67 protein-coding genes (2 of these 67 only partly in view) are annotated in these 54,452 nt (G+C 67.8%); 20 read left to right on the plus strand and 47 right to left on the minus strand.

The features are described from left to right. On the minus strand, nt 1–12 hold the 5' portion of the coding sequence (locus tag N4S67_RS08675; RefSeq protein WP_260992541.1) for a TetR/AcrR family transcriptional regulator. It extends 564 nt beyond the left edge of the window; the window shows 12 of its 576 coding nt (coding positions 1–12); the start codon lies at nt 10–12; its stop codon lies off the left edge, out of view. A gap of 115 nt (nt 13–127) precedes the next feature. Here N4S67_RS08675 and N4S67_RS08680 point away from each other — a divergent pair, with 115 nt between their 5' ends. After that, complete coding sequence (locus tag N4S67_RS08680; protein WP_260993056.1) at nt 128–1,318, plus strand: sulfotransferase family protein; 1,191 nt, start codon at nt 128–130, stop codon at nt 1,316–1,318. Between the two features lie 4 nt (nt 1,319–1,322). On the opposite strand, the gene N4S67_RS08685 is transcribed toward N4S67_RS08680, so the two are convergent. The 3 genes from N4S67_RS08685 to N4S67_RS08695 are packed head-to-tail and all read right to left on the minus strand — an operon-like array spanning nt 1,323 to nt 2,235. Further along, on the minus strand, nt 1,323–1,451 hold the full coding sequence (locus tag N4S67_RS08685) for a hypothetical protein (protein WP_260992542.1): 129 nt from the start codon (nt 1,449–1,451) through the stop codon (nt 1,323–1,325). Between the two features lie 17 nt (nt 1,452–1,468). Beyond that, nucleotides 1,469–2,032, minus strand: a complete 564-nt coding sequence (locus tag N4S67_RS08690; RefSeq protein ID WP_260992543.1) for a Clp protease N-terminal domain-containing protein — start codon at nt 2,030–2,032, stop codon at nt 1,469–1,471. A 2-nt stretch (nt 2,033–2,034) separates the two neighbouring features. Further along, nucleotides 2,035–2,235, minus strand: coding sequence for a helix-turn-helix domain-containing protein (locus N4S67_RS08695; RefSeq protein ID WP_260992544.1), 201 nt, complete (start codon nt 2,233–2,235; stop codon nt 2,035–2,037). Nucleotides 2,236–2,342: 107 nt separating this feature from the next. Here N4S67_RS08695 and N4S67_RS08700 point away from each other — a divergent pair, with 107 nt between their 5' ends. From N4S67_RS08700 to N4S67_RS08725, 6 genes are read left to right on the plus strand one after another with little or no spacing between them, the layout of a single operon-like run. Beyond that, entirely contained in the window at nt 2,343–3,350 is a 1,008-nt protein-coding gene (locus tag N4S67_RS08700) for an AAA family ATPase (protein WP_260992545.1), read from the plus strand. A 7-nt stretch (nt 3,351–3,357) separates the two neighbouring features. After that, nucleotides 3,358–4,218, plus strand: coding sequence for a DUF58 domain-containing protein (locus N4S67_RS08705; protein ID WP_260992546.1), 861 nt, complete (start codon nt 3,358–3,360; stop codon nt 4,216–4,218). Beyond that, nucleotides 4,208–4,681, plus strand: a complete 474-nt coding sequence (locus N4S67_RS08710; RefSeq protein WP_260992547.1) for a hypothetical protein — start codon at nt 4,208–4,210, stop codon at nt 4,679–4,681. Before N4S67_RS08705 ends, N4S67_RS08710 begins: the two co-directional genes overlap by 11 nt. After that, nucleotides 4,672–5,694: a hypothetical protein gene (locus tag N4S67_RS08715; protein WP_260992548.1), complete on the plus strand. Its 1,023-nt coding sequence runs from the start codon at nt 4,672–4,674 to the stop codon at nt 5,692–5,694. Before N4S67_RS08710 ends, N4S67_RS08715 begins: the two co-directional genes overlap by 10 nt. Further along, nucleotides 5,691–6,599: a VWA domain-containing protein gene (locus N4S67_RS08720; RefSeq protein WP_260992549.1), complete on the plus strand. Its 909-nt coding sequence runs from the start codon at nt 5,691–5,693 to the stop codon at nt 6,597–6,599. Before N4S67_RS08715 ends, N4S67_RS08720 begins: the two co-directional genes overlap by 4 nt. Then, nucleotides 6,596–7,312 (plus strand): hypothetical protein, encoded by a 717-nt coding sequence (locus N4S67_RS08725; protein WP_260992550.1) that lies wholly within the window; start codon nt 6,596–6,598, stop codon nt 7,310–7,312. The genes N4S67_RS08720 and N4S67_RS08725 overlap by 4 nt, the downstream gene beginning before the upstream one ends. Nucleotides 7,313–7,318: 6 nt before the next feature. On the opposite strand, the gene N4S67_RS08730 is transcribed toward N4S67_RS08725, so the two are convergent. Beyond that, the gene (locus N4S67_RS08730; RefSeq protein ID WP_260992551.1) at nt 7,319–8,359 is read right to left on the minus strand and encodes an aminotransferase class V-fold PLP-dependent enzyme; all 1,041 of its coding nucleotides are present in this window, start codon (nt 8,357–8,359) and stop codon (nt 7,319–7,321) included. Further along, complete coding sequence (locus tag N4S67_RS08735; RefSeq protein ID WP_260992552.1) at nt 8,356–8,664, minus strand: DUF4229 domain-containing protein; 309 nt, start codon at nt 8,662–8,664, stop codon at nt 8,356–8,358. Before N4S67_RS08735 ends, N4S67_RS08730 begins: the two co-directional genes overlap by 4 nt. A 53-nt stretch (nt 8,665–8,717) precedes the next feature. Here N4S67_RS08735 and N4S67_RS08740 point away from each other — a divergent pair, with 53 nt between their 5' ends. Continuing rightward, the gene (locus tag N4S67_RS08740) at nt 8,718–8,891 is read left to right on the plus strand and encodes a hypothetical protein (RefSeq protein WP_260992553.1); all 174 of its coding nucleotides are present in this window, start codon (nt 8,718–8,720) and stop codon (nt 8,889–8,891) included. Here N4S67_RS08740 and N4S67_RS08745 read toward each other — a convergent pair. The 7 genes from N4S67_RS08745 to hemL all read right to left on the minus strand — a co-directional run bounded on the left by N4S67_RS08745 (nt 8,888) and on the right by hemL (nt 16,045). Next, complete coding sequence (locus N4S67_RS08745) at nt 8,888–10,063, minus strand: MinD/ParA family ATP-binding protein (protein WP_260992554.1); 1,176 nt, start codon at nt 10,061–10,063, stop codon at nt 8,888–8,890. The two genes, N4S67_RS08740 and N4S67_RS08745, sit on opposite strands and share 4 nt — an antisense overlap. A gap of 56 nt (nt 10,064–10,119) precedes the next feature. Continuing rightward, nucleotides 10,120–11,130 carry a c-type cytochrome biogenesis protein CcsB gene (ccsB, locus tag N4S67_RS08750; protein ID WP_260992555.1) on the minus strand — a complete coding sequence of 337 codons (1,011 nt, stop codon included), beginning with the start codon at nt 11,128–11,130 and terminating at the stop codon, nt 10,120–10,122. After that, on the minus strand, nt 11,127–12,653 hold the full coding sequence (locus N4S67_RS08755) for a cytochrome c biogenesis protein ResB (RefSeq protein ID WP_260992556.1): 1,527 nt from the start codon (nt 12,651–12,653) through the stop codon (nt 11,127–11,129). The genes ccsB and N4S67_RS08755 overlap by 4 nt, the downstream gene beginning before the upstream one ends. Nucleotides 12,654–12,760: 107 nt before the next feature. Next, nucleotides 12,761–13,531, minus strand: coding sequence for a cytochrome c biogenesis CcdA family protein (locus N4S67_RS08760; protein WP_260992557.1), 771 nt, complete (start codon nt 13,529–13,531; stop codon nt 12,761–12,763). Further along, complete coding sequence (locus N4S67_RS08765) at nt 13,528–14,130, minus strand: TlpA disulfide reductase family protein (protein WP_260992558.1); 603 nt, start codon at nt 14,128–14,130, stop codon at nt 13,528–13,530. The genes N4S67_RS08760 and N4S67_RS08765 overlap by 4 nt, the downstream gene beginning before the upstream one ends. Next, the gene (locus N4S67_RS08770) at nt 14,127–14,732 is read right to left on the minus strand and encodes a histidine phosphatase family protein (protein ID WP_260992559.1); all 606 of its coding nucleotides are present in this window, start codon (nt 14,730–14,732) and stop codon (nt 14,127–14,129) included. Before N4S67_RS08770 ends, N4S67_RS08765 begins: the two co-directional genes overlap by 4 nt. After that, nucleotides 14,729–16,045 (minus strand): glutamate-1-semialdehyde 2,1-aminomutase, encoded by a 1,317-nt coding sequence (gene hemL, locus N4S67_RS08775; protein WP_260992560.1) that lies wholly within the window; start codon nt 16,043–16,045, stop codon nt 14,729–14,731. Before hemL ends, N4S67_RS08770 begins: the two co-directional genes overlap by 4 nt. Before the next feature lie 128 nt (nt 16,046–16,173). Here hemL and N4S67_RS08780 point away from each other — a divergent pair, with 128 nt between their 5' ends. After that, nucleotides 16,174–16,479 carry a hypothetical protein gene (locus N4S67_RS08780; RefSeq protein ID WP_260992561.1) on the plus strand — a complete coding sequence of 102 codons (306 nt, stop codon included), beginning with the start codon at nt 16,174–16,176 and terminating at the stop codon, nt 16,477–16,479. Nucleotides 16,480–16,564: 85 nt separating this feature from the next. Here the strand turns inward: N4S67_RS08780 and N4S67_RS08785 are convergent, their stop codons facing one another. The 14 genes from N4S67_RS08785 to N4S67_RS08850 all read right to left on the minus strand — a co-directional run bounded on the left by N4S67_RS08785 (nt 16,565) and on the right by N4S67_RS08850 (nt 27,256). Then, the gene (locus N4S67_RS08785; RefSeq protein ID WP_260992562.1) at nt 16,565–17,926 is read right to left on the minus strand and encodes a cytochrome P450; all 1,362 of its coding nucleotides are present in this window, start codon (nt 17,924–17,926) and stop codon (nt 16,565–16,567) included. Between the two features lies 1 nt (nt 17,927). Continuing rightward, on the minus strand, nt 17,928–18,413 hold the full coding sequence (locus N4S67_RS08790; RefSeq protein ID WP_260992563.1) for a pyridoxamine 5'-phosphate oxidase family protein: 486 nt from the start codon (nt 18,411–18,413) through the stop codon (nt 17,928–17,930). Between the two features lie 17 nt (nt 18,414–18,430). Next, on the minus strand, nt 18,431–18,802 hold the full coding sequence (locus N4S67_RS28035) for a hypothetical protein (RefSeq protein WP_390893292.1): 372 nt from the start codon (nt 18,800–18,802) through the stop codon (nt 18,431–18,433). A 29-nt stretch (nt 18,803–18,831) separates the two neighbouring features. After that, nucleotides 18,832–19,485 carry a TetR/AcrR family transcriptional regulator gene (locus N4S67_RS08800; protein ID WP_260992564.1) on the minus strand — a complete coding sequence of 218 codons (654 nt, stop codon included), beginning with the start codon at nt 19,483–19,485 and terminating at the stop codon, nt 18,832–18,834. Next, nucleotides 19,472–20,329, minus strand: a complete 858-nt coding sequence (locus tag N4S67_RS08805; RefSeq protein ID WP_260992565.1) for an oxygenase MpaB family protein — start codon at nt 20,327–20,329, stop codon at nt 19,472–19,474. The genes N4S67_RS08800 and N4S67_RS08805 overlap by 14 nt, the downstream gene beginning before the upstream one ends. A gap of 52 nt (nt 20,330–20,381) precedes the next feature. Next, nucleotides 20,382–20,618, minus strand: a complete 237-nt coding sequence (locus N4S67_RS08810) for a hypothetical protein (RefSeq protein WP_260992566.1) — start codon at nt 20,616–20,618, stop codon at nt 20,382–20,384. Beyond that, complete coding sequence (locus N4S67_RS08815) at nt 20,615–21,094, minus strand: DUF3093 domain-containing protein (RefSeq protein ID WP_260992567.1); 480 nt, start codon at nt 21,092–21,094, stop codon at nt 20,615–20,617. Before N4S67_RS08815 ends, N4S67_RS08810 begins: the two co-directional genes overlap by 4 nt. Further along, nucleotides 21,091–21,474: a hypothetical protein gene (locus N4S67_RS08820; RefSeq protein ID WP_260992568.1), complete on the minus strand. Its 384-nt coding sequence runs from the start codon at nt 21,472–21,474 to the stop codon at nt 21,091–21,093. Before N4S67_RS08820 ends, N4S67_RS08815 begins: the two co-directional genes overlap by 4 nt. A gap of 18 nt (nt 21,475–21,492) precedes the next feature. Then, nucleotides 21,493–21,909: a hypothetical protein gene (locus N4S67_RS08825; RefSeq protein WP_260992569.1), complete on the minus strand. Its 417-nt coding sequence runs from the start codon at nt 21,907–21,909 to the stop codon at nt 21,493–21,495. After that, nucleotides 21,906–22,886: a porphobilinogen synthase gene (hemB, locus tag N4S67_RS08830; protein WP_260992570.1), complete on the minus strand. Its 981-nt coding sequence runs from the start codon at nt 22,884–22,886 to the stop codon at nt 21,906–21,908. The genes N4S67_RS08825 and hemB overlap by 4 nt, the downstream gene beginning before the upstream one ends. Nucleotides 22,887–22,914: 28 nt before the next feature. Further along, a complete protein-coding gene (locus N4S67_RS08835) occupies nt 22,915–24,579 on the minus strand; it encodes a bifunctional uroporphyrinogen-III C-methyltransferase/uroporphyrinogen-III synthase (protein ID WP_260992571.1) in 1,665 nt (554 codons plus the stop codon). Nucleotides 24,580–24,594: 15 nt separating this feature from the next. After that, complete coding sequence (hemC, locus tag N4S67_RS08840) at nt 24,595–25,533, minus strand: hydroxymethylbilane synthase (RefSeq protein WP_260992572.1); 939 nt, start codon at nt 25,531–25,533, stop codon at nt 24,595–24,597. Nucleotides 25,534–25,536: 3 nt separating this feature from the next. Further along, complete coding sequence (locus tag N4S67_RS08845; protein WP_260992573.1) at nt 25,537–26,934, minus strand: glutamyl-tRNA reductase; 1,398 nt, start codon at nt 26,932–26,934, stop codon at nt 25,537–25,539. Nucleotides 26,935–26,998: 64 nt separating this feature from the next. Further along, nucleotides 26,999–27,256, minus strand: coding sequence for a glutaredoxin family protein (locus N4S67_RS08850; RefSeq protein ID WP_260992574.1), 258 nt, complete (start codon nt 27,254–27,256; stop codon nt 26,999–27,001). A gap of 39 nt (nt 27,257–27,295) precedes the next feature. On the opposite strand from N4S67_RS08850, the gene N4S67_RS08855 reads away from it, so the two are divergent. Together N4S67_RS08855 and N4S67_RS08860 are read left to right on the plus strand one after the other, a co-directional pair. Continuing rightward, complete coding sequence (locus N4S67_RS08855; protein ID WP_260992575.1) at nt 27,296–28,204, plus strand: HAD family hydrolase; 909 nt, start codon at nt 27,296–27,298, stop codon at nt 28,202–28,204. A gap of 39 nt (nt 28,205–28,243) precedes the next feature. Further along, nucleotides 28,244–28,783: an FAS1-like dehydratase domain-containing protein gene (locus N4S67_RS08860; RefSeq protein ID WP_260992576.1), complete on the plus strand. Its 540-nt coding sequence runs from the start codon at nt 28,244–28,246 to the stop codon at nt 28,781–28,783. 13 nt (nt 28,784–28,796) lie between these two features. On the opposite strand, the gene N4S67_RS08865 is transcribed toward N4S67_RS08860, so the two are convergent. From N4S67_RS08865 to N4S67_RS08920, 12 genes are all read right to left on the minus strand, one after another. Continuing rightward, on the minus strand, nt 28,797–29,858 hold the full coding sequence (locus N4S67_RS08865; RefSeq protein ID WP_260992577.1) for a lysophospholipid acyltransferase family protein: 1,062 nt from the start codon (nt 29,856–29,858) through the stop codon (nt 28,797–28,799). A gap of 39 nt (nt 29,859–29,897) precedes the next feature. After that, complete coding sequence (locus N4S67_RS08870) at nt 29,898–30,992, minus strand: SDR family oxidoreductase (RefSeq protein ID WP_260992578.1); 1,095 nt, start codon at nt 30,990–30,992, stop codon at nt 29,898–29,900. A gap of 30 nt (nt 30,993–31,022) precedes the next feature. After that, nucleotides 31,023–31,124 (minus strand): 30S ribosomal protein bS22, encoded by a 102-nt coding sequence (locus N4S67_RS08875; protein WP_003402602.1) that lies wholly within the window; start codon nt 31,122–31,124, stop codon nt 31,023–31,025. 88 nt (nt 31,125–31,212) lie between these two features. Continuing rightward, nucleotides 31,213–31,476: a helix-turn-helix domain-containing protein gene (locus N4S67_RS08880; RefSeq protein WP_260992579.1), complete on the minus strand. Its 264-nt coding sequence runs from the start codon at nt 31,474–31,476 to the stop codon at nt 31,213–31,215. A 139-nt stretch (nt 31,477–31,615) separates the two neighbouring features. Next, nucleotides 31,616–32,488 carry a pyrroline-5-carboxylate reductase gene (gene proC / locus N4S67_RS08885; RefSeq protein WP_260992580.1) on the minus strand — a complete coding sequence of 291 codons (873 nt, stop codon included), beginning with the start codon at nt 32,486–32,488 and terminating at the stop codon, nt 31,616–31,618. A 29-nt stretch (nt 32,489–32,517) separates the two neighbouring features. Beyond that, the gene (locus N4S67_RS08890) at nt 32,518–33,327 is read right to left on the minus strand and encodes a thioesterase family protein (protein ID WP_260993058.1); all 810 of its coding nucleotides are present in this window, start codon (nt 33,325–33,327) and stop codon (nt 32,518–32,520) included. Nucleotides 33,328–33,348: 21 nt separating this feature from the next. Then, a complete protein-coding gene (locus N4S67_RS08895; RefSeq protein ID WP_260992581.1) occupies nt 33,349–34,194 on the minus strand; it encodes a sugar phosphate isomerase/epimerase family protein in 846 nt (281 codons plus the stop codon). Nucleotides 34,195–34,202: 8 nt separating this feature from the next. Continuing rightward, entirely contained in the window at nt 34,203–35,246 is a 1,044-nt protein-coding gene (locus N4S67_RS08900; protein ID WP_260992582.1) for a hypothetical protein, read from the minus strand. A gap of 26 nt (nt 35,247–35,272) precedes the next feature. Further along, nucleotides 35,273–36,298: a Ppx/GppA phosphatase family protein gene (locus tag N4S67_RS08905; RefSeq protein ID WP_260992583.1), complete on the minus strand. Its 1,026-nt coding sequence runs from the start codon at nt 36,296–36,298 to the stop codon at nt 35,273–35,275. Nucleotides 36,299–36,329: 31 nt separating this feature from the next. Continuing rightward, entirely contained in the window at nt 36,330–37,229 is a 900-nt protein-coding gene (gene prpB, locus N4S67_RS08910; RefSeq protein WP_260992584.1) for a methylisocitrate lyase, read from the minus strand. An 11-nt stretch (nt 37,230–37,240) separates the two neighbouring features. Beyond that, nucleotides 37,241–38,752 carry an MmgE/PrpD family protein gene (locus N4S67_RS08915; RefSeq protein ID WP_260992585.1) on the minus strand — a complete coding sequence of 504 codons (1,512 nt, stop codon included), beginning with the start codon at nt 38,750–38,752 and terminating at the stop codon, nt 37,241–37,243. A gap of 40 nt (nt 38,753–38,792) precedes the next feature. Then, nucleotides 38,793–39,467 (minus strand): GntR family transcriptional regulator, encoded by a 675-nt coding sequence (locus tag N4S67_RS08920; protein WP_260992586.1) that lies wholly within the window; start codon nt 39,465–39,467, stop codon nt 38,793–38,795. Between the two features lie 134 nt (nt 39,468–39,601). Between N4S67_RS08920 and N4S67_RS08925 the strand changes: the two genes are divergently transcribed. The 5 genes from N4S67_RS08925 to N4S67_RS08945 are packed head-to-tail and all read left to right on the plus strand — an operon-like array spanning nt 39,602 to nt 43,784. Continuing rightward, nucleotides 39,602–40,615, plus strand: a complete 1,014-nt coding sequence (locus tag N4S67_RS08925) for a Bug family tripartite tricarboxylate transporter substrate binding protein (protein WP_260992587.1) — start codon at nt 39,602–39,604, stop codon at nt 40,613–40,615. Nucleotides 40,616–40,620: 5 nt separating this feature from the next. Next, the gene (locus N4S67_RS08930; RefSeq protein WP_260992588.1) at nt 40,621–41,139 is read left to right on the plus strand and encodes a tripartite tricarboxylate transporter TctB family protein; all 519 of its coding nucleotides are present in this window, start codon (nt 40,621–40,623) and stop codon (nt 41,137–41,139) included. Continuing rightward, a complete protein-coding gene (locus N4S67_RS08935) occupies nt 41,139–42,680 on the plus strand; it encodes a tripartite tricarboxylate transporter permease (RefSeq protein ID WP_260992589.1) in 1,542 nt (513 codons plus the stop codon). The genes N4S67_RS08930 and N4S67_RS08935 overlap by 1 nt, the downstream gene beginning before the upstream one ends. A 37-nt stretch (nt 42,681–42,717) precedes the next feature. Then, on the plus strand, nt 42,718–43,494 hold the full coding sequence (locus N4S67_RS08940) for a hypothetical protein (RefSeq protein ID WP_260992590.1): 777 nt from the start codon (nt 42,718–42,720) through the stop codon (nt 43,492–43,494). Further along, complete coding sequence (locus N4S67_RS08945; protein ID WP_260992591.1) at nt 43,491–43,784, plus strand: YciI family protein; 294 nt, start codon at nt 43,491–43,493, stop codon at nt 43,782–43,784. Before N4S67_RS08940 ends, N4S67_RS08945 begins: the two co-directional genes overlap by 4 nt. Here the strand turns inward: N4S67_RS08945 and regX are convergent. From regX to N4S67_RS08975, 6 genes are all read right to left on the minus strand, one after another. Further along, on the minus strand, nt 43,781–44,467 hold the full coding sequence (regX, locus tag N4S67_RS08950; RefSeq protein WP_260992592.1) for a two-component sensory transduction protein RegX: 687 nt from the start codon (nt 44,465–44,467) through the stop codon (nt 43,781–43,783). The two genes, N4S67_RS08945 and regX, sit on opposite strands and share 4 nt — an antisense overlap. Continuing rightward, nucleotides 44,464–45,663: a sensor histidine kinase gene (locus N4S67_RS08955; RefSeq protein WP_260992593.1), complete on the minus strand. Its 1,200-nt coding sequence runs from the start codon at nt 45,661–45,663 to the stop codon at nt 44,464–44,466. Before N4S67_RS08955 ends, regX begins: the two co-directional genes overlap by 4 nt. 141 nt (nt 45,664–45,804) lie before the next feature. Then, nucleotides 45,805–46,560: a phosphoglyceromutase gene (locus tag N4S67_RS08960; RefSeq protein ID WP_260992594.1), complete on the minus strand. Its 756-nt coding sequence runs from the start codon at nt 46,558–46,560 to the stop codon at nt 45,805–45,807. Nucleotides 46,561–46,663: 103 nt separating this feature from the next. Further along, entirely contained in the window at nt 46,664–47,191 is a 528-nt protein-coding gene (locus tag N4S67_RS08965) for a type III secretion system chaperone family protein (RefSeq protein WP_260992595.1), read from the minus strand. Nucleotides 47,192–47,212: 21 nt separating this feature from the next. Then, a complete protein-coding gene (gene mshA, locus N4S67_RS08970) occupies nt 47,213–48,514 on the minus strand; it encodes a D-inositol-3-phosphate glycosyltransferase (RefSeq protein WP_260992596.1) in 1,302 nt (433 codons plus the stop codon). Between the two features lie 21 nt (nt 48,515–48,535). Further along, a complete protein-coding gene (locus N4S67_RS08975; protein WP_260992597.1) occupies nt 48,536–49,876 on the minus strand; it encodes an ROK family protein in 1,341 nt (446 codons plus the stop codon). Nucleotides 49,877–50,039: 163 nt separating this feature from the next. Between N4S67_RS08975 and N4S67_RS08980 the strand changes: the two genes are divergently transcribed. Further along, nucleotides 50,040–50,798 (plus strand): SDR family oxidoreductase, encoded by a 759-nt coding sequence (locus N4S67_RS08980; protein ID WP_260992598.1) that lies wholly within the window; start codon nt 50,040–50,042, stop codon nt 50,796–50,798. Here N4S67_RS08980 and N4S67_RS08985 read toward each other — a convergent pair. Both N4S67_RS08985 and N4S67_RS08990 read right to left on the minus strand, forming a co-directional pair. After that, nucleotides 50,795–52,081 (minus strand): L,D-transpeptidase, encoded by a 1,287-nt coding sequence (locus tag N4S67_RS08985; protein WP_260992599.1) that lies wholly within the window; start codon nt 52,079–52,081, stop codon nt 50,795–50,797. The two genes, N4S67_RS08980 and N4S67_RS08985, sit on opposite strands and share 4 nt — an antisense overlap. 15 nt (nt 52,082–52,096) lie before the next feature. Beyond that, a complete protein-coding gene (locus tag N4S67_RS08990) occupies nt 52,097–53,158 on the minus strand; it encodes a UDP-N-acetylmuramate dehydrogenase (protein WP_260992600.1) in 1,062 nt (353 codons plus the stop codon). Nucleotides 53,159–53,184: 26 nt separating this feature from the next. Here N4S67_RS08990 and N4S67_RS08995 point away from each other — a divergent pair, with 26 nt between their 5' ends. From N4S67_RS08995 to N4S67_RS09005, 3 genes are all read left to right on the plus strand, one after another. Further along, nucleotides 53,185–53,697, plus strand: a complete 513-nt coding sequence (locus N4S67_RS08995; protein WP_260992601.1) for a DUF2505 domain-containing protein — start codon at nt 53,185–53,187, stop codon at nt 53,695–53,697. 21 nt (nt 53,698–53,718) lie between these two features. Further along, nucleotides 53,719–54,231, plus strand: a complete 513-nt coding sequence (locus N4S67_RS09000; RefSeq protein ID WP_260992602.1) for a DUF2505 domain-containing protein — start codon at nt 53,719–53,721, stop codon at nt 54,229–54,231. Nucleotides 54,232–54,310: 79 nt separating this feature from the next. After that, on the plus strand, nt 54,311–54,452 hold the 5' portion of the coding sequence (locus tag N4S67_RS09005; protein ID WP_260992603.1) for a class I SAM-dependent methyltransferase. 641 nt of this gene lie beyond the right edge of the window; the window shows 142 of its 783 coding nt (coding positions 1–142); its start codon is at nt 54,311–54,313; the stop codon falls past the right edge of the window.

Consider the following 54,452-nt stretch of genomic DNA (forward strand, 5'->3'; position numbering starts at 1 on the left):
TTCTACCGTCATTACGAAACTAACAGTAACATAAGTCGCTGTGACCGATACCACAGCTCCCGCGCCGGTCGAGCTCGCCGACCTGGCCGAGCCCCTCTTCCCGCCGGAGGCCGAACCGCTGCGCGCGATGATGGCCTCGATGGCGCCCGACTGTCCGCTGGACGCCGCGGTGCTGCACGCCAAGGCACGGGCCGAAACCGGACTGGACGACTTCGGCGCCGACGACTACCGCGAGCGCCTGGACGTGTACCTCGCTGCGCTACAGGAGATTCCAGGCCTGCACGGCGCGGGCGTCGTCAACTTCCACATGCAGTTGCTGCAGTGGCTGAAGAACCGGCTTCTTCTCACCGACCTGCTCGCGCGGCACCCGGAGATCCTCGACATCGAGCTGTCGCGGCCGATCGTGATCGCGGGCCTTCCACGCACCGGCACCACCCATCTGCATAACCTGCTCGCGGCCGCTTCTAGCTGTTTCCCGGCTCAGCCGGAGGCCACCTTCCGCACCATCCCGTACTGGGAGAGCAACGAACCGTTCCCGCTGCCGTCGGAGATCGGCATCGAACCGGACCCGCGCCGCACGCGGATGGACGCGGCCGTGGAGTTCATGAACCTGGTGATGCCGCACTTCGCGCTGATGCACGAGATGACGACCGAGCACGTGCACGAGGAGATTCAGCTGCTGGCCAACGACTTCTCGTCGATGCTCTTCGAGACGCTCGGATTCGTGCCGCGCTGGCGCGACTACTACCTGTCGCACGACCAAACGTCGCACTACGAATATCTCGCGACGCAACTGAAGGCCTTGCAGTACCTGCGGGGCGGGCGGCGCTGGCTGCTCAAGTCGCCCCAGCATCTCGAGCAGTTGCCGGTGCTGGACAAGGTCTTCCCCGGCGTTGTCGTCGTCGTCACGCACCGCGATCCGGTACCGGTCGCGTTGTCGATGCTCGCGATGCTCACCTACAGCGCGCGCATGCACTGCTCGCCGGTGCCGGTTGACGGCATCGCGTCGTCGTGGATCGGCCGCCTCGAGCGCATGCTCGACTCGCTGATGCGAGACCGTGCCGTCCTGCCGCCGGAGCGCTCGATCGATGTCCGGTTCGACGACTTCATGGCCGACGAATTAGGCATCGCCGCAGCAATTTACGAGCTTGCCGGCGAACCGCTGACCGACGCGGCGCGCCAATCGATGGCGGACTACCTCGCCCAGCATCGACGCGGTCGGCTCGGCACCGTCGCGACGTCGGCGGAGATGTTCGGCCTCGATCCGGCCGACCTACGACGACGGTTCGCGCCGTACATCGAGCGCTTCCTGTCCTGAGCGGTCAAAGGTGGCGCACCAGGCCGACGAGCACGCTCATCAGCAGCCCCACCAGACCGATCGCGGTGACGAGACCTCCGAAGATGACCATGTCCCGAGCGAAGGCGATCGCAGTCTTGGTCGACGTCCGCACCGCGTGAATCTATCGGTCTATGCCGCGTCGTCCAAGAGGCTGACTATCGCGGCGCGCAACTGCTCGACATCGACGTGCTCGGCGATAAGGCCGACGGTGAACGGGTCGCCGCCTCGCAGGATGCCGAGCAGAACGTGTTCTGCGTCGATGGTCTTGTCCTTGTGCGCCAACGCCTCCCGCAGCGACAGCTCGAGGACCTTCTTGGCCGACTTCGTGAACGGGATGTGTCCGCGCCGACGCGGGCGCCGACCCGACATCCGCAGCGCGTTGTCCCACGCGTCCGGCCCGAAATTCTGCGCCACCCGGTCGCGGATCGCACGCAGATCGATGCCGATCGACTGCAGCGCCTCGGCATCGGACTCGAATGAGTCGTCCGGCGCATCAGCAGGCTCCAAGCGGCGACGGATTCCTTCACCTGTCACGTCGTAGTCGGCCAGCAGACCCGAGAGATCGCGGCCTGCGCTCTGCAACACCCCGACGAGTAGGTGCTCCGGCCGGATCTGTCCGCAGTTCAGCTCACGCGCCTCCTCCTGGGCCAGCACGACCGCGATCCGGGCGTTGCGGCTGAATCGCTCGAACATCGTCATCTCCTCCGGTTGTACTTCTGGTGAACGGCCTGCCTGCTGACGCCCAGCGCCGCCGCGATGGCCTGCCAACTCCAGCCCTGCTCGCGGGCGTTCGCGACGTGGATCGCCTCCAATCGGAGCTGCGCCCGTTGCAGCGCCCCCACGCTGGTCAAACCGATCTCGGGATCAGTGCTGGTCAGCGCGTCGACGTCGATCATGCTGTCAATGTTAGTTGACAGCATGCTGACCTGACAATCGTCGCCGCTGGTTGTCGCTACCCTGGCCCGGGTATGCAAGGCTGTCCGCCGCCTTTGGAAAGGGATTCATGACAGCAGCACCGGGCCGTGCCCAGCTCGATCGTCGGGACCTCGCGGACGCGCAGCGGATCGTCACCGCGGTGTCCGACGCCTTCTCGGCCAAAGTGGTCGGTCAGGAGAACCTGCGTGAGTCCCTGCTGATCGCCCTTTTGGCCGGCGGACACATCCTCATTGAAAGCGTGCCCGGCCTCGCGAAGACCACCGCCGCGCGAGTCGTCGCCGAATCCGTCCACGGTGGCTTCCGGCGCATTCAGTGCACTCCGGACCTACTGCCCAGCGACATCATCGGCACGCAGGTGTACGAGTCGGCGACCAACTCCTTCGTCACCCAATTGGGACCGGTCCACACCAACATCGTGTTGGTCGACGAGATCAACCGCTCGAGCGCCAAGACGCAGAGCGCCATGCTCGAGGCGATGGAGGAGCGGCAGACCACCATCGCAGGAACGGTCTATCCGATCCCCGAGCCGTTCCTGGTGATCGCCACACAGAACCCGGTGGACCAGGAAGGCACCTACCCCCTGTCGGAGGCCCAGACCGACCGATTCATGCTCAAGGACGTCGTGCACTACCCCTCCCCGGACGAGGAGGTGGAAGTGATGGCCCGGATGGACGCGGGGTTGTACGACAAGAGCCACCGCAGCCGCCCGGTCGTCAGCCTCGACGATGTCCGACGGCTTCAGGACGTCGTGCGCCACGTCCACATGGACCGTGCGCTGATGCACTACGCCAGTCAGCTCGTCGCCGTCACCCGCGAGCCGCAACAGGTGCTGGCCGCGCAGTACGCACGGCTTGTCGAGTACGGCGCCAGCCCACGGGCCACCATCGCGTTCTGCAAGGCCGCCCGTGCCCTGGCCCTGCTGTCCGGGCGCGGCCACGTCATGCCCGACGACATCGCCAAGCTCGCACATCGCGTGCTGCGGCACCGATTGATTCTCGGGTTCGAGGCGGCCAGCGCAGGCATCACGTCCGAGACGATCATCGACGCTGTGCTGCAAGCGGTTCGGGTGCCGTAGGCACGGCGTGGGCAAGCACCTCAACAGGGCGAAGGCGCATTTCGGCGCCGACACCCGCGGCATGCTCGAGGGCGGCCGCTACGCGTTGTTGCACACCCGAAGCCTGGAGTTCGACGACCTGCGGCCCTACGTGCCCGGCGACGACGTTCGCGACATCGACTGGAAGGCCTCCGCGCGCTCCGGGCACGTGCTGATCAAACGATTCGTCTCGGAGAAGCACCACAAGATTCTGCTCGTGGCCGACGCAGGCAGAAACATGTCGGCGCTGACTCCGAGTGAAGAGGCCAAACGCGATGTCGCCGCTCACGTTCTGGGTGCGATCGGGCTGATCACGCTCAGGCGTTCCGATCAGATCGGGATGGTGTACGGCGACACCCGCGGCTGTGTGAACATGCGTCAGCGCCGCGGCGAGACGCACATCGAGAGCATGCTGCACCGGTTCTACGGCCACACCCTCGACCGACCCGGTCCCAGTGACATCGTGTGTCAACTGGAGTACGTGGCAACGCATTACCGCCACCGCATGCTGGTGGTAGTCGTCTCGGACGAGCCCGAGGTGGACGCGCGCCTCGACGACGTCGTCACGCGGTTGGCCGCCCGGCACGACGTGATGTGGGTGATGGTCGCCGACATGCCCGCGCTGGGGCATGCGAACGGCTACGACGTCGCTTCGGGGCGCTTCGTCCTCAACAGCGCGGTGCTCGGGCCGCGGGTGGTGGCCGCGTACCGGCGCGCCGAGCAGGCGCGGGTCCGCGATCTCCGCGAGTTCATGACCACACGCGCCGTGCCCTACGCCGTCGTCCGCGGCAGCTCCGAAATCCGCGCCCGGCTCGTCGAATTGACCGAGGTGTTCGCCCGTGCCGGATGACCTTCTGCGGTTCGTCAGCGGACCGACGCCGTACTCGGCGTGGTGGCTGTGGCTCGGGGCGGCCCTATTGTTGATCGTGATCGGTTGGTATGTCGGCGTTTTCGTCTGGACGATGCCGTCGAGCCGGCTGCGCCATCTACGCGGGATTCGGTCGGTGCACGCCCGGATGCTGCGACGGCGGTTCGCCCGGACCGTCGGGTCCGTCGGGGCACGATATCGCTCCGGTGAACTGTCGGCGAGCGAGGCAGGAGCACAGATGAGCCGCACCCTGCGCAGCTTCCTGCATCAGGCGACGGGCACACCGGCGCAGTACATGCACGTCGACGACATCGAATCCAGTGAACTCGCGGCCGCCGCCCCGACGTTCTCCGCGCTCAACGATGCGCAGTTCAACACCGTCTCGCCGGTGGACGTCAGCGAGATCGCGTCCGCGACCGAGGAGTTGATCCTCTCGTGGCCCTGACATGGTGGCCCCTCGCAGCCGTCGGATTCGCCTGTCTGACAATCGCCGTCGCCATGGCGGTGCTGCTGCCCATGGAACAGGTGCGCAGGCAGCTGCGACCACTGGCCAACACGTCACGGCTGACCCGTCTACCCGAATACGCCCGGCTGGCCCGCGCCAGGACGCTGTCCATGGTTGCTGTCATCGTGCTCCTCGTCGTACTTTTCTCAGCAGCCATGCTGGCCAGTGCGCGGCCGAGTGCTTGGTGGTGGTCGTCCACCGCATCCGATGCGCCGGAAGACATCATGCTGTGCGTCGGGGACCCCGTCACCGACGAGGCCACCGCGGAGTTCCTCTCCTACTTCGCCCAGCAGACGCGAACGTTCGGCACCCAACGCATCGGGCTGACGTCACAGAACCGGCGCGTCGTTCCGCTGACCCGCGACTACCAGTACGCCGCCGAGAGGTTCAACGACGCCGCCGAACTCGCGCGCCTGCAGACCCTCGACGATCTGCCGCAGGCACAGCAGAGCACCCTGCGAAACGGGGTGGCGTCGTTCTCGCCCGAGGTGACCTATGTCGACTACGCCGCCAGCGTCGACGACATCCTGGCTCTGTGCATGAGCGGGTTTCCCTCATTCGACCAGACCAGCACGCACCGTCGCTCACTGATCTACCTCGGCCCTGGTGAGCTCCGCCGTCCCGACGAGACCCGCCCGTCGCTGTACAGCGATCAGCAGATCACCGATATGGCGAAAACCGCAGGGATTCAGCTCAACGCCATCGCGTCCACGACACCCGGGTCGCTGCGATCAGTCGTGGAATCGACTGACGGACAGTACTTTTCGATAAGCGCCCGCGACCGCGACATGGCGGTTGACCTCGCCGCCATCCGCGCGAAGCCACCCGCCGCAAGCCAACCCGCGTCGAGCACCGTCGTCGGCTGGCTCGGCGATTCGCCGGCGGCCCCCCTCATCGTGGCTGTCGTCGCTTCGATGCTGCTCTGTCTGTCGCTGATGGTGCTGAGACGATGACGTTTGCGCCCGTTCTGCCGGCGGCGATCCTCCTCGTGGTCGCCGCGGTGGTGATACTGCTCCGACTGCTGACCATGTGGCAGTTGGCCAGTCGCGCAGGCCAGCGCTGGGGAACGGTCTGGCGGTGGTCGGGGTTGACGCTGGCGATGCTGCTGCTGTTGATCGCCGCGGCACGCCCGGGCATCGACCACGGCGACCGGGAGGCCACCGCCGCAGCACAATCAGGCGAGAACACCAACGTCTTCTTCGTCGTCGACCGGTCGACCGACTCGGATATGGCGGCGATCCGCGCCGACGTCGACGGGCTCATCGACCGGTACCCGAGGGCGCGGTTCGCGGTGATCGCGTTCGCGGCGCGCCCGTCGATGGATTGGCCGCTGTCCGAGGACGCGTTCAGCCTCAAGCCGCTGATCTCCCGTCTCTCGCCGTATCCGGCGGCCATCGGATCCGGCGACCAGGTCAACGCCGCCGCTGCAGCCAACGTGCTGCGCTATCAATTGATTGCGGCGGGACAGCAGTATCCCGACTCGCGCAGCCTGGTTTTCTACCTCGGCTCGGGTGCGACTGAGTCTCGCGCTCCGCAAGGGGAATTCGATCCGACGGCCGGTTCGGTCGACGGTGGCGCCGTACTCGGTTACGGCGCAGCGCAGGACGAGCAGGGGTTGCGCCGGATCGCTGCACAACTCGGCGTGCCGTATGAGAAGCGAGACGACGCCACACCGGTGGCCGACCTCGCGCCTGGCGGAGACCGGCAAGGCGAGACCACTGTCGGCCAGATCCCGGAACGCACGGAACTGTACTGGGTGTTCACCCTGTCCGCGGCGCTGTTGCTGCTGTTCGAGGTCTACCTGAGCATCCGTGAGTTCCGCAGCACCCGCATGGCCCGCCGGGACGTGGCGCTGTGAGGCACACTCCGAGGCGGTTGCGGTTGCGGCGTCGGCTGCTGACTTTCTCGGCACCCGTGGCTTTGGTGGCCGTGTTGATCGCGGTGAAGCTCATTTCCGTTGTCGTGGCAGGCAACTCGGCGGCGTCGCATTCCACGCAGAAGGACGCCGACGAACTGCGTGGCGATGTGTCGACGCTGAGCATCCTCAACGTGATCGAACCGGCCAAGGCGCCGTTCGCGGCAGGAACACTCGCCGTGCTCGAGGAACGGTTGGATCAGGCCGACGCGCGCTTCGCCGAGGCGCTGAATATGACCGACCCGGCCGAGTCGTGCCCGGTGCGGATCAACCTGGAACTCGTCCGCGAACGGCAGGGTGACGTCGACGCATGGGAGAACAGGCCCGATCAGGCACGCGAGCGGTATCTCAGCGCCCTTGCCCTCGTCGAGGAGGCTCCGCCGGGATGTTTCGCGGGCAACGAGGACCCCGACGCCGAACGGCGCGCGGTACGCAACGACACCGCACCCAGGCTCGCCGCCAAGATGGCCGGGTTGACCGCGCCACCACCTCCGCCACCGCCACCGGCGGCCGTGCCTCCGCCCGCGCCGCCTGCCACACCCCTGGCGCCCGCCGCACCGGAATCGGACACGCCGCGAACCGGGCTCCGGCTCAATCCGGGCGAGGGCGATCCGGTCGACCGGCTGCGTCAACTGCTCGAGGACGCCGCCGGCTAGCCCCCACTACCCCGCCAGCGTGTCGACCAACCGGTCCAGGTCGTTGTCGTTGTTGTAGAGGTGGAACCCGACGCGTACCGCGCCGGCGCGAACGGACGCGCGAATGCCCGCCTGCTTCAGCTTGTCTGCGGCGTCCGCGATCGGCAGCGAGACGATGGCCGAATCCTGCGGCGGCAGTTCCAGTTCCGACCGCAAGCGGTTCGCCAGGCCCAGGGCGTGTGACTCCACCTCGCCGCGATCCAGGGACGCGAGCCACGGCAATGTCAGGCCGGAGCCGAGCGCACTGAACCAGGTGGGCGAGATGTCGAACCGTCGCGCATCTGCGGCCAGGCGCAGCGGCAGACCATATATCGTCTGCCACGGATCCTCACCTGCGTACCAGTTCGCGGCGTGCGGCGTCACCGCGCCGATGATCCGTTCGCTCAGCGACATCCACGCCGTGCCACGCGGCGCCAACAGCCATTTGTAGACCGCGGCGGCGGTGACATCGACCCATGAGACATCGACGGCTTTCCAGCCGAGCGCCTGCGTGATGTCGATGACGGTCAGCGTGTCGGTGCCCGCGACGGTGCGGCGCAGCGTGTCCATGTCGAGCACCGCGCCGTTGGCCGACTGCACCAGACTGGCGACCACAACATCGAAATCCGCTGCTGCCGAGACCAATTCGTCAGCGGGCAATTCGGTGACCGTGACTCCTCGACTGGCCTGTGCGGCGAACGGGAACGTGGTGCTGGTGAATTCGCCCGGCAACGTCACCGCGCGGCTGCCATCGGGAATCGCGGCGGCCACCAGGCCCAGGACCCCCGATACGGTCGCGCCCATCAACACCGACTCGACGGGCAGGCCGGTCAGCGCGGCATAGCCGGCCCGCCCGTCGCGCACATAACCGTCGAACACCGGTACGTCCATGGTTCCGGCCTGCCACGAGCCGATGCAGTCGTGCAGCGCGTCGACGAGGAACCGCGGCGGCAGACCGTAGGTCGGGGAATTGAGGAATCCGTCCGCGCCGACGAACTCGGCCCCGAACGCCTCGCGCGCGGCCGTCACGGGGCGGGCGGCTGGTCGCCGCGCAGCCGGGCCTGCAACTGCTCGCGGTCCTTGCGTCTGCGTTCGTCGAACGCCGCGACGCTGGCGGTGGCACGGCGCCGCAGCGGGGCGAACAACCAGATGCCCAGCGGTAGGGCGATGACCAACGCGAACAGCAGCGCCACCACGAGCGGGAAGTCGCGCACGCCGAGCAGGTGCCCGACCCCGAAGATCAGCGCCGCCAACGCCACGACGAGCAGCAACCGGGCCGCGGCATAGATCAGCACATCCAGGACGAGGCGAGATCCCTGACGACTTTCTGACACGGCCCGAGCCTACCGAGGCACGCGTATATTCGGATTAAGGAGGTTTTCTGCTAGTGGCGTACTTGCTCCTCATCCTTGTCGTAGCCGGACTGGTCTATGTCGGCTGGCGGCTGATGCGGATGACCGCGAGCCGGCCGGGGACCCGTGTGATCGGGCCGGACGACGATCCTGATTTCCTGCGTCGGCTCGGCCACGGCGACAACCCCAGGCCCAAGCGCGACTCCTAAGCAGGCCGCCGTGGGTGGGAGAAGCCGGCGGCGACGACGGCCGCGAGCTCGAGAAGCGCCTGCCGGGTCTGCGGTTTCAGGCGCTCGAGGCTGATTTCGGCGCCCTCCTCCAGATGCGGGTCGAACGGCACCTCACGCACCGCCCGGCAGCGCCGGTTGAAGTGGTCGACGACTTTCTTCAGATCGACCTTGCCCGACCGTGGCCGCACGCCGTTGACGACGGCGATCGAGTTTCGCACCATGTCCTGATGCCCGTGCGCGTCGAGCCAGTCCAACGTCGCCGACGCACTGCGGGCACCGTCGACCGAACCGGAGCTGATCACGACCAGCACGTCCGCATTGTCGAGCACCGCCGCCATCGCCGAGTGCATCAGGCCGGTGCCGCAGTCGGTGAGCACCAGGCTGTAGAACCGCTCGAGCACTTCGAGTGTGCGGGTGTAGTCGTCGGAGCTGAACGCCTCCGACACCGCTGGGTCGCTTTCCGAGGCCAGCACCTCCAGCCGGCTAGGGCCCTGGGAGGTGTAGGCGCGGACGTCGCTGTATGCCTCGATGCCTTCGGCGTCGCGCAGCAGGTGACGCACGGTCGCGGCGGTCTCCAGCGGCACCTTCTGGCTCAGCGTGCCGCGGTCGGGGTTGGCGTCGACGGCAACCACGCGATCACCGCGGATCGAGGCCAGCGTCGCGCCGAGCGTCGCGGTGATGGTCGTCTTGCCGACGCCGCCCTTGAGTGAGAGCACCGCGATCCGGTAGCAGCCCCGCAGCGGGCGTTGCACCTGCGCGGTGAGGGTTTCGCGGCGGATCGCCTTCGGGCCCTCGCCGACGTTGAGCAGCTTGAACGAGGCCAGGTACAGCCAACGGCGCCAGCCTTCCGACGGCGGCCGTTTGCGCTGGCCCAACAGCGCGACGGTGGACAGATCCAGGTACGGCGCCGGGTCGTCGAATGCGACGTCGGCCGGCGGCGGCGTGCTCGGCAACGGCGTGCTCGGCAGCGGCATGCTCGGCAGCGGCGTGCTCGGCAGCGGCATGCTCGGCAGCGGCATGCCGTTGGGTGGCGTCGGCGCCGTCCAGTCCGGCGGCACGTCGGCGGCGGGATCGCTGAACCTGTTCTGCCCTCGGAATCCGCTTGTGCCGCCGACGTTTTCGATTGCCGTGGGGGGCGGATTCTCTGACACGCGCAAGTACTCCCGTGATCGCTGGCTCGGTCGGATTCTAGCGAAAGCGAACGGTGCTAACCCACTCCCGCGTACGAGTGCAACCCGACGGTCACCAGGTTGATGAAGAACAGATTGAAGACCATCGCGACGAACCCGGCGACGTTGATCCACGCGGCCTTCTTGTCGCGCCAGCCCGCGGTGGAGCGGGCATGCAGGTACGCCGCGTAGACCACCCACGCGATGAACGACACGGTCTCCTTGGGGTCCCAGCCCCAGTAGCGGCCCCACGCCTCCTCGGCCCAGATCGCGCCGAAGATGACGCCGAACCCGAAAACGGGGAACGCGAAGATCGTCGTCCGGTAGGCGATGCGGTCGAGGGTCTGCGCGTCCGGCAGCCGCGCCACGATGCCCGCAGCGACGCCCTCGCGCTCGGGATCTTCTTTTCCTCCTCGCGTGCGGGCGTCACCCAGCTTCGACATCTTGACCAGGAACAGGATGCTGGCCACGCCGGCGATTAGGAACACTCCGGAGCCGAGGCTGACCACCGAGACGTGGATGGGCAGCCAGTACGACTGCAGGGCGGGCATCACCGGCGCCGCGTTGGTGTACAGCCAGCGGCCCGAGACCGTCAGCAGGACCAGCACCGGAACCAGCACGAAGACCCACAGGGCGCGGTACTGCGGACGGCGCAGCACGACCGCGCCGGCGACCAGACCGCAGAAGCAGGTCAGGTTGATGAACTCGTACATGTTGCCCCACGGCACCCGCGAGGTCGACAGGCCGCGCAGCACGATGCACACGAGCAGCAGACCGATGCCGACATAGGTGAGCGCGAGACCGGCACCGCCGATGCGTTCGTCGGCCGAACGCCTCGGCGCCTCAGCCACGACACCGGGCGCGGTGCTTTCCGCCCCCACCGCCGTCGCTGCGGCTCCGACCAGCTCGCGGTGCTCGACCTTGCGGCCGCGCGAGTAGGCCAGCTCGACGGCGAGCAGCAGCAGCGCCGCAACCAGGACCACGACCGATGAGGTGAAGGCCCAGTCGGAGTAGCGGGCCAGTCCGATGTCGATCTGATCGGTGTTCATACGACCTTCTCTTCTATGGGCGGGACCGACGCGGCTTCGGGCACGAGCCGCGCTGTCAACCGCTCGAACTCGTCGCCCCACCCGGAGTTGTCGGTGCGGGCCAGCCCGCCCATCTCGACGTTCACGGTACCGGGAAGCGCGGGGGTGATCCGAACCCAGACCCGCCGCCGTCGTACGACCAACGACACCAGCAGGCCGGCCATCATGGTCATCGCGAACACCAGCACCCATATCTGCGCGGGATCGTGTGAGACCTGCACGTTGATGAACGGCACCGCGCCGTCGAACCGCACCACGGTGCCGTCGTCGAGCCGCGTCGAGTCGCCTGCATTGAGATTGACGCGGGCCTTCTTCGCGAGCCGGCCCTGGTCAATGAGACGCGGGTCGAGGGTGAACAGCGACTGCGGCCGTCCGGTGTCCAGGCCGGTGTCACCTTTGTAGATGTCGACGGCGACCGCGGGGTCGTTGAGTGCCGGGAAGCTCGACGACAGCAGGGTGCCGTGCAGCTGCTCGGTCGGCGCGAACAGGCCCTGGATCGCCAGCTGGTTCTTGCGACGCTCCCCTGCGTCGGGATACGTCCCGCCCGGCGGGTCGAAGCGCATCACTCCCGACGACAGGAACGTGAGCTGGTCGTCGGGGCGCCACTGCAGCGTCTGGGTCCGGGTTTGCCCGTCGGGGAACGTCACCGTGAAGGTCGGCGCATAGCCGTGGCCCTGCAGGTAGATCCGGTCACCGCCGACCCGCAGCGGGTGGTTCACCTCGAGCCGGTACGGCCGCCAGGTGCCGGTGGACAAGTCTTCGCCGGCCTGGAAGTCGATGTCGGCGGCGAAGGATGTTGCCTGCCCGTTCGGCAGGTAATCGGCCTGGAAGTCGTTGACGCGCAGACAGATCGGGTGCAAAGAGGTGCCGTCGACGGTATTGCCCGCCCGGAATGAGTCGAACGCTGCGGGTGAGGCAGAACAGAAGCCGGGGCCGCCGTCGGCGATGACGATGACGTTGCCCTCATAGCCGAAGAGCTTGCCCGCGGCGATGGCCACCAGCAGGCCGAGCAGCGAGAAGTGGAAGACGATGTTGCCGAACTCACGCAAATAGCCCTTCTCGGCGGAGATCTCGGTTGCGCCGTCGGTGCCCGTGCGCGTGACGGTTCGCCATCCGCGCAGTCGCTTCCTGACGGTGGCGGCCACCTCGTCCGGGGTGCCGGGGCGTTCGAGGGCGTGGTGTTTGGGCAGTCTGCTCAAGTTCCGCGGCGCGGGCACCGGGGTGGCCCGCAGGCTGCGGGCATGCTCGATCAGTCGCGGTGTCAGGCAGCCCACCAGCGAGATGAACAGCAGCACATAGATCGCGGTGAACCAGAAGCTGGAGAACACATCGAAGGCCTGCGCCCGGTCCAGCCATGGCCCGATCGTCGGGTGCTCGGCGATGTACTGCGCGACCTTGGCCTCGTTGAGGCTGCGCTGCGGCAGCAGCGCGCCCGGTATCGCCGCCAGCGCCAGAAGGAACAGCAGCACGAGCGCGGTGCCCATCGACGTGAGGGTCCGCCAGGTGTTCCGTATCAGCGCAAGCAGACGCAAAAGTGACCTATTCCCGCCATTTTTGGGCAGTTTTGCGTCTGCTCGCGCTTCGGTGGTGCTCATATCGGCAAGGTCACATCGCTGACGAACGCGTCGCGGACCCACGACACGAAGTCGTTCCACACGCCGGTGACCAACGCGGCGCCGACGAGGATCAACAGAATGCCGCCGAAGACCTGGATGGTGCGGGTGTGCCGCCGAAGCCAGCCGAGGCCCTGCACGGCGCGCGCCGATCCGAACGCCAACAGCACGAACGGGATTCCCAGGCCCAGGCAGTAGGCGATGACGAGCGCGACGCCGCGTGCCACGTTCGCACCGTCGGTGGCCGAGGCCACGGTGATCACTCCCGTCAACGTCGGCCCGAGGCACGGCGTCCAGCCCAGCGCGAAGACCGCACCCAGCAGTGGCGCACCGCCGAGCGTCGACAGCTGCCGCGGGGTGAACCGGGCCTCGCGCTGCAGCGCCGGGATGAAGCCGACGAACACCAGGCCCATCACGATGGTGACCACACCACCGATGCGCTGCAGCAGAAGCTGGTTGGTGATCAGAGTGGTCGTCATGCCCAGTACCGCGACGGTGCCCAGCACGAACACGGCGGTGAACCCGGCGACGAACAGCGCCGCTGCGCCGGCGACCCGCAGGCGTGCCGTGCGCACCGCGACCGCCGACGGCTGCTCCTCAACCCCCACCACCGCGGCGAGGTACGACAGGTAGCCCGGCACCAGCGGGACCACGCAGGGTGAGGCGAACGACACCAGACCGGCCAACACGCACACGCCCAGCGCCGCGAGTACCGGTCCGGCGGCGGCGATTTCGGCGAAGCCGGTCATGTGGCCGCCTCGTCGGGCTCGGCGGCGAGCCGCTCAACGACCGGCTGCAGGTCTTCGGCGAGCAGTTCGCGCAGGAACACCGCGGCGACCCGGTGCTCGCGGTCGAGCACGACCGTGGACGGGATGACGGTGGTCGGGTATCGGCCGCCGAACGCGATCATCGTGCGCATCGGCGGGTCGTAGATCGAGGGGAAGGTGATCTTGCGGTCGACGATGAAATCCTGTGCGGCGTCCCGGTTGTTGTCGCGGACGTCGATGCCGAGGAAGGCCACGCCCTCGGCGCGGGTGGCGTCGTACACCTGCTGCAGTTCGGTGATCTCGGTGCGGCACGGTCCGCACCACTGTCCCCACACGTTGAGGACGACGACCTTGCCGGCGAAGTCGTCGAGCGAGATGGTCTTGGCGGGGTCCATCAGGTCGGGACCCGCCAGCGCCCCGGGCTTGCCTCGACTCTGCGGCGGATCGTAGAAGATGTCGGTCTTTCCGCCGGGAGCGACGAATTCGAAAGTGCCGCCCTGGGCGACGGCGTCGTCACCGGTGGAGCATCCAGCGAGCCCGACCAGCGCCGCGCTCGCTACGATGACCGCCAGTCGCTTCACGACCCGGCCGGCTCGCTGTACTGCCAGTCGACCAGACGGTCGCCGTCGAAGGTGAACGAATTGAGCGACGCCAGTGCGCATTTGCGTTTGCGCGGATCGTGGGCAAAGCGCTTGCCGGTCATCGCCCTGCGCAGGGTCTCGACCGGCAGTTGGTGGCTGACGCACACCGCTTCGTGCCCCTCGGCCTTGACCCGCGCCCTTTCGACGGCCGACCGCATCCTGGCGGCGATGTCGACGTACGGCTCGCCCCAGGACGGCTTCATCGGGTTCCACAGGTATTTCCAGTTGCGTGGGTCGCGCAGCGCACCGTCGCCCGGTGAGACGCGCTGGCCCTCGAAGATGTTCAGCGACTCGATCAGGTCGTCGTCGGTCTCGATCGGCAGGCCCAGCCGCTCGGCGATCGGCGTCGCGGTCTCCTGCGCGCGCAGCAGCGGCGACGCGACCACCAGGACGATGTCGCGGCCGGCCAGCGCGTCGGCCACCTTCTCGGCTTGCGCCCTGCCGCGGTCGGAGAGGTGATAGCCGTCGAGCCGTCCGTAGAGGATGCCCTCCGGGTTGTACACCTCGCCGTGGCGCATCACATGAACCGTCGTCGTGCTCATGCCGGCTTCTTTGCTTCCGCAGCCGCGCGGGCCGCACCGGGAAGCGCGGCCGCGATCCGGTCGAAGGCCTCGTCGTCGAGAACCGCCGAGACGAACCAGGCTTCGAACGCGCTGGGCGGCGGGTAGACGCCGGCGTCGAGCAGCGCATGGAAGAACGGCGGGAACCGCCACGTCTCACTGGCCTTCGCCGAGGCGAAGTCGACGATCGGCTGGTCGGCGAAGAACACGCTCAACATGTTCGCGGCACGCGCGATCTGGTGCGTGACACCAGCTTCGCTCAAGGCTTGGCCGAGCAGGTTCGCGAGTCGGTCGGCATTGGCGTTCAGGCTCGCGTACACCGCGTCGTCGGCCGTCCGCAGCGTCGCCAGCCCGGCGGCCATCGCGACCGGGTTCCCCGACAGCGTGCCCGCCTGATACACCGGGCCCAGCGGAGCCAGACGCTCCATCACCTCGCGGCGACCGCCGAACGCCGCGGCGGGCAGGCCGCCGCTCATCACCTTGCCGAAGGTGAACACGTCGGCGTCAACGGGATCGACGCCGTACCACCCCGACCGGCTGACCCGGAATCCGGTCATCACCTCGTCGAGGATCAGCAGCGCTCCGTGCTCGGCCGTGATGCGCCGAAGCGCCGCGTTGTAGCCGGGCAGCGGTGCGACCGCGCCCATGTTGCCCGCGGCGGCTTCGCTGATGACGCAGGCGATCTCGGAACCGAAGCGGGCGAACGTCTCCTCGACCGCAGCGACGTTGTTGTACGGCAGCACGATGGTGTCGGCCGCCGCGGCACCGGTGACGCCGGGTGAGGAGGGCAGCCCCAGCGTGGCGACACCCGAGCCCGCGTCGGCCAACAACGCGTCGCTGTGGCCGTGGTAGCAGCCGGAGAACTTGACGATCTTGGCGCGCCCGGTGAACCCGCGGGCCAACCGGATCGCGCTCATTGTCGCCTCGGTGCCGGAATTGACCAGGCGCACCCGCTCGACCGGCGCGACGCGACCGATGATCTCGCGGGCCAGCTCGGTCTCCGAGGGGGTGGGGGCGCCGAAGGACAGCCCGTCGGCGGCCACCTTCTGGACGGCCTCGACCACGGCCGGGTGCGCGTGGCCAAGGATCATCGGACCCCATGAACACACCAGGTCGACGTAGCGGTTGCCGTCGGCGTCGGTGAGCCAGTAGCCGCGCGCGGAAGTGATGAACCGCGGGGTGCCGCCCACAGCGCTGAAGGCCCGCACCGGCGAGTTGACACCGCCGGGGATGACCGCCGACGCGTCGGCGAACAACCGCGCCGACACCTCGGTGGTGATGTGGTCAGCACGCATGGCCACCAGTGTCCCAGCCGGGGCCAGTGCGTCAACTACAGGGTGTAGTGGTCGCCCCCTCGGCCGCCGGTCCGGCCATGCGGTGGATGGTCGGTTACCGGACGCAGCCCACGGGGAGGGGAATGCCGGTGAACAGGTCGGAGCCGCTGCACCGCGGAGGCGCCGGTGCTGCCGCTGCCGGTGCCGCGGGCGGTGGAGGTGCCGGAATCGCAGCCGGTGCCGGCGGCGGTAAGACGGGTTCGACGACACCCGGAGGTCCACCGGCGACGGTCGACGGCGCGGTGGCCGACCAGACGCCGGCGACGAGCGGACTCAAGCCGAGCGCCAACATCGCCCCCGCGAGCACGGTCCTGTGTGCAGTCCTCGAAAAAACCATGCGGCGAATTTTAGTGGTCGCGGCGCACATGGTTGCGGTATTCGATCATCTGGGGTAGTGGCCTGCCCGCCGGAGTGCATCGATGTGGGTATCCGCACCGGTTGCGTTTGGCCGAGGCCAAGTTCGTCAGTGCCGTCAACGCGTCATCGAGGGGACCGCGGCCGAACGTGGGCGGGGATCGGACCCTTGGCGACCGTCGTGAACGGCACCTCACATTCGAATTCGGCGTCGACCGACCGGATGTCCATCGCCCGCACGATCGTCGCGAGCGCCAGGGTGGTTTCCAGCCGGGCGAAGTGTTCCCCGATGCATGGTCGCCCACCGCCGAGGAAGGGCAGGAAGTTCCACCGTCCGCGCGTCTTCGTGTTCTCTGGGCTGAACCGGTCGGGGTCGAAGACCATGGGGTCGGGCCACAGCGTCGGATCATGGTGCAGCCCGTACAGCCCCACCGCCACCAGGGTGCCCGCCTCGACGCGGTAACCGTCGACCATGATGTCGCGCGTCGCCAGCCGGGCCACGCCTGCCGCCGGCGGGCACAGTCGCAACGCCTCGTGCAGCACCTGCACGGTGTATCCGAGGCTCGGCACATCGTCGGGCGTCAGTTCCCGATCCCCCAGTGCGGCGGCCTCCGCGGCGACCCGCTCCTGGATCTCGGGGTGATGCCCGAGCACCCACAACGAATACGTGAGCGCGGTCGCGGTGGTGTCGTGCCCGGCGAGCATGAAGATCAACAGGTCGTTGGAGATGTCGGCGTCGGAGATCGGCTGTCCTGTCTCGGGATCTCTGGCCGCCATCAGCGCCCGCACCAGCGGCGCGTCGCGGTCCGGGTCAGCGCGGCAGGCGTGCACCAGATCGTCGGTGACCTCTTTCATCGCTGCTACCGCGTCGCGCGCCTTGCGGCGCGCGGCCGTCGGCAGCCATCGCGGTGCACGCACCGGGCGCAGCGCCCGGTCGGCGGTATAGGACGAGGCGACATGCATGCATCCGGCGATGATGTCGGCCCGCTCGTTGAGGTCGATGCCGAGCACCGAGCGTCCCAGCGACTGCATCGCCACCCTGCGGCACTCGAGGTCAAGGTCGACGTCGCCGCCGTCGGGCCAGCGATCGACGAACATCTGCGCGGCACGCGACATGTGGCCGCCGAAGTTGCGGACGTTGTGTTTGGTGAAGACAGGCTGCAGTGCCCGTTTGCGCGGGCGCCACTGCTCATTGGGCAGGACGAAGAGGCTGTCGCCGGCCATGTCTCGGACTTCGTCGTGGTAGACGCAGCGCTCTGAGGACGCGTCCGAGCGGCCCAGGACGTCGCGCATCCCGTTGGGAGACATCACCGCCACGATGGGCGGGAACAGTTTCTTCGGCCCGAACTGGATCCGGGTGATTGGACCGCCGGCGTCGCGGATAACTTCCTGTCCGGTGTCGAGCCTGCGCACCAGCTTCACCAGCTGCCAGATCGGCAGCGGGTTCTTCGGCACCAGGGGAAGCGCGCGCACATCCGACGTCGTCATCTCAGCTTGACGTCCAAACGAGGGGTGCGCCTTCGCCTTTCGTCATGACCGCGCCGGGCATCACGCGAAGGCGGTAGGGGCTCAGACGCAGCGCGGCGAACTCGTCTGACGTGGGCCCGCCGCTCCACATCGGGATGATCTTGGGGTCGTAGCCGACCGGCTCGGGTCCCTTGGCGAACTTGTTCCACACCGCGGTGCAGGTCTCGTCGTCGGTGTACCACTCCACCAGGCACTCGGCGCTGCACGTGTCGTGAGTCGAAGTCCAGTAGCTCACCGACATCTCCGGATGCACGGCCAGGTGCGCCCGCTTCACCGGGCTGGGGACCGTCGCGATCCACCCGAACAAGTCGGTGCCGTCCCACTCCCAGATGGGGTGCAGGATGCGGCTGCGGGGACGACCGTTGGCGTCGACGGTCGCCGCCGAAGCCCACACGATCGAATGGGCCATACCGACGAAGGCGGGCGCGATCTGGTCGAGAGACGTCACGCCGAAACTTTACGGGCTTACGCGTTGTCCTTGCTCTGAGCGTCGTCCTTGTCGCTCCCGGCGTCGTCGGTCTTGCTCTCGTCGGAGAACTTCGGATTCCCGTCATCGTCGAGCCACTCGCCCACGGCTGTGCCGGCGACAGCGCCTCCGGTACCGGGCATGACGATGGTTTCGCGGTCCTCCTCGTAGTCCTTGCGCATCTCCTTGGCTTTTTGCTTGTGCTCGTCGGTGATCTCGGGCTTCTCCGTCGGTGGCGGCGGGTCGGGCTGCTCGATGACCTGATGGTGGTCGTCGGTCTTGGGCTCAGGGCTCTGCGGTTGATCTTGGTCGCCCTGCTGCTGGTCTTGCTGCTGGTCTTGCTGTTGGTCCTGGTGTTCGTCGGTGCTCATGGGATACGACTGCCCGAAGGTGTGAGCTATCAAACAACTGTCGGTGTCGACCGCAGCGCCGCCGGCAGACTCGGCAGGAAGTGCCGGGTGGCAAAGGCGCGGATGTCGTCGGCCGTCTCGAGAGGTTGCGCGCCGGGTAACAGCAGCACCATGGCCGCGTAGCGCAGGATCGTGTCGGCGAGTTCGTCGACGGCCTGCTCGCCGATCCGTTCGGCAAAGCCCGGCGGGAAAATGATCCGCAGCGCTTCGGCCATCCGCGCGATCGCCGCCCCGTAGTGGGCCTTCGCGAGTTCGAGCACCAACGCCGGCTCATCGGTCATCATCCGGTCCAGCACGCGGTGGCGACGGAACTTCAGGATCGACAGAGTGAACGCCTCGACGTAGTAGTTGGACTGCGGGCCCGCCCGTTTCACCTCGTCAGCAATGTCGGCGAACAGCGAGATGTTCTCCCGCTCGATCACCGCGGCCACCAACTCGTCGCGGCTGGCGAACCGCCGGTAGATGGTGGTTCGGCTGACGCCGGCGCGGCGCGCGACGTCTTCGAGGGCCACCTTGCGAAAGCCGTGACGTTCGAACTCGATGACGGCGGCATCGAGGATGGCTTCCGTCGCGGGCGACGAGTTGGGCCCCGTCGCGGGCGACGAGTTGGGCCCCGTCGCGGGCGGACTGTCAGGCGCGGGCATAGCCCTTTTGCGCATAGCCGTTGTAGCGCAACGTCATTGGCAGACGATCCCAGAGCCAGTTCACCGGCCGACTGCGCCAGAATGCCGCGAACCGTTGATAGCGCCGCTCCTGGCGCTCAGTCCACGGCAAGTTCAACAGTGTGCGCGCCCGTGGCGGCAGGCCGCCGGTGGTGAGGAACGCGGCGAGGGGGTTGAACAGCGGTGCGACGAGACGCCACGCCCACTGCGGCACACCCTTTGGGCAGGGGAAGCCCTTGGTGACGTAGCCGACGCCGTACTTGGCCGTCGGATGCGCGACGACGATCTCGTCCATCATCCGATCCCAGTAGCGCTCGAACTCGTCGAAGTCGGCGGGCATCGGGCGATCGCTGACACCGTAGCGGCGATACCACGTCTTGGATTCGAGATAGATCTGCTCCTTCTCCTCGCGGCTCAACCGCTTGACGAAGGTGTCGGCGAAGTACAGCACCTGTTCGACGAACGTGGCGTGCGCCCAGTAGTACGTGTCCGGGTCGAGCGCGTGGTAGCGCGCACCGTCGGGCATTTCACCCTTGATCTCGGTGTGGAAGTCGCGGACCCGGGTGCCGGTGTTCGCGTCGTCGGGTCCGTAGACGGTGTTGAAGATCGGCGGCAGCGAGCGCTTGATGCGCGCAGAGGTGTCGTCGAAGAACACCGAGTGGTCGAGCACGCCCTGGCCGAGTTCGGCGAGCATGTTCTGCAGCACCGCGGGTCGCGGGCCGATCAGGTACATGCGGTTGTCGCCGAAATACCGCCAGACCAGCGATTGCGGTCCGAGGGGAAGCGCGTCGTCGAGGTTCTCGGGCTTCTCCGCCAATTCGGTCATGTGCAACAGTGTTACAAATTCTGCACTTTGTACCAAGCGGCTGTGAGGCGGCTCACGGGCTCGAGCGCCGCGTCCGGGCCACGGCGAGAACGGCCAGCACCCCGGCCACCGTCGCGAGCAGCAGCGACAGTCCCAGCATCGGCGCGCTGTAAACGACCGACGTCGTCATCGGTTCGCCTTCCAGAACGGGTGCCACCACCACCGTGGACTTCGCCCCGACCCAAACCAGCACGCATCCGACTGCGGCAGCAAGCGCCGAAACCAGCTCGAGGGCCGCGCGGGGCGTCACGCAGTCGCCTCCGGTGGTATGCGCTCCTCGACCAGGCGGGTCAGTTCCGCCCGCAGCTGTCGGTGTTTGCGCGCCCAGGCCTGCGCGGCGCGGTCGTTGTTGAGCTTGAGCCCGATCCCGGTACGCCCGCGCGGCACGCCCGTCAACTCGCCCAACGCCCGCGCGGCCTGCCACTTGGGTAACTCGGGTCCACTGGCTTCGGGGTAGATCCGCAGGATGTCGTCGATCTTGAGGATCTCGGTGCCCTGCCGCAGTGTGAGCGGTGTCAGTTCCACCGACGTGTGGATGCGCGCCGCATGGATCTGAACCGCCATGAAGGTCGTCACCAGGACGAAGAAGATGCCGGGCACGAGCAGCTGAAATCCGTATCCGGCCGACAACTGGATGAGGGCCATCGCGATGCCCGCCGCGGGGCCCGAGAGGACCCACAGCCAGCTCGCGCCCGGTTCGTAGAACAAGACCTCGGCATCAGTCACGCGGTCGTCTCCTGGTCGAACCACTGCTGGGCCGACGGCCGCATCATCAGCACCGCCCCGACCATGGCGAGGATCATCGCGACCAGCCAGATCGGACCGCGGCTGATCAGTGCGAACATCGCCAGGATCACGACAACCGCGAGAGCCAGCGCGACCGCTGCCCGGCGGAATCGGCTCTCCCCGAGCCGGGCGCGGCCGGAAAAATAGCCCAGCCCCAACCCGGCCAGCGCGAACAGCACGCCTGCGCCGCGGAACAGCGGGGGCACCTCGTCTTCGGAGAGCGCGAGCAGCAGTCCGAACGCCACCAGGAGCACGGAGGCAACCACCCAGCACCAGAACGCGGCGGTGACGATTCGGGGTCGCGACGTGGGGGCGGTCATGGTCGGGTCAGCCTAACGTCACCGGGTGAAGAACCCTTGAGCATCCTTGCGATGCAGCAAGTACGCCCCGCCCGCGATCAGCACGGACCCGAGTATCGCGCTGACCGCGTACCCGACCGCCGCGGCAGGGGGTCGCTCGACGGTGAACAGGTTCGTCGTCACGTACACCACCGCGGCAACACCGCCGCCGGTCAACACCGTGCGCGCCCAGCGGTACCCCTGCCGCATCAGGACCTGGAAGGTCAGCACGACGGCGGCCAGTACGACCACGAACATGACCGAGACGGCCAGCACGGCCGCCGGCAGGTCGCGATCCGTTGAGCCGACCAAGTCGACGACGTACCCGGCGACCATCAACGGCAGCGCGGTGACCCACAGCCAGAAGCCGGTGTCGACGTCGACGGGCCGCGCTTCGGGCTCGACAGGCGGGGTCACGCCAGCCAGTCGGCGACGTCGGCCGCCCAGTAGCTCAACACGATGTCGGCCCCCGCCCGCCGGATGCCGATCAGCGTTTCAAGCGCCACCGTCGGCAGGTCGATCCAACCGTTGGCGGCCGCGGCGCTGATCATCGCGTACTCCCCGGAGACCTGATAGGCCGCCACCGGTACGGGTGAGATGTCAGCGGCCGCACGGACGACGTCGAGGTAACCCATCGCCGGTTTAACCATCACGATGTCGGCGCCTTCGGCGATGTCCAATTCCACCTCGTGCAGCGCCTCGCGGGCGTTGCCCGGGTTCTGTTGATACGTGCGGCGATCGCCGCTCAGGCTCGAGGCGACCGCCTCCCGGAACGGGCCGTAGAACCCCGACGCGAACTTCGCCGCGTAGGCCAGGATCACGGTGTCTGTGTGCCCGGCCGCGTCGAGGCCGTCGCGGATCGCCGCGACCTGGCCGTCCATCATGCCGCTCGGGCCGACGACGTGCGCCCCCGAATCAGCCTGCGCGACAGCCAGTTCCACATACCGCTTGTTGGTCAGGTCATTGTCGACCCTGCCCGACCCGTCAACGATCCCGCAGTGTCCGTGGTCGGTGAACTCGTCGAGACACGTGTCGGCCATCAGCACGGTGTCGTCGCCGAGGTCCTCGGCCAGGTCTCTGAGCGCGACGTTGAGGATGCCGTCCTCGGACACCCCGACCGATCCGGTGGCGTCCTTGTCGGCGTCGCGCGGGACACCGAACAGCATCAGGCCGCCCACCCCGGCGGCGACGGCGTCGGCCGCGGCCCGGCGCAGCGAGGCACGGGTGTGCTGGTAGACGCCCGGCATGGAGAGGATGGGCCGGGGTTCGTCGATGCCGTCAGCGACGAACATCGGCAGCACGAGATGCCGTGGCTCCAGCGAAGTCTCGGCGACCAGCCGCCGCAGTGCCGGCGTCGACCGCAGCCTACGGGGACGATGACTTGGATAGGGCACGTGAAGCCATCCCTCCGTGAGTGTCTAGCTAGCGGCGGCGGCTCTTCTTGCGCGGCGGCGGCAGTGCCCCCTCTGCGCGCAGTCGGGCGGCGTGCTCGGCCAGCGCCTCGACCAGCGGTCCCACCGCGGCGACCTCCGGCTGCACATCGACGCGCAACCCGAACTCCGCCGCTGTCTCAGCGGTCTTCGGTCCGATGCACGCCACGATGGTGCGCGCGTGCGGCTTGCCTGCGATGCCGACGAGGTTGCGCACCGTCGAGCTCGACGTGAAGCAGACCGCGTCGAAGCCGCCCGTCTTGATCATCTCGCGGGTGTGGGCGGGGGGCGGCGCGGCGCGCACGGTGCGGTACGCGGTGACGTCCTCGATCTCCCACCCTCGCTCGCGCAGGCCTTCGGCCAGCGTCTCGGTCGCGATATCCGCGCGCGGCAGCAGCACCCGGTTCACCGGGTCGAAAACGTCGTCGTAAGGCGGAAATTCGTCGAGCAGGCCTAGCGAAGACTGTTCACCGGCCGGCACCAGTTCGGGGTTGATTCCGAACGCCCGAACCCGATCCGCGGTGGCCTGGCCAACGCAGGCGATCTTCACACCCGAGAAGGCACGGGCGTCAAGACCGAACTCGTTGAACTTCTCCCAGACGGCGCGGACGGCGTTTGTCGAGGTGAACACCACCCACTGGAAGCGCCCGTCGACCAGGCCCTTGACGGCGCGTTCCATCTGCGCGGGACTGCGCGGCGGCTCGACCGCGATGGTCGGCACCTCGATCGGCAGCGCGCCGTGCGACACCAGCTTCTCGCTCATCTCGCCGGCCTGGTCCTTGGTGCGCGGCACCAGCACGGTCCAGCCGTACAGCGCGCGGCTCTCCCACCAGTTCAGCTTGGCGCGGTGCGCGACGGTCCGCCCGATCGTGACGACCAGCGGGCCCGCGAACGGCCCTGCGGGTTCGGTGCCTGCCAGGGTGGCCTTGTCGAGCAGGCCGGCCAGCGTGGTCTCGACCGAACGCTGTTGGCACGTCGTGCCGTTCGCGGTCACCACAGTGGGCGTGCTGTCGGCGAGCCCGTACTCGATCAGCGTGCGTGCCGCGTCGGGCAGATGAGTTGCGGTGGCGTGCAGGATCAGCGGACCCGGGGCGGCGGCGAGCGCCGCCCAGTCCACGTCGCCGCGGACGTCGGCCACGGTATGCGCCGATCCCAGCGGCAGACCCGCATACGTGGGCACCGCGGTCGTATCCGGCAGACCGGGCACGATCTCGAAGTCGAGGTGGGTCTTCGCCAGCGCGGTCACCTCGGTGATCACCGCGTCGACCGACAGCGGATCACCTGCGACCAGCCGCACCACGTCGACGCCGGTGCGGGCCTCGGTGGTCAGGGTCTTGGCCACTTCCGCCGGGTCTCCGACCGCGGACCGGACATCGGGTCCACCCGAGATCGAGGGCGACGCGCCGGTCGCGGCGTCGTCGCCGGCATCCTTCTTCGGCGCCTCGGCGGGCTCCGGCCCCGACGGCGGCGGAAGCTCCGAGCCCACCAGGGCCAGGACCGCTTCGGGCACGTCGGGATCGGTGAACACCAGGGCGGCGTTGGCGAGTACCGTGCGGGCCCGCGCTGTCAGCAGACCGGGGTCACCCGGGCCTGAACCGACGAACGTGATGCGGCCCGGCTTCGGCTTGCGCCCTCGCCCGCTCCCTTGGCCTGTCATCTTTTTCACTCCGCTCTAACTGCTTTGGCCATCCGCCATAAGCTCGCGCGCCCCGAGTTCGAACAACTCCTCGGCCACCGAGAGCCCCAGCTCTGCGGCCCGATCGGTTGTCCCGACTCCGGACGCACGGATCACGTCGGATCCGTCCAGCGTCGCTACGCAGCCGCGAAGCGACACCTCTTCGAAGACGCGGCCGTCGTCGTCGATGGACTCGACCACCTCGGCGATCGCGCCCACCGGTGCGGAACAACCCGCCTCCAGTCGGGCGAGCAGGGCTCGCTCAGCGGTGACTGCGGCGCGCGTGTCGGCGTCGTCCAACTCCGCCAGCTGCGCCGCAAGCTCGGTGTCGTCCGCGCGGCACTCGACCGCGAGGGCCCCCTGAGCCGGTGCTGGCAACATCTGCACCGGGTCCAGAGTCTCGGTGACATCAGCCAATCGTCCGATGCGGGCCAGACCCGCACGGGCGACGACGATGCCGTCGAGATCACCGTTGCTAACCCTGTTCAACCTGGTATCAAGGTTGCCTCTTAGGGGGCGGATTTCCAAACCGAGACCCAATGCTCTAAGCTGCGCGGCCCGCCGCGGGCTCGACGTACCGATCACCGATCCCGCCGGCAATTCCCCCAGCACCAGCCCGTCGCGTGCCACCAGCGCGTCGCGAGCGTCCTCTCGCGGGGGGATCGCGGCGATCTTGAACCGCGGATCGGACGCGGTCGGCAAATCCTTGTAGCTGTGCACGGCCATGTCGACCCTGCCGTCGTGGATCGCCTCGCGCAGCGCCGCGGTGAACACGCCTACGCCGATGTCGGCTATCGGCGCGTCGGAGCGGTCGCCGTCCGTCGAGATGATGATGAGTTCGGCGGAGTGCCCGCGCGCTTCGAGGGCGTCTCTGATTGCGCCGGCCTGAGTGGTGGCCAACAGGCTGCCCCGAGTGCCTATCCGAATGACAGTCAAGCGCTACTCGGTCTTATCGAAATCGGTTGCCACCAAAGGCAATTCGCCGCCTCCGGCGACCAAAGGCAATTCGCCGCCTCCGGCGACCAAAGGCAATTCAGGCCCGGCGACAGCATCGACAGCCTGCTGGTCGAGCTCGAAGAGCTCGCGCAGCGCCTCGGCGTAGCTGTCGCCGCCCGGTGCGCTTGCCAGTTGCTTGACGCGCACCGTCGGTGCGTGGAGCAACTTGTCGACTACGCGCCGCACGGTCTTGGCGACCTCGTCGCGGTGTGTCGCGTCCAGACCCGGCAGCCGGTTGTCCAGTCGCAGCAGCTCGGCCTCCACCACGTCGGCGGCCCGCTGGCGCAGCGCCGTCACGGTCGGGGTGACTTCGGCCATCCGCTGCCCGGCGAGGTAGTTGGCCACCTCGGCGGCGACGATCGTGCGGGCTGCTTCGGCGTCGGAGGCCGCTGCCTTGGCCGACGGCTCACGCTGAATGCGGTCCATGTCGACGACGAACACCCCGGGCAGGCCCGCCACCGCCGGATCGACGTCGCGGGGCATCCCGAGGTCGCAGATCACCAGCTGCTTGCGTTCCTGGCCGTGGGCAAGGCCGCGATGGACGTCGGCCAGGGAGACGACGGGCCGCACCGCGCCGGTACAGCAGACGACCACGTCGGCATCGGTGAGTACGGGCGGCAGGTGGTCGAACGGGAAGGCATCGGCCGCAACGCCGTGCTCACGGACGATGTCGGCGAGCCGGTTGGCCCTGGGCAGTGTCCGGTTGACGATGTGGATCCGTTCGACACCGGCCCGCGTCAGGTGCTTGGCCGCCAGCGACCCCATCGAGCCGGCGCCGACCACCACCGCGGTGCGCCCGGCCAGCGATCCGAGCTTGGATTCGGCCATGCCGAGTGCCACCGACACCACCGATGCGCCTGCCGCGTCGATGCCGGTCTCGGAGTGCACGCGCTTGCCGACCGACAGCGCGCGTTGCGACAGCTCGTGCAGGGTACGGCCGACGGCCTGGTTGGCTTCGGCGGCAGCGTAGGCGCGACGGACCTGCCCGAGCACCTGCTGTTCGCCGATCACCGCCGAATCCAGCCCGCTGGCCACCGCGAACAGATGCTCGACGGCCGCCTCGGCGTAGCGCACATAGGCGTACTTGGTCAGGTCGTTCAGCGACATTCCGGAGTGCTCGGCGAGTACCTGGCCGATCACCGACAGGCCGCCGTGGAACGCCTCGACAACGGCGTAGACCTCGACGCGGTTACAGGTCGACAGCACCATGGCCTCGGTCACCAGCGAAGACTGCAGCACCTGGTCGACGATCTTGGCCTGTTCGGCCTCGTCGGTGCTCAACTGTTCCAGGACAGACACCGGCGCACTGCGGTGCGAAACCCCGAAAAGCAGCACGCTCACGGCTTGTCCACCACGTTATCCAAGGTAATCGTTCACCACCGTGCTTCCAAATTTGCTCGGTGCGTTATGTCTCACTCAGATCGGCCCGCAACCTGGGCTCATCGACCTCCCAGTAGCTGTGCTCGCGCCCGTCGAGCAGCACCACCGGCAACCGGTCGCCGAACTCCGCGCGCAGCGCCGAATCCCCGGCCGCTGCAGCGGCGTCGACATCGGTGACGGCCAGCTCGAACCCGAGTTCGTCGGCCAGCGCGGCGAGCCGCGTCGCGGCCGCTGTGCAGATACCGCACCCGTCGCGCGTCAGGAGTTCAACCCGCCGAGACACCACGCAAGTATCGCCGCCGGGTGTCTTAGGGTTGCAGTCGTGTCCGAGTCGGGCGATACCGAGGCTGCCGTACAGCAACTCGCCGGTGAGGCCAGCGCCGAGGCCGCCATCACGAACCTGGCGGCCGAGGTCGCCGAGGCCGCTTCCGCGCCGCCTCCGCCGCCCCCTGATCTGACGGCGGCGGCGTTCTTTGATGTCGACAACACCTTGATCCACGGCTCGTCGCTGATCCACTTCGCGCGCGGCCTGGCGGGACGAAAGTACTTCACCTACCGCGACGTCCTCGGATTCGTCTACGCGCAGGCCAAGTTTCAGCTCACCGGCCGGGAGAACAGCGAAGACGTGGCCGCAGGCCGGGTGAAGGCGTTGGCGTTCATCGAGGGCCGCTCGACGGCCGAGCTGATGGCGGTCGGCGAGGAGATCTACGACGAAATCATCGCCGACAAGATCTGGCCGGGAACCCGCGCGCTGGCGCAGATGCATCTGGACGCCGGCCAGCAGGTCTGGCTGGTCACCGCGACGCCCTACGAACTGGCCGCGACGATCGCCAAGCGGTTGGGCCTTACCGGGGCGTTGGGCACGGTCGCCGAGTCCGTCGACGGGGTGTTCACCGGGCGTCTGGTCGGCGACATCCTGCACGGGTCGGGCAAGGCGCATGCCGTGCGGTCGCTGGCCATCCGGGAGGGGCTCAACCTCAAGCGGTGCACGGCGTACTCGGACAGCTTCAACGACGTGCCGATGCTGTCACTGGTCGGCACGGCGGTGGCCATCAACCCGGACGCCGACCTGCGCGATCTGGCCCGCGAGCGCGGCTGGGAGATTCGCGATTTCCGCACCGCGCGCAAGGCGGCGCGGATCGGGGTGCCGTCGGCGCTGGCGCTCGGCGCGGCGGGCGGAGCGCTTGCCGCGATCGTGTCGCGGCGCCAAGAGGGCAAGTGGGTCCGCTGATAGGCTCGCGCGCTGACACCGAGAGGGAAAGACGCCAGCATGCCCATCGCTGAGAACATCATCGGAACGCACTACCGGTACCCCGACTACTTCGAGGTGGACCGGGAGAAGATCCGGGAGTTCGCGAAGGCCGTCAAGGACGACCACCCGGCCCACTACAGCGAGGAGGCCGCCAAGGAGTGCGGCTACGACGCGCTGATCGCGTCGCTGACGTTCCTGGCGGTGGCCGGCCGCCGCGTCCAACTGGAGATCTTCAACCAGTTCGACGTGCCGATCAACATGGAGCGCGTGCTGCATCGCGACCAGAAGATCACCTTCCACCGTCCCATCCTGGCCGGCGACAAGTTGTTCTTCGACTCCTACCTCGACGCGGTGACCGAGTCACACGGTGCGATCGTCACCGAGGTCCGCGGTGAGGTCACCGACGCAGCGGGCAAGCCCGTGCTCACCAGCATCGTCACGGTGATGGGTGAGGCCCAGTCGGACACCGAGGCCGACGAGGTCAGCGACCGGATCGCCGCCGCGCGCGATGCCGCCATCGCGAAAATGATTGCTGGGCAAACTAGTTCGAAGAGCTAGTCGCCATTCGCCCTCAGCCCAGGAACGTGTTCCGTCGGTTGGTGAGCAGCTGGTACAGCGTCTGCTGGATGGTCTCGCGCACCTGGTCGGTCAGCTCGAAGGTGACCATCGGGTCGTCGGCCGCCGAGTCGTCGTAGCCGGCCGTCTCGATCGGCTCGCCGAACTGGATGTGCCACTTCGACGGCAGCGGCACCAGCCCCACCGGCCCCGCCAGCGGGAACAACGGCGTGATCGGGAAGTAGGGCAGCCCGAGCAGTCGGGCCAGCAGCTTGACGTCGGCGATCATCGGATAGATTTCCTCGGATCCGACGATCGAACACGGCACGATCGGCGCCTTGGTGCGCAAGGCGGCCGAGACGAACCCGCCGCGGCCGAACCGCTGCAGCTTGTAGCGGTCCTTGAACGGCTTGCCCAACCCCTTGTATCCCTCGGGGAACACGGCGGTCAGCTCGCCCGCGGCCAGCAGGCGGTGCGCATCGGCGGCGCAGGCCATGGTGTGGCCCGCCTTGCGCGCGGCTTGCCCGACCATCGGCATGTCGAACACCATGTCAGCCGCCAGCAGGCGCAGATCGCGGTGCGCGGGGTGATTGTCGTGGACCGCCACCGACGTCATCAACCCGTCGAACGGCAGCACACCCGCGTGGTTGGCGACCACCAGCGCGGCGCCGGACTCCGGGAGGTTCTCGATACCGCTGACCTCGACCCGGAACCACGACTTGAAGAACACCCGCAGCAAAGGCAGAAAGATTGCGTCGTTGAGGTGAGGGTCGAACCCGAACTCATCGACGGTGTAGTCACCGGTCATCCGCTTGCTGATGAATTCGGCGACTGCGCCGATGCGTTTGGTGAGTTCGGTCGGTGTCTCCTCGGCGGTCCCGCCGAGCGCGCCGCGGTGCTGGTCGATCTCGCGAATGACGGCGGCGACCTGCTCGGCCGACGCTCCCGAGCCCGAGTCGGGCATCAACGAGGGATGCCGGCGCGCACCTCCGCCGCGCTGGGCCGAACGCCGCGCCGCGGCAGCCTTCCCCGTATTTCCGTGTAGCGGAATAACTTTGGCCTTGGACTCGCCCGCCACGTTCTTACCTTCTCCCCACCCGTTTTCTCGAGTCTGGAATCAATGTCCCCAGCGCTGCGCCACCGAAACGGCACGACTCTCCACTGAGCGTACCCATTTCGGGTCGATGATCGGAGTCAATCCGCGTCCTCGGACGTAATCGTCGAAGGCCTCTGCGGTTGTCCACTTGGGGCTGTAGCCGAGTTCGTTTCGCATTCGCGAGGTGTCCATCACCCGGCCGTAGCTCAAGTAGTCGAGTTGTTCACGATCAAGCTCAGTGTAGCGAGTTACGCGCATCAGCGAATCCACAGCCCAGAGGGCGGACCGCGGCACCGGTAAGGGCACTCGACCGGCCCTGCGGATCGCCTGGCTCATCATGATGATCCCCGACGCGCCGACGTTGAAGGTGCCGCCCTTGCCCGACATCGTGGCGCGCTCCAGCGCGCCGAGCGCGTCCTGCTCGTGCAGCAGTTGTAGCCGCGGGTCGTGGCCGATGACCGTGGGGACGACCGGGTTGGCCAGGTACCGCGACAGTGCGGTGTCCATCGCAGGGCCGATCATGTTGGCCAGCCGCAGGATGGTGACCGCGATCTCGGGCCTGCGCCGGCCAAGTCCACGCGCATAGCCCTCGATGTCGATGCTGTCGCGCGCGAACCCCTCCCCCGGCGGCCTGCGGGCGCTGCTGTCCTCGGTGAACAGCACCGGATCGTGAGCGTTGGAGCCGTAGACCTCCGAAGTCGACTTCAGGATGACCCGGCGCACCGACGGCGCCTTCTGGCAGGCCGCGAACAACTGGATCGCACCCATTACGTTGAGTTCCTTCAGCGCCGCTCGACCGCCCGAGCGCGGCGCGTAGGAGGCCGCCGCCGCGTGCACCACGGTGTCGACGTCGCCGTTGCGAATCACCTTGGCGATGAACGGATTCCGGATGTCGGCGCGGACGAACTCCGCGCGGCCCATCCGCCTGAGAAGGTCTTTGCTCGGCGCGATCGCGTCGACGGCGATCACGTGGTTGATCAACGGGTTCTGCGCCAGCCTGGCCGTCAGGTAACCGCCGAGAAACCGGCATGCTCCAGTGACGAGCACGACCTTCGGATAGTGCACGCTCGTCCGCGGATCAGGCCCGTCCGCCCCCGAACGGCCCTCAGAATCCATATCGGGTTCAGCCTAGCGAAGGCGCGTCGACTACTTGCCGAGTTTTCTGCGCTGCACCCTGGTGCGACGAAGCAGCTTGCGATGCTTCTTCTTGGACATACGCTTGCGCCGCTTCTTGATGACTGAACCCATAAACTCCGCTACCTAGCCGTTTTTGCCAATGCTCTACTCGACCCGGACACCTTACCGGGCTGCACGGGTGGTTGCGAAAACGCGTCGATCAACCTGCGTCGAAGTACGAGCTCTCGAGCATGTCGTGGACGGCCTTGGCATGCACACGGAATGAGCGACCGACCCGAACAGCGGGCAGCTCTCCGTTGTGCACCAGCCGATACACCGTCATCTTGCTGACCCGCATCAAGCTCGCCACTTCGGCCACGGTGAGAAATTGAGCGCGCGGCGGTTGGCCGTCGGAAGCGCTGTTATCCCGTGCTTGTTTACCGCTCGCTGAATCCCGCCCCGATGGCCCGTTCATAGACGTCATCGCAACCCAATCATTCAGGCACAGGCAGTCCCAGCGGCTTCCCCACCGCTGGCACCGACCCGTGCATACAACGAGGAGAATAGCGTGGCGTATGGGGTTACTGCGACGGGTGTGGGCTAATCAGTTCGAATTAGTTGAACTACCCGGATGTAATTCCCAGCTGCTCAGAGCGCCTTTTTGCCGCTTCAACGGCCGCGCCGACCGCCGCCCGCAAACCGCCCCGTTCGAGTTCTCGCAGACCAGCGGCGGTGGTGCCACCGGGTGAGGTAACCGTAGCCCGCAGCTGTGCGGGGGTGGTGTCGAACGCCGCTCCCGGGAAAGCCTCGTCCGCCGGCTGAGCCTGATCGAGGCTTTCGAGCAACATCGCGGCCGAACCCGCCATCGTGTGCACGACCAGATCGGTGGCCACCGCGCGCGACAGACCCGCTGCCACGGCGGCGTCCACCAACGCCTCGACCATCAGGAAGAAGTAGGCCGGGCCGGAGCCGGACACGGCGGTGACGGCGTCGAGCTGCGACTCGGGCACCGTGAGCACCCCGCCGACCGCGTCGAAGATCGCCGACACCTCCTTGAGATGCTCCGCGGTGGCGAACCGGCCTTTGGCCAATGCGCTGACGCCGCCTCCGACGACCACCGGCGCGTTCGGCATCACCCTGACGACGGGGGAACCGGCCGGCAGCTTGTTCTCGTAATAGCCCGTCGAGACCCCCGCCGCGATCGTCACGAAGATCTTTTCGGCGGTGTCGCTTTCGGCCCGTGCGGCCGCCGCCGCGGTTTCGGAGACGACACTTTCGACGTCGGCAGGCTTGACCGCCACGATGACGTATGTGGCGGTGTCCACGGCATCGGCGACCGTCGTCACGAACACGGAGTACTTGTCGGACAGGTACTTCGCGCGGGTGGGGTCCTTCTCGGCGACCACCAGATCCTTGACCTGACGCCCGGCCCGCAGCATTCCGGACAGCAGCGCCTCACCCATGCTTCCGCCGCCGACGATCGCGATTCTCGCCATGCGGGCAAGCATTGCAGACGCGTGACCGGTTACGCGCCCGGCACCATCGCGAGTTGCCGGCTCTGCACCACGATGTGGCCTTCGCAGTCGACCACGATGTGGTCCTCGTCGAACCAGTCCTGGCCGATCTGCACCGTCGTGCACAACACCCGTAGCCACCCGTCGGCGGGCCGTGCCCGCAGATACGCGGTCAGTTGCACCGTGGGCGCCCAGCCGAACCTGTTGACCCCGAACGTCACCGGCGCCGACACGTCGCCGCACAGCAGCGCGAACAACACGTCCGGGGGCGTTCCCTTCGGCCGCACCCAGTACTCGATCACCGGCGGCCCACCGTCGGCGCGAGGCTCCATCGTCGTCAGCGACGGCCGGATGTCGCAGCCGTGCGCGAGATGGACGATGTCGGCCATCCGATGGCCGGGGCCGATCGGCTCGAGCCCTGGCGGCGGTTCCGGCTGCATCAGGGGGATCACCGGGTTGACCGACAGCAGCGGAGGAACGTGATGTTCGGGGTCGCCGAGTGTCACTGCGGCCCGCACCGCCGTCCGGTCGCCCTGGTTCAGTTCGACGTCGATGAGGCTGACGCGCCGCCCGCGCTTGCGCACCGTCGTGACGACACGCATCGGTCCGGGATCCGGCGCCCACAGGAAGTTGCCGGAGATCGCGATCGGCTCGACCCCCCCGCCGTGTTCCGTTCGCGCCGCGTTGGCGCACAGCGCCAGCATCGCCCCGCCGTGCACCTTCGGTCCGATCGTCCAATGTTCGTTCAGCACACCGTCATACACGCCGTCGCCGGCAGGTGTCAGTGCCATCGCGTCGGTGAACAGAGTCGAGCTCATGATGTGGGCCCTCCTGGGACAGGGTCAGCGCAGCAGGTGCGTGCGGGCGAACTGCAGCGATTCGGTGAGCAGCGCTTCGCGCTCGGCGGCTGAGCGCGCACCCGATGTGGTGACCTCGAGGATGACATGTCCGGCGAAGTCGCTCGCAGCCAGCATCTGGCACACCTCGACCGTGGGCTGAGTGCCGTGGCCGGGCACCAGATGCTCGTCGGCTGACGCGCCGCTGCCGTCGCACAGATGCAGGTGCACCAGCCCCTCGCCCATCCGGCGGGCCATGTCCACCGCGTCGGTGCCCGCCGTGGCGGTGTGCGAAAGGTCGAGTGTGTAGTGGGCGTGGTCGCCGTCGAGCGGATCGTAAGACGGTGCAAATGCCGAGATACCCGGGCCCGGCCTGCCGCCGCGCTTGCGCATCCTGTCGATCGACGTCTGGCCGGCGCCGAAGAACCGGTCCGCGCGGAACGGGAACATGTTCTCCACCGCGACCATCACGTCACTGGAGGCCTCTAGCTCGGCCACCTGCTCGGTGAAGCCCTCGGCGTAGCGACGCTGCCAGCGAAACGGCGGATGCACGACGACGGTCTGGGCGCCCAACTGTTCGGCGGCGCGCACGCTGCGGTCGAGCTTGGGTATCGGGTCGCGACCCCACACCCGCTGCGAGATCAGCAGACACGGCGCATGTACCGACAGGACCGGCATCTCATAACGCGTTGACAGCTCCTCGACGGCTTCGATGTCTTGGCTGACCGTCTCGGCCCACACCATCAGCTCGACCCCGTCGTAGCCGAGGCGCGCGGCGTACTCGAAAGCGGCCTCGGTCCTCAACGGGTAGACCGAGGCCGTTGACAGACCGACCTTGATGGCTGGGCGCAACAGCGGTGCTAGTTCGCCTGTAGCAGCGCCAGCGGCCCGAACGTGACCAGCGCCCCGACTGCCACCGCGATCAGCGTGCTGGCGATGTCATCGGTTTTGCGTACGACTCGGACACCGACCACCAGGCCGAGGATCACCAGCACCCCGAGCACCAGCGCGACGATGCTGTTCCACTTCCACAGCTGGTCGAATGCGACGAACAGGCCCGCGCCGAATGCGACGGCGATGACGGACTGACCGACCACCCACGCCGCGTGCTTGAACGACGACATCGGCGGGTCCGGCGCGCTGTCCTCTCCGTCCTGCTCGGCGCGCTCATCGTCGAGGTCGATGTCCTCGGGACCGCGCTTGCCGCGGCGGGCGACGTCGTCGGCGACGGTCTGGCCGCCGAACAGCGTGCCCTGGGAGGAGCGCAGGTAGGACGGCAGTTCGTCGCGGTCTTCGCGCTCGTCGTCGAAGTCGTCGTCGACCTCCGGCTCCGCCAGATCCATCGGGGCGTCCGCACCGTCGACCGGGTCGGGACTCATCTGCTCGGCGCCCACCCCTGCGCTGTGGAATCGGCGCGGTGCATAGCTCGAGCGCCGCGGCGGAGAGAAGAACTCCAGATCGGTGTCGGCTTCGCGGTGCTCGACGTGGGCGGTGTAGTCGGCAACCGCGCCGGCGTAGTCGTCGTCACGGTCCTCGGGGTCCCGCTCGACGGCGACGGCCTCGTGGACGTCGGTGTCATGGCGGACGTCGTGGTCGGCAGTGTCGTCAACGCGATGCTCGACGGTGTCGCTCTCGCGGTCGACGGTCCCGTTGGTCGTCCCGGCATTCGCCGGCTCGACGGGTTCGTCGGCCTGCACCACGGCCGTGCGACCGGTGACGGGCTCGTCGTCGCGCACGATCGGGATCTCGCCCGTCAGCTCTGCGACGGTGACGGAATCGGTGTCGCCGCGGCGGCGTCGACGACGACCGCCGACCGGCGGGGCGCCGATGGTTCCGTTCTTCGCCAGCAATTCCGCGACCGAGATCGGACGGGTGTTGCTGTGGCTGTCTTCTGGTCCTGTCATCGTCTGTTGCCTCTGGGGTTCGCTATTTATCGTCGCGCATCGCGCACGGACGTCTTGACTGAGGCTGGAGTGTCGGCGCCGCCGACTTTCTGCCGATTGTCGGCGCCGCCGACGAAAATGCTCCCATCGGCTTCGCTGTCGAGTTTCCGCAGAATCAGCCCCTCTCGCAATGCCCAGGGGCAGATGTCCACGCTCTCGATCGCCAGCGCCTTCATACTCGCCTCAGCTACCAAAGCTCCGGCCACGATCTGTGGCGCCCGGTCGGCACTCACCCCTTCCAATTCCGCACGGTCAGCCGCGGTCATCCTAGAGATGAATGCTATGAGCTGCCTGAGCCCTGTAGCGGTCAGCGTACGTTTCACCCGCGGACCCGCTCCCGACGGTGCTGCACCGGTGAGGCGGGCAAGCGAGCGGAAGGTCTTGGAGGTCGCGACGGCCAGGTCCGGACTGCCGGCGGCGAGCATGGCCTTGGCCGCGTCGGCGACCTCGGTGTCCAGCCAGTCGCGCAGCATCTGCACCCGGCGCCGCCCAGGCGGATCGTCGGGCAGCCACTCGCGGGTGAGACGTCCCGCGCCCAGCGGCAGCGACAACGCCACCTCGGGAGCCTCATCGACGCCGTTGGACAGCTCCAGCGACCCACCGCCGATGTCGATGTTGATGATGCGCCCGGCGCTCCAGCCGTACCAGCGCCGTACCGCGAGGAAGGTCAGCCGTGACTCGTCGGGGCCGCTGAGCACCTGCAGCGCGACACCGGTCTCGGCGAGCACCCTGGCGAGCACTTCTTCGGAGTTCTTCGCGTCGCGCACCGCGGAGGTGGCGAACGCCATCAGCTCGGCGCAGCCGGAACTGGCGGCGATCTTGGCGAACTCGTCGACGGTGCCGATCAGCTTGTCGGCGCCTTTGCGGGTCAGCTTGCCGGAACCGTCGATCGCCTCGGCGAGCCGCAGCGAGGCCTTGGTCGAACTCATCGGGGTGGGATGGCCGCCACGACGCGCGTCCACCACCAACAGGTGAACGGTGTTGCTGCCGACGTCGAGCACGCCTAATCGCACGTCCCCAACCTAACGGGTCGGCACACGGCAACTAGTCAGCGACGCCAAAGTTGAACACCGACGCGTCGAACCGGTTGTATCCCGCGTAGTCGACCAGGTCGTAGAGGTCGCGGCGGTGCTGCATCTGGCCGAGTAGCGACGTCAGCGTCCCCTCGTCGGTCAGGGTGGACAGCGCGCGTTCGGCCGCGCCCATCGCCATCCTCAACAACGACACCGGCCAGATGACGATGTTCACCCCGACGTCGCGCAACTGCGCGACTGTGAACAGTTCGCTCTTGCCGAACTCGGTCATGTTGGCCAGCATCGGGACGTCGACCGCCGCGCGGACGGCGGCGAACTCGTCCAGCGACTCCAGCGCCTCGGCAAAGATCACGTCCGCCCCAGCGTCGACGAGGCGCCTCGTCCGGTCGATGGCGGTGTCCAGACCGCCCACTGCGCGGATGTCGGTGCGGGCGACGATCACCAGGTTCGCATCGCGCCGCGCGTCGACCGCGGCGCGAATGCGTTGCACCGCGGTGGTCACCTCGACGACCTGCTTACCGTCGAGATGCCCGCACCGCTTCGGGTTCACCTGGTCCTCGATGTGCAGGGCCGCGACCCCGGCGTCCTCGAGTTCGGCCACGGTGCGCGCGACATTCATCGGTTCACCGAACCCGGTGTCGGCGTCGACGAGCGCGGGCAGTTCGGTGACGCGGGCGATCTGGCGGGTGCGGCCTGCGACCTCGCTCAGCGTGGTCAAGCCGATGTCAGGTAGCCCGAGATCGGCGCTGAGCACTGCCCCGGAGACATACACCCCGTCGAATCCGTGACGCTCGATCAGCTTGGCGGACAACGGGTTGAAAGCGCCGGGAAACCGCAACAGCTCATCGGAGGCGAGTCGCGCGCGCAGATCGAATCGCTTCTGCGCCGGCGTCGTCGTGGCATACAGCACGTCGTCCCCCTTCAGAACAGCCCGGGGCGGCCGGCGCCAGGCAGAGCACCCGGCAGCGCGGCAAAGGTCAGATCTTGCAGTTCTTTCGGCCCGAGTTCGGGGAGGCGGACCGCGACGTCGAGAAATCGTTGGGCCTCATCCTCGCCGAGCACGGGAACGGCCAGCCTGCGGAACTTCGCGATGTACTCGTCACGTCCGAACGGCCGCGCGCCGCCCGGATGTGCATCCGCGACAGCGATCTCGTCGACGATCTGTCTGCCGTCGGTCAGCGTGATCACGACCCGGCCGCCGTAGGACTGTCCGGCGCCCGCCGCGTGGTAGCGGTTCGTCCACTCCTCGTCCTCGGCGGTGGTGATCTTGCGCCACAGCGCCACTGTGTCCGGCCGGGCCGCCCGCGCCGGCGCGTACGACGCCTCGTGGTGCCACGTGCCGTCCTGCAGAGCGACCGCGAAGATGTAGGGCAGCGAGTGGTCGAGAGTCTCGCGCGACGCGTTCGGGTCGTACTTCTGCGGGTCGGCCGCACCGGATCCGATGACGAAGTGGGTGTGGTGGGAGGTGTGGATCACGATGCTGTCCACCCGCTCCGGATCGCCCACCTCGGCGTTCTCACGAAACAGCTTGCGCGCCAGATCGATCCAGGCCTGCGCTTGATATTCGGCGGAGTGCTCCTTGGTGTAGCTGGCGAGGATCGCGCGTTTTGGCTCGCCCTGCTCGGGCAACGGCACGTCGTAGTGCGCGTCCGGTCCGTCCAGCAGCCATGCGATGACACCGTCCTCGCCCTCGTAGATCGGTGACGGGCTGGTCTGGCCGCGCATGGCGCGGTCGACCGACTCGACGGCCACCTTGCCCGCAAACGCCGGCGCGTACGCCTTCCAGGACGAGATCTCACCCTTGCGCGACTGGCGGGTGGCGGTCGTGGTGTGCAGCGCCTGCCCGATCGCCTGGTAGATGACCTCGGTGGGTAGGTCGAGCAGCGTTCCGATACCGGCCGCGGCCGACGGCCCGAGGTGCGCGACGTGGTCGATCTTGTGGCGGTGCAAGCTGATCGCGAGGACCAGGTCGATCTGCAGCTCGTATCCCGTGGCGATGCCACGCAGCAGCGCCTGCCCGTCCGCGCCCATGTGCTGCGCCACGGCGAGGATCGGCGGGATGTTGTCGCCGGGATGCGAGTAGTCGGCAGCCAGGAAGGTATCGTGAAAGTCCAACTCGCGCACCGCCACTCCGTTGGCGAATGCGGCCCACTCGACGCTGACCCGCCTGTCGAGTGCGAAGACGGTGGCGCCGGGACCACCGGTGCTCGGCGGATGCGCCGCGGCCTGGTCGCGAGCGGCCGACGGGGCCGAGCGTCCGACGGACGCGGCCGCCACACCCGCGTTGTCGATGACGCGGTTGACGATCATGTCGGCGACGTCGTCGGTGACGTCGACGGGATCGCCGGCCACCTGCGCCATCGCCCAGGCCAGTTGGCCCTCCCGCGGCAGCTCCTCGTCGCTGCGGTACACCCGGACTCGATGGTTCCTCATAGTGTTCGAAGTCCTTCCTGCGCGGGCCTTTTCACGGCGGTCACCGGCTGCCCAACCCGGTGTATTCGTGACGGAAGTGCTCGAGGCTGTTGCGTAGATGCACGTGGGTCGCGTGCATTGCCATCGCCGCGTCGCGATCAGCGATCGCCGACGCGATCAGCGCGTGCTCGAGTGCCGAGGCAGCCAGCCTCGCCGGTGACGCGCCGGCCTTCCTGCGCACCCGGGCGACGTGTGTGCGCAGCGCGTCCAGGGCGTCGAGCAGATAACTGTTGTTGGCCGCGCTGTCGACCTCGTCGTCGAAGCGGCGGATCAGCGCGTAGTAGTCGTCGACCTGTCCGTCGGTCAGGTCAGGCTGCTGCAGCGGCCCATGCCAGGCGCGGAAGTCGTCGGCATAGCGCGCGAAGACGTCGGGCTGTGCGCGGCGCGCCGCAAGCTGGGCAGCCTGCGCCTCGAGACATGCGCGCATCTCGAACAGCGCCTCGATGTCGCGGTCGGAGACGTCGGTGACGACCAGGCCGCGGCCGAGCCGCTCATCGAGCAGGCCTTCGGCGACCAGGCGACCGAAAGCCTCGCGTACCGGGGTGCGCGAGACACCGAGGCGGTCGGCCTGCTCGACCTCGTACAGCGTTGCGCCAGGGCCCAGTTCGCCGTTGAGGATCTCCGAGCGCAGGCGCTCATAAGCCCTGCCGGCCGCGCTCAGAGGCTTAGTTGCCACGGCCCGAAGTGTATACACAGCTTCCGGTCTGTTGACCAGTACGTGGTCATTTCCCGCGGGCTATTGCGCCATGAAGTGCGGTATGTATACGTTCGTTGCACTCGACAGCGTCGTCACCTCCTGGAGGCATGCCCATGCGATTTTCACGACTCATCCCGGCGGCCCTCGCGGTCGCGTTGGCGCTCGCCGGCTGCGGCTCCAACAGCGATTCCGGAGGGGGTGGCGAGCGCAGTGGCGGCGACTTCAAGGCGCTGTCGCGGGTGGAGATCATCGCTCCCGCCGCCCCGGGCAGCGGCTGGGACCAGACCGCCCGCGCGGTGTCCGAGGCCCTGCAGTCCGACGGGCTGGCCCGAAGCGCCGAGGTCAAGAACGTACCGGGCGCGTCCGGGACGGTCGCCCTGGCACAGGTCGCCCCGCAACGAGGCAAGGGCGACCTGCTGATCGCTTCGGGGCTGGCGATGATGAGCGGCATCATCACCAACGGGACCGAGGTCACCCTCGACGACCTCACCCCGATTGCCCGCGTGGTCGGCGAGTACGAGGTCATCGTCGTGCCGAAGGAGGTGCCGTTCAACAACGCCGACGAACTGTTCGCCGCCATCAAACGCGACCCGAAATCGGTTGCCATCGCTGGAGGTTCGGCAGGCAGCGCCGACCAGATATTCATCGGCCTGCTGGCCAAGCACTACGGCGTCAAACCGGCCGACGTCAACTACGTCCCCTACAGCGGAGGCGGGGAGGCGACGACCGCTCTGCTCGGCGGCAAGGTGCAGGCCGGTGTCGCCGGACTCAACGAGTTCGCCGAACAGATCAAAACCGGCGCACTCAAAGGACTGTTGATCTCGTCGACGGATCAGGTCGGTGACATCAAGTTCGCGCAGACCTCGGCGCAGCTCAGCCCGGACCTCGAGTTCCAGAACTGGCGCTCGATCATGGCGCCGCCGGGCATCGACGACCCACTCAAGGCTCAGTACATCGAGGCGATGACCAGGATGCACGACTCATCGGCGTGGTCGGACGCCGTCAAGAAGAACGGCTGGAACGACAACTTTCTCGCCGGTGAGGAATTCGCCGCGTGGCTCAAGGAGGAGAACGCCCGCGTGCAGGCCGTCCTGACCGACCTCGGCCTGGCGAAGTCAGCGGGTTAACCGACTTGGCCGACACCGAGACGGCTTCCGGAGAAGCGGTACAGCGCAGATCGATTCCCTGGGGTGAGTGGGCGATCTCGGCCTCGCTGCTCGCGATCGGCGTCCTGGTGCTGCTCGACGGCCTCAACCAGGAGGAGTCGCGGTCTGCGTCGGGCGTAGGCGCCGGGTTCATGCCCAAGGTCGTCGGAGTCGTGCTCATCGCCCTGTCGGTGGCGCTCATCGCGCAGGTGGCGCGGAATCGGCTGGGCCGGCCTGATGAAGCCGAAGGCGACGTCGACGTCCGCAGCACGCGCTGGGTACCGGTGGCGCTGTGCGTGGCCGCGGCGCTGGTGTTCGTCGTCGGCGTCGAGACGCTGGGCTACGTCATCGTCAGTTCGGTCGCGTTCTGGCTCACGGCGTGGGCCGTCGGCGCGCGCAGCGTGTGGCGCACCGCCGTCATCGGCGCAGCGCTGGCGTTGGTGGTCTACCTGTCGTTCACGCGTCTGCTCGACATCGCGCTTCCCGCAGGCATATTGGGGTTCTGATGTCGGGTATCGAGGGGCTGCTGCACGGCCTGTCACTGGCGATCACACCGCAGGCCCTGCTGTTCGCCCTGCTCGGCACGATCGTCGGCACATTGATCGGGGTGCTGCCCGGCATCGGGCCCGCGCTGACGATCGCGCTGCTCCTGCCGTTGACTTACGGTCTGGAGCCCGAGTCGGCGCTGATCATGTTCGCGGGCATCTACTACGGCGCGATGTACGGCGGGTCGACGACGTCGATCCTGCTGAAGACACCGGGTGAATCCGGTTCGGTGATCACGGCCATCGACGGCAACAAGATGGCCCGGCGCGGCCGCGGCGCGGCAGCGCTGGCCACCGCGGCCATCGGCTCGTTCGTCGCGGGCACCATCGCGACCGTCCTGCTGGCCTTGTTCGCACCGTGGATCGTCAACATCGCCGTGCAGCTGGGCGCGCCGGACTACTTCGCGTTGATGGTGGTCGCCTTCCTGACGATCAGCGCACTCGTCGGGTCCTCACCGCTGCGCGGGCTGATCTCGATGTGCCTGGGCCTGGTGGTCGGACTGGTCGGCATCGACTTCCAAAGCGGCCAGCAGCGACTGGTTTTCGGCCAGGTGTCGCTGCTCGACGGCATCGACACCGTCGTGCTGATCGTCGCGTTGTTCGCGGTCGGCGAGGTGTTGTACGTGGCCGGGCATCAGGTGTCGAGCCGGTTCGAGCTGCTTCACCTCACCAAGGGCGCGAAATGGATGACACGCCAGGACTGGGCGCGCTCGTGGCGGCCGTGGCTGCGCGGCACCGGGATTGGCTTTCCGCTCGGCGTCATCCCGGCGGGCGGCTCGGAGATCCCGACGTTCATCTCCTATGCGATGGAGCGCCGGCTCTCGGCGCACAAAGAGGAGTTCGGCGAGGGCGCCATCGAGGGCGTGGCCGGACCGGAGGCGGCCAATAACGCCAACGCCGCAGGCACTCTCGTGCCGCTGCTGGCGCTGGGGATACCGACGTCGGCGACGGCGGCCGTCATCCTCGTCGCCTTCCAGCAGTACGGGTTGCAGCCCGGTCCACAACTGCTCGAGTCGCAGTCTGGGCTGGTATGGGGTCTGATCGCGAGTCTCTTGATCGCCAATCTCGTGCTGCTGGCGCTCAACCTGCCGCTGGTCGGGCTGTGGGTGAAGATCCTCGAGATTCCCAAGCCGTACCTGTTCGCCGGAATCATGACGTTCGCGCTGCTGGGCACCTACGCCGTCAACGGTTCGACGTTCGACGTCGTGCTGCTGTTGGTGCTGGGAGCGATCGGGTATCTGATGCGCCGATTCGGGTTTCCGATCTCACCGATGATCGTCGGCGCCATTCTCGGCCCGCTCGCCGAGGTGCAACTGCGGCGCGCGCTCGACATCGCGGGCGGCGACGTGCTCACACTGGTCAGCACTCCGTTCACGATCGTCGTGTACCTGACATTGGCCGCCGTGCTGGTCGGCGGATTTGTCGTGCGCCGCCGTGCCGACCGCGAGGTGCTCGTGACCACCGCCGCCGAACCGGATCCCGAGGACGCACGCCGACCTTGACGCGCGATTCCGGGCGACAAGAGTAGCGTTGTGCGCTGTGAGCGCAGTGCATCCCGGTGAGGTCGAACTGGACTTCGCGCGTGAGTGGGTCGAGTTCTACGACCCCGACAATCCCGAGCATCTGATTGCCGCCGACCTGACGTGGCTGTTGTCGCGGTGGACGTGTGTATTCGGCACGCCCGCGTGCAAGGGCACGGTGGAGAACCGGCCCGACGACGGCTGCTGCTCACACGGCGCGTTCCTGTCCGACGAGGACGACCGCGCCCGACTCGACGACGCGGTCAAGCAGTTGACCGACGAAGACTGGCAGTACCGCGACAAGGGGCTCGGCAAGAAGGGCTACCTCGAGATGGACGAGTACGACGGCAAGCCCAACCCACGCACACGAAAATACAAGGGCGCGTGCATCTTCCTCAACCGCCCCGGTTTCCCCGGCGGTATCGGGTGCGCCCTGCACAGCAAGGCGCTCAAGATCGGTGTCGAGCCACTGACCCTCAAGCCCGACGTCTGCTGGCAGTTGCCGATCCGCCGAACCCAGGAGTGGGTCGAGCGGCCCGACGGCTCGGAGATCCTCAAGACCTGGATCACCGAGTACGACCGCCGTGGCTGGGGCGAGGGCGGGGCGGACCTGCACTGGTACTGCACCGGCGACCCGAACGCCCACGTCGGCGCCAAGCCGGTGTGGGAGTCGTATGGTCCCGAACTCACTGAGCTGCTCGGCGAGAAGGCCTACTCCGAGCTGGCCGCAATGTGCAAGCGGCGCAGCGGTTTAGGGCTGATCGCCGTCCACCCGGCGACACGAGCCGCCGAATGAATCTTTTTCTGTTCCGGTTGATCCCGCCGCGTGCGGACTTCGCGCAGACCATGACGCCGTCGGAACAGCAGGCGATGGGCGAGCACATGTCGTACTGGCAGCAACTGCTGGCCGACGGGCGCGTGGTGGTCTACGGCCCCGTCGCCGATCCCGAAGGGGTCTGGGGCATGGGCGTGCTGCGCGCCGCCGACCGCGCCGAGGTGCTCGCCATCGGCGAGGCCGACCCTTCAGTCACCGCAGGCGTCAACACCTTTGACGTCTTCGAGATCATGGACGGCGTGACGGGCTAGCCCTCGAGCTTGTAGCCCAGGCCGCGCACCGTCACCAGGTGCACCGGATTGGCGGGGTCGGCCTCGATCTTCGACCGCAGCCGCTTCACGTGTACGTCGAGCGTCTTGGTGTCGCCGACGTAGTCGGCGCCCCATACCCGATCGATCAACTGGCCACGGGTGAGTACCCGTCCGCTGTTGCGCATCAGGTACTCGAGAAGATCGAACTCTTTGAGCGGCAACGTGATCGCCTCCCCGTTGACCGACACCACGTGACGCTCGACGTCCATCCGGACCGGACCGGCCTCGAGCACGCCGTCGGGGATGCCCGCGTCGTCGTTGTCGCTGCCGCGGCGCAATACGGCGCGGATGCGAGCGATCAGCTCGCGCGCCGAGTAGGGCTTGGTGACGTAGTCGTCGGCACCCAGCTCCAGGCCGACCACCTTGTCGATCTCGCTGTCACGTGCCGTCACCATGATGACGGGCACGCTTGAGCGCGAACGCAATTGCTTGCACACGTCGGTTCCGCTCATCCCGGGCAGCATCAGGTCGAGCAGGACGATGTCGGCGCCCGCCCTCTCGAACTCGGCGAGGGCCGACGGCCCGTCCACCACCACCGTGGCCTCGAAGCCCTCCTTGCGAAGAAGAAAGGCCAGGGGATCCGCTAAGGACTCCTCGTCCTCCACGATCAACACACTGGTCATTGGTCTCGCTGGTCCTCTCGTTCGGTGTGGTCTTCGTGCTCGTCGTCGTGATGGGGGTACGCCGGAATCGACAGCGTGAACGTCGATCCTGTTCCCGGCTGACTCCACAGCCGGATCGATCCGTTGTGATTGGCCGCGACGTGTTTGACGATGGCGAGCCCGAGGCCCGTACCGCCGGTGGCCCGCGAGCGCGCCTTGTCCACCCGGAAGAATCGTTCGAACACCCGCTCCTGGTCCGCACGGGCGATGCCGATACCACGGTCGGTGACCGCGATCTCGATGTTGTCACCGCGGCGCCGTCGGCTAATTGTCACCGGAGACCCGTTGGGCGAGTAGGCGATTGCGTTGGAGACCAGGTTCGCGATGGCGGTGACCAGTAGCGTCTGGTCGCCGAGCACGCGGAAGCCCGTCGGCGCATCGGTGGTGACAGCGATGTCGGCGTTGTCGGCGGCCACTTTGTAGCGTGACAGCGCCTCGGCCACCACGGTGTCGACGTCGACGGCCTCCAAGTCGGGCAGCCGCTCGGCGCCCTGCAGCCGGGACAGTTCGATCAGCTCACCGACCATGTTGGCCAGCCGCCTGGACTCGGTGAGCATCTTCTCGGCGAAGTGGCGCACCGTCTCGGGGTCTTCGGAAGAGGCCAGCAGCGCCTCGGCGAGCACGCCCATCGCACCGACCGGTGTCTTGAGCTCGTGGCTGACGTTGGCGACGAAGTCGCGCCGCGTCGCCTCCATGCGCGCATGCTCGGACTGGTCGTCGACATAGACCACCGCGAACCTGCGGTCGGCCTCGGTCAGCAAGCGCACGTGGCCGCGCACCGAGAGCCCTGAGCGTCCGGGGTTGGCCCGCTTGCGCGGCGACAGGTCGACCTCGACGTCCTCACCGGTCGCCAGCGTGCGCTCCGCCGCCAGCCAGGCGCGGTCGTCGAGCAGACGGTCGCGGACCAGTCCCAGCTGCCGCGCGCGGTCGTTGGTGTAGACGACGTCGCGGTAGATGTCGACCACGACGATCCCCACCGGGGAGTGCGAGACGATGTGTTCGAGCATCTGCGAGACGGTGAGGCCGGCATCCTCGGTCGCTTGACGTCTGCGTCGCTCCAGGAACGGCGACACCAGCAACGTGCCCACGCCCACACCGATCACCAGTGCGAGCAGTGCCACGATCCCTGCCAGAAGCAGCGCCGCTACCACACTCACGCGAAAATCGTACGCATCCGGTGAACGTCATCCCAGCAGCGTGCGGCCAAATCGGGACAAGTCACACGTAGAAACTCCGATGTTCGGGTCACGGCTGCTCGCCGTTCACCCGATGTTTGCCGTGCGGCGCTGCTCGCGGCCTTACTTGGCGCCCTGCGCGGCAACCGCCGCGGCACCGGCTGCGGCCGCCTCCGGATCGAGGTACTGCCCGCCGATGATCGTCGGTTTCAGGTCGGAGTCGAGGTCATAGCGCAGCGGGACCCCGGTCGGGATGTTGAGGCCGACGATATCGGAATCCGACATTCCGTCCAGGTGCTTGACCAGGGCGCGCAGCGAATTGCCGTGCGCCGCGATCAGCACGGTCTTGCCGGCGCGCAGATCGGGCTCGATGGTCTGGGTGTAGTACGGCACGAACCGCTCGACGACATCTTGGAGGCATTCGGTGAGCGGGCCGCCACCGATGTCGGCGTAGCGGGGCTCGCTGTCCTGGCTGTAGGTGCTGCCCCGCTCGATCGGCGGCGGCGGGGTGTCGTAGCTGCGCCGCCACGCCATGAACTGCTCCTCGCCGTACTTCTCCTTGGTCTCGGCCTTGTTCAGCCCCTGCAGTGCCCCGTAGTGACGCTCGTTGAGTCGCCAGTCCCGGTGCACCGGGATCCAGTGCCTGTCGGCCTTGTCCAGAGCCAGGTTCGCGGTGGTGATCGCGCGCCGCAGCAGCGAGGTGTAGAGCACGTCGGGCTGGCGGTCCAGCTCCTTCATCAGCTCGCCCGCGCGGGCGGCTTCGGCCCTGCCCTTCTCGGTGAGGTCGACGTCGACCCATCCGGTGAAGAGATTCTTCTCGTTCCATTCGCTCTCGCCGTGGCGGAGCAGGATCAGGGTCGCGGTGTCGCTCTGGGCCATGGCTGCGATCTTCTCACGCCCGTACTTATTGCTCTTTGCGTCCGCGGTGTTTTATTGCTCCTTGCGTCCGCGGTGTTTTATTGCTCCTTGCGTCCGCGGTGTTTTACTGCTCCTTGCGTCCGCGGTGTTCGTCGTCGTCCTCGATCAAGTGCTGGAACGCCTGCAAATTCTTCAGCGACTCGCCACGCGATACCCGCCACTCCCACTCTTTTTGGATCGAGGTCCGAAAGCCCAACTCCAACAACGTGTTGAAGTCGTTGTCGACGGCCTCGAGCACCTGACCAAGGACGCGGTCGATCTCGTCGGGCGTGACCGAGGCCAACGACATCCGGCCGACGAGATAGATGTCACCGACATTGTCGAGCGTGTAGGCCACCCCGTAGAGCCTGCGGTTGCGCTTGAGCAGAAACCGGTAGACGCCCTCGTGATTCTCGTCGGGCTGGCGGCAGACGAACGCCTCGACCCGCACCGAGTGCTCGCCGATCGACAGGATGGTGTTGGTCTTCAACCGTCGTTCGCCGGGCAGGGCGACGACGATGCCCGGCAGCCCGCCGCGAGCGCCCCCGTGCAGCGTGTACTCGAGGCCGTTCTCCTTGCAGGCGTCCTCGATGACCTGTCCGACGTCACTCAACGCTCGGCTCCCGCTCGCTGCTCATGCCCGAACCCCTCGCCGCATGGAGAACCGGCGCCCGTTTCGGCGCGCCGGTTGGCGCAGTTGCTGCCGGGTGCGGTACTCGCCGATCGCGCGCCCATAGCTGGCCAGCAGTGCGTCGACGGTGTGCGACCACGAGAAGGTGGCGGCATGCTCGACAGCCTGTTTGCTCATGGTCTGCGGCCCACGCTCGAGCAGCGCGGTGATGGCCGTGGCCCAGTCGTCGGGATCGTGCCCGTCGACGAGGGTCCCGCTGAACCCGTCGCGGACCGCCACCGGCAATCCACCGACCGCGGCGGCGACGACCGGGGTCCCGCACGCCTGCGCCTCGACGGCGACAAGGCCGAACGACTCCGAGTAGCTCGGGACCGCGACCAGGTCGGCGGCCCGGTACACGTTGACCAGTTGGTCACGCGACTGCGGCGGCAGGAACGTCACCCGATCGGCGATACCCAGTTCGTCGGCCAGTCGAACTAATCCGTCGGGTGTCGCCAGGCCGCTGCCCGACGGACCGCCCGCAACGAGTACCCGCACGTCGGGGGTTTTGGCCGCCGCGCGCAGCAGCACATCGGGGGCCTTGAGCGGTTGGATACGTCCGACGAATGCCACCACGTGCTCGTCGAGCGGGACGCCCAGTGCGGCGCGGGCAGCGCGCCGGTCACCGGGAGTGAACGTCTCGAGGTCGACGCCGGGATGCACGACGTCGATGCGCGACGGGTCGGCGTTGTGCAGTGAAACAAGTTGCTGTGCTTCGTGTTCGGTGTTGGCGATCAGCCGGTCGGCCTCGTCGACCACCTGCTGCTCGCCGACCGCGCGCAGCGGCGGCTCGGGCGAGTCGCCGTCCGCCAGCGCGGCGTTCTTGACCGCGGCCAACGTGTGCGCGGTGTGCACCAGCGGAACCGCCCACCGGTCGCGGGCCAACCAGCCGACCTGTCCGGAGAGCCAGTAGTGCGAGTGCACGATGTCGTAATAGCCCGGCTCATGGGTGGCTTCGGCGCGCAAAACCCCCGCGGTGAAGGCGCACAACTGAGTGGGCAGGTCGTACTTGTCGAGTCCCTCGAAGGGGCCGGCCACCACGTTGCGCACCAACACACCGGGCGCCACCCGCACGACGGGCTGGTCGGCCGACGTCGTCGCCCTGGTGAAGATCTCCACCTCGACGCCGCGGCGCGCCATCTGCAGGGCGCTCTGCAGCACGTAGACGTTCATGCCGCCGGCATCGCCGGTGCCCGGTTGCGCGAGCGGTGAGGTATGCACCGACAACACCGCGACGCGTTTGGGCAGATCCGTGGCTAGGCGCACACAACCATGTCTACACCGTGCTCAAGCGGGCACCTCGGACCGACGGGTGCAGCCCGACTTTGCGCTCGCCGGAGAAGCCCGTCGCATCGCACCGATCGGATCGGCGTACAGGCCGCCGAGGGAGACCACGCCGGCACCGGCCTCCTGTACGCGGTTGCCGAACGCGGTCAGGCGGATCTCGCGCCTGGGCATCACCGACCGCTCGGCGTAGGCGGCCTCCATCTGCGCCATGCCTTCGGGGTACTCGGTGAAAGCCTGACCGCCCACCACGAGGTCGTCGGGGTTGAGCATGTCGCGCAGCAGCGCGACGGCCTCGCCGAGCACCCGCGCTCGCTCGGCCAGAAGGGTCAGCGCCTGCGGATTGCCCTTTCGGGCGGCGCGCAGCACCGCGGCCATGGTCGACGTCGGCCCCTCGGTGGGCACGACGCGCGCCTTGCGGGCAGCGATCAGGACCGCCTCGTCGCTGACCGTAGATTCCAATTGCCCTGTGCCGCCCAGCAATTCGGATTGCGCAGGAAGTCCCGCGATGGTGCCGGGACCGCTGGTCGGTGAGTGCACCCGGCCGCCGATCGACAGCGCGTACCCGACGGTCTCACGCGCGTAGACGTACAAGCTGGTCTTCACGGACGTGGAAAGCGGGTCGGACACGGCCGGGCCAGGCTGGCGCCGCACCCCCAGCAGCAACTCGGCGCCCGCCATCGCGTCGACGTGCGACGCAACCGACACCGGAAGACCGAGCGTTTCGGCGATGACCGGACCCACTGCGGCGTCCGACCACCCGAGCCGCGGATGGTCGACGTGTCCGGTACTGCCGTTGACGACGCCGCCGGTCGCGATGCCCACCCACAGCGGCCGGCGCCGGTGCCAGCGGCTCAGATACCGGTGGGCGCTGGCGGCCAGCGTCGACAGCGCTGCGGTCTGCGATCCGCGGGGCGTCGGGGTCTCGACGACGTCGAGCGTGCGACCCAGCAGGTCGGTGGCGACGATGCTCGTCGTGCGTGCACCGATGTGGATGCCCAGCGTGAGGTACGGCTCGTGGTTGACCTCGACCGGTACCCGCGGCCGGCCGATCGCTCCGGAAACGGCCAGGTCAGCGCGTTCACGCAGGACACCGGCGTCGAGCAGCGCGGTGACCTGACGGTTGACCGTCGCGATGCTCAGTTGGGTGACCTGCGCGATGACGTCGCGGGCGATCGGGCCACGCAACCGGGCTGCGCCGAACACCGACGCTGCGGCGGCGTCGGGGACCTTCAGCGCCGGAGCGACGATGCGATGCCGCGCCTGAGGTGGCCGCCCGCTGGCGGGGGAAAGCGCGCGCTTGGAGTGGTTGACGCCGGCCGGCTGATGGAGGGTGGTGGGCACGGAACTGTCCTCTGGTTGAAGTCGTCGGTGGGCTGTGGCCGCACCAGGCGAATCAACGGGACAGTGTCATCCGGAATCGCTCAGGCGCGACGAAGTGCGCTGCGACAACAACAACAGTTCCGGAACACGGATCGAACTTAGCACACCAATTAAAGTTGAGCAGATGACGACATCAGAGGCCGACAACCGCGTCGCCGTGGTCACCGGCGCCAGCGCCGGTATCGGCGAAGCCACCGCGAGAACCCTTGCTGCCCAAGGCTTTCATGTGGTCTGCGTGGCCAGACGTCACGATCCGATCAAAGCGCTTGCCGACGAGATCGGTGGTAGCGCGATTGTGGCTGACGTCACCGATGCCGACGCCGTGGCGGCCTTGGCCGAGCGTCTGGAACGCGTCGACGTACTGGTCAACAACGCCGGTGGCGCCCGGGGCCTCGAGCCGGTCGCCGAGGCCGACATCGAGAACTGGCGGTGGATGTGGGAGGCCAACGTGCTCGGGACGCTGCGGGTCACCCGAGCGCTGCTGCCGAAGCTGATCGATTCCGGCGACGGCCTGATCATCACCGTCACGTCGATCGCGGCCGTCGAAATCTATGACAACGGAGGCGGTTACACCTCAGCCAAGCACGCCCAGGGCGTGCTGCACCGCACGCTACGCAGTGAGTTGCTCGGAAAACCCGTGCGGCTCACCGAAGTTGCGCCAGGCATGGTGAAGACGGACTTCTCGTTGAACCGGTTCGAGGGCGATGAGGAGCGAGCCGCCAAGGTCTACGAGGGGGTCACGCCGCTGGTCGCCGAGGACATTGCCGAGGTAATCGGCTTCGTCGCCAGCCGCCCGTCCCACGTCGACCTCGATCTGATTGTTGTCCGTCCACGCGATCAGGTCAGCGGTGCCAGCGGTTCGAGGTTCAACCGGCAGACCTAGCCGCCGGGGCGCCCGCCGACCGGTTGCGGTGCGCCCGACGGAGTGGCGGGTGCGCTGCTGGGCATCTGCGACGACGCCTGCTGATCCGACAGGGCAGACATCGACACCCACTCCTCCCACGGCACGGCCCAGTCCCAGATGTCGCCGTCGGCGTACGACAGCTGGATGCGGGTGCCCGTCACCTCGACCGGGTCGCCGTAGATCGCGGTGTTGAAATACTGCTGGGCGTCGGACTCGGACAGATTGATGCACCCGTTGGTGACATTGGTGTTGCCCTGCGACCCCAGGCTGGCGGGGTTGGCGTGAATGAACTCCCCGTTGTTGGAGATCCGCACCGCGAACCGCTCGCGCACATTGGCATAGCCCGCCGCGGGATTGGTCATGTAGAAGTCTTCGTACTTCTCGGTGACCACGTGGATGCCGCTGCGGGTGACGTTGCGGTCCAGGTCGCCCTCGCCGTAGCTGCACGGGAAGTCCATGATCACGGCGCCCTGCTCGTCGATGACCTGGATGCGGTGTGACGACGCCTCGGCCTTGACGACCTGACGGCGCCCGATCGTGAAGTGCAGCGTGGCGTCCTGCGCGCCGTAGGCGCCGTCGCCGAACGGCACCCCGTACAGCCGCGCGTCGACGTTGACCTTGGTGCCCGGCGGGTAGTACTCGCGGGTGCGCCAGTGCACGCGCGAGCCGCCGACCTCGTCGGGCAGCCACGCCCAGCTGCCCTCGACCGCCGGTTCCGTGGTGACCTTGAGCGCCTTCTCGACCGACGCCTTGTCGGTGATCGACGCGTCGAACTGGATGATGATCGGCGCCGCGACTCCGACGGTCTGACCGTCGGCGAGCTGAAACTGCCCGCTGACCTGCTGCGAGGGGTTGATCGTGGTGAAACTGCCGGCAACTGGGGTCGCTTTGCCGTCACGGCCGACGACCGACCCGCCCCAGGTGTAGGGGACGCCGTAGCCAAGCGGTTCGGTCACGACGAATGTGGTGCGGTCTCGGTTCAGCGTGCCCGCGACCGCCTTGCCCTCGGGATTGGTCAGGGCGATGCGCTGGAACCAGCCGTCGGCGACCTCGGCACGAACCGGTGCGGTCGGCGACACCTCGGCCGTGGCGTCGGCGGGCTCGATCTTGATCGATGGCGCGGGCGGCGCGGAAGCCTCGCCCGATGTCGTCGCGGACCTGCCCGCACACGCCGCGAGCACGCCCGGGGCGACAACGCCGACCGCGAGCGCGGTCAGGGCGCGCCGCCGGGTGAAGTGCGGCAGTGGATCGGCAGGGCTCACGTGGACCCAGCGTACCTACAGCGAGCAGCCGACCAGGGACGGCTCGGGTGTGAGTTCGATCCCGAATTTCGTTCGGACACCGTCTCGTACCTCCCGGGCCAGCGCGAGCACGTCGGCGGTCGTCGCGCCGCCGCGGTTGGTGACGGCTAGGGCGTGCTTGGTCGACAGCCGGGCCGCGGCCCCGTCGCCCGGATAACCCTTGGCGAAACCGGCGTGCTCAACCAGCCAGCCCGCCGCCAGCTTCACCCCGTCGGGTGCCGCGAAGTTCGGCACGGGCCCGGCCCCTTCTCCCGCGCGTCGCCGCACCATGTCGAACTCCTCGGGCGACACCACGGGATTGGTGAAGAACGACCCGACGCTCCAGGTGTCGTAGTCGCCGCTGTCGAGCACCATGCCCTTGCGTCCGCGCAGCGCCAGCACCGCATCACGCACCCGCAACGGGTCCACCCGCGAGCCGGGTTCGGCGCCCAGGGTGGCGGCCAGCTCGCCGTACCGCAGCGGCGCACTCTGCCCGTCGGGCTCCAGGGCGAACTCCACCTCGAGCACGATCGCGTGCCGCGAATGCTTCAGAACGCTGGTGCGATAACCGAATTCCATCTCCTCAGGGCCGACCCAGCGGTCCTCGCCGGTGCGACGGTCCAGCAGGCGCACGCGCCGAATCGTCTCGGCCACCTCAGCGCCGTACGCGCCGACGTTCTGCACCGGCGTCGCGCCCGCCGATCCGGGGATGCCTGACAGGCATTCGAGCCCGCCGAGCTGGTGAGCCAGCGACGTGACCACGACGTCGTCCCACGCCGCGCCCGCCTCGGCGCGCACGACGTTGTCGGTCACGGTGATCTCGGTGTTGGCCAGCAGCACTACCGTCAGCCCGGCCAGATCATCGGCGAGCACGACGTTGGAGCCGCCGGCCAGCACGAGCACATCGGCGGTACCGAGGGCGGCGAACACGTCGACGACCTTCTGCGTGGTGTCACAAGTGATCACACGCTCGGCGACCGGGCCGACCCGCAGCGTGGTCAGCGGCGCGAGGGCCACCGCCTTCGCAACGGACGCACCCCCGATCACCGAACCGATCACGGCCGCTAACGGTAGCCTGGCCAGCTATGCCGCGCTCATTCGACATGGCCGCCGAATACGAGGGCAGCGTCGAACAGGTCCACCAAGCGTTGAGCGACGAGCACTACTGGCTGGCGCGGCTGGCCGACTCCGGCGCCGACGACTACTCCCTGGACGCGATGGACGGCGACGGACTTGGTGGCATCGATGTGGTCACGACGCAGACGTTGCGGGCCGACCGACTCCCCGGCGCGGTGACCCAATTCCACCGGGGCGACTTGAGCTTCGTGCGCGAGGAGGCGTGGAGTCCGGTGCGCGACGGGCAGGCCACCGCGACCATCAAGGGGTCGATCCGCGGCGCGCCCGCAAGCCTTTCGGGGACTGCGGTGCTGGCACCGGCAAAGACCGGCGCCGGGTCGCGACTGGAGTTCAACGTCATCGTCGAGGTAAGGGTGCCGCTCGTCGGCGGCAAGATAGAGAATTTCGTCGGTCGCCAGTTGGTCGACCTGATCATCGCTGAACAGCGCTTCACCACCATGTGGATCACCGAGACCACCTAAAGCGTAAGTAACCTTACGATCATGGCGCGGCGTATGGACCACACGATCACGTTCGACGCGCCGGTGGAGAAGATGTACCAGGACCTGACCAGTCGGGACTACTGGCAAACCCTGATCGAGGTATACCAGCAGTTCACGCCGTCGGCGATCACCTCGTTCACCTCCAGCGAGAACGGCACCGACATCGTGTTCGTCCAAGAGCTGCCCTGGTCCGAACTGCCCTCGATCGCGCGCGCGGTGATCCCGTCCGACATGGTCATCACGCGCAAGCAGCACTTCGATCCGTATGACCACGCCAACAACTGCGCCGAGGGCACCTACAGCGCCGCCATTCCGAAGGGGCCCGGGCGGTTCGGCGGCAGGTACTTCCTCACCGAGACCGACACCGGCAGCCAGCTTCGGCTGGCCAGCGAGTGCAAGGTGTGGATTCCGTTGGTCGGCGGCGCACTGGAAGATCTGATCCTGCACCACATTCGGTACCTGTTCGACGGCGAGGAAGCGTTCGCCGCCGACTGGATCGCCAAGCACCACTAGTCCGACAGCGCAGTACCGCGCGGTCGGCACTCGGCGTGGATCACCGGGATCCGCGCATCCGCCTTTAAAGTTGCTGGTTATGGGCGCCCCCGTGGGCCAGCTGACGCGTGGCACCACCGGACACAACCGGCTGCGTCGCAGCGATCGATGGCTGGTCCATTCCCCGCGGGTGCGCTCGGTCGTCCAGACGGCCGCCGACCCGCTGGTGGTCGACCTCGGGT

This window comes from Mycobacterium deserti (assembly GCF_025345615.1).
GTDB classification, from domain to species: domain Bacteria; phylum Actinomycetota; class Actinomycetes; order Mycobacteriales; family Mycobacteriaceae; genus Mycobacterium; species Mycobacterium deserti.

What these genes read in the sequence shown, in the direction of transcription:
- N4S67_RS08915 (WP_260992585.1), bottom strand. Translation starts at nt 38,752, where the DNA reads ATGAGGAACCATCGAGTCCGGGTGTACCGCAGCGACGAGGAGCTGCCG.
- N4S67_RS08690 (WP_260992543.1), bottom strand. Translation starts at nt 2,032, where the DNA reads ATGTTCGAGCGATTCAGCCGCAACGCCCGGATCGCGGTCGTGCTGGCC.
- N4S67_RS08995 (WP_260992601.1), top strand. Translation starts at nt 53,185, where the DNA reads ATGCCGCGCTCATTCGACATGGCCGCCGAATACGAGGGCAGCGTCGAA.
- N4S67_RS08800 (WP_260992564.1), bottom strand. Translation starts at nt 19,485, where the DNA reads ATGCCCGCGCCTGACAGTCCGCCCGCGACGGGGCCCAACTCGTCGCCC.
- N4S67_RS08835 (WP_260992571.1), bottom strand. Translation starts at nt 24,579, where the DNA reads ATGACAGGCCAAGGGAGCGGGCGAGGGCGCAAGCCGAAGCCGGGCCGC.
- regX (WP_260992592.1), bottom strand. Translation starts at nt 44,467, where the DNA reads ATGACCAGTGTGTTGATCGTGGAGGACGAGGAGTCCTTAGCGGATCCC.
- N4S67_RS08805 (WP_260992565.1), bottom strand. Translation starts at nt 20,329, where the DNA reads ATGACCGAATTGGCGGAGAAGCCCGAGAACCTCGACGACGCGCTTCCC.
- N4S67_RS08980 (WP_260992598.1), top strand. Translation starts at nt 50,040, where the DNA reads ATGACGACATCAGAGGCCGACAACCGCGTCGCCGTGGTCACCGGCGCC.
- N4S67_RS08700 (WP_260992545.1), top strand. Translation starts at nt 2,343, where the DNA reads ATGACAGCAGCACCGGGCCGTGCCCAGCTCGATCGTCGGGACCTCGCG.
- N4S67_RS08935 (WP_260992589.1), top strand. Translation starts at nt 41,139, where the DNA reads ATGTCGGGTATCGAGGGGCTGCTGCACGGCCTGTCACTGGCGATCACA.
- N4S67_RS08900 (WP_260992582.1), bottom strand. Translation starts at nt 35,246, where the DNA reads ATGACAGGACCAGAAGACAGCCACAGCAACACCCGTCCGATCTCGGTC.
- N4S67_RS28035 (WP_390893292.1), bottom strand. Translation starts at nt 18,802, where the DNA reads ATGAGCACCGACGAACACCAGGACCAACAGCAAGACCAGCAGCAAGAC.
- ccsB (WP_260992555.1), bottom strand. Translation starts at nt 11,130, where the DNA reads ATGAACACCGATCAGATCGACATCGGACTGGCCCGCTACTCCGACTGG.
- N4S67_RS08770 (WP_260992559.1), bottom strand. Translation starts at nt 14,732, where the DNA reads ATGAGCACGACGACGGTTCATGTGATGCGCCACGGCGAGGTGTACAAC.
- N4S67_RS08960 (WP_260992594.1), bottom strand. Translation starts at nt 46,560, where the DNA reads ATGGCCCAGAGCGACACCGCGACCCTGATCCTGCTCCGCCACGGCGAG.
- N4S67_RS08680 (WP_260993056.1), top strand. Translation starts at nt 128, where the DNA reads ATGATGGCCTCGATGGCGCCCGACTGTCCGCTGGACGCCGCGGTGCTG.
- N4S67_RS08695 (WP_260992544.1), bottom strand. Translation starts at nt 2,235, where the DNA reads ATGATCGACGTCGACGCGCTGACCAGCACTGATCCCGAGATCGGTTTG.
- N4S67_RS08880 (WP_260992579.1), bottom strand. Translation starts at nt 31,476, where the DNA reads ATGACGTCTATGAACGGGCCATCGGGGCGGGATTCAGCGAGCGGTAAA.
- N4S67_RS08785 (WP_260992562.1), bottom strand. Translation starts at nt 17,926, where the DNA reads ATGACGACGTCGGATGTGCGCGCGCTTCCCCTGGTGCCGAAGAACCCG.
- N4S67_RS08755 (WP_260992556.1), bottom strand. Translation starts at nt 12,653, where the DNA reads ATGGGCACCGCGCTCGTGCTGCTGTTCCTTCTGGCGCTGGCGGCGATA.
- N4S67_RS08870 (WP_260992578.1), bottom strand. Translation starts at nt 30,992, where the DNA reads ATGGATTCTGAGGGCCGTTCGGGGGCGGACGGGCCTGATCCGCGGACG.
- N4S67_RS08875 (WP_003402602.1), bottom strand. Translation starts at nt 31,124, where the DNA reads ATGGGTTCAGTCATCAAGAAGCGGCGCAAGCGTATGTCCAAGAAGAAG.
- N4S67_RS08820 (WP_260992568.1), bottom strand. Translation starts at nt 21,474, where the DNA reads ATGACCGCCCCCACGTCGCGACCCCGAATCGTCACCGCCGCGTTCTGG.
- N4S67_RS08760 (WP_260992557.1), bottom strand. Translation starts at nt 13,531, where the DNA reads ATGACCGGCTTCGCCGAAATCGCCGCCGCCGGACCGGTACTCGCGGCG.
- N4S67_RS08860 (WP_260992576.1), top strand. Translation starts at nt 28,244, where the DNA reads ATGCCCATCGCTGAGAACATCATCGGAACGCACTACCGGTACCCCGAC.
- N4S67_RS08945 (WP_260992591.1), top strand. Translation starts at nt 43,491, where the DNA reads ATGAATCTTTTTCTGTTCCGGTTGATCCCGCCGCGTGCGGACTTCGCG.
- proC (WP_260992580.1), bottom strand. Translation starts at nt 32,488, where the DNA reads ATGGCGAGAATCGCGATCGTCGGCGGCGGAAGCATGGGTGAGGCGCTG.
- N4S67_RS08720 (WP_260992549.1), top strand. Translation starts at nt 5,691, where the DNA reads ATGACGTTTGCGCCCGTTCTGCCGGCGGCGATCCTCCTCGTGGTCGCC.
- N4S67_RS09000 (WP_260992602.1), top strand. Translation starts at nt 53,719, where the DNA reads ATGGCGCGGCGTATGGACCACACGATCACGTTCGACGCGCCGGTGGAG.
- hemL (WP_260992560.1), bottom strand. Translation starts at nt 16,045, where the DNA reads ATGCGTGCTGACCACATCACCACCGAGGTGTCGGCGCGGTTGTTCGCC.
- N4S67_RS08925 (WP_260992587.1), top strand. Translation starts at nt 39,602, where the DNA reads ATGCGATTTTCACGACTCATCCCGGCGGCCCTCGCGGTCGCGTTGGCG.